Source organism: Flagellimonas oceanensis (genome assembly GCF_003992595.1).
GTDB lineage: Bacteria > Bacteroidota > Bacteroidia > Flavobacteriales > Flavobacteriaceae > Flagellimonas > Flagellimonas oceanensis.
In genome coordinates this window covers 57,672-115,342 of sequence record NZ_RZNA01000047.1, presented here as the reverse complement: position 1 = coordinate 115,342, position 57,671 = coordinate 57,672, and the positions used below count along the sequence as shown (strand labels likewise).

General features: G+C 42.6%; 52 protein-coding genes and 2 riboswitches (2 of these 54 cut by a window edge). Of the genes, 11 read left to right on the top strand and 41 right to left on the bottom strand.

Features of this window, described 5'->3' with window-relative positions; genetic code table 11:
* The 4 genes from EO132_RS13535 to EO132_RS13520 form a co-directional block, all read left to right on the top strand.
* Positions 1 to 100, top strand: partial view of a Xaa-Pro dipeptidyl-peptidase gene (locus tag EO132_RS13535; protein ID WP_127138376.1) — the final stretch only. The gene continues 1,730 nt to the left of window position 1, outside the view; 100 of the gene's 1,830 nt are visible here — the last part of the coding sequence; its start codon lies off the left edge, out of view; it ends in the stop codon at positions 98 to 100.
* 2 nt (positions 101 to 102) lie between these two features.
* Positions 103 to 804, top strand: coding sequence for a hypothetical protein (locus EO132_RS13530; RefSeq protein ID WP_127138375.1), 702 nt, complete (start codon positions 103 to 105; stop codon positions 802 to 804).
* 84 nt (positions 805 to 888) lie between these two features.
* Positions 889 to 1,428, top strand: coding sequence for a flavodoxin domain-containing protein (locus tag EO132_RS13525; RefSeq protein WP_127138374.1), 540 nt, complete (start codon positions 889 to 891; stop codon positions 1,426 to 1,428).
* Between the two features lie 6 nt (positions 1,429 to 1,434).
* On the top strand, positions 1,435 to 1,746 hold the full coding sequence (locus tag EO132_RS13520; protein WP_127138373.1) for a phosphoribosylpyrophosphate synthetase: 312 nt from the start codon (positions 1,435 to 1,437) through the stop codon (positions 1,744 to 1,746).
* On the opposite strand, the gene EO132_RS13515 is transcribed toward EO132_RS13520, so the two are convergent.
* Positions 1,747 to 2,376, bottom strand: coding sequence for a 2OG-Fe(II) oxygenase (locus tag EO132_RS13515; protein ID WP_235856464.1), 630 nt, complete (start codon positions 2,374 to 2,376; stop codon positions 1,747 to 1,749).
* Positions 2,377 to 2,482: 106 nt separating this feature from the next.
* On the opposite strand from EO132_RS13515, the gene EO132_RS13510 reads away from it, so the two are divergent.
* Positions 2,483 to 2,725, top strand: coding sequence for a zinc-ribbon domain-containing protein (locus EO132_RS13510; protein ID WP_127138372.1), 243 nt, complete (start codon positions 2,483 to 2,485; stop codon positions 2,723 to 2,725).
* Positions 2,726 to 2,775: 50 nt separating this feature from the next.
* On the opposite strand, the gene EO132_RS13505 is transcribed toward EO132_RS13510, so the two are convergent.
* The 13 genes from EO132_RS13505 to rsgA form a co-directional block, all read right to left on the bottom strand.
* Entirely contained in the window at positions 2,776 to 3,846 is a 1,071-nt protein-coding gene (locus EO132_RS13505) for a hypothetical protein (RefSeq protein ID WP_127138371.1), read from the bottom strand.
* An 84-nt stretch (positions 3,847 to 3,930) separates the two neighbouring features.
* The gene (locus EO132_RS13500) at positions 3,931 to 4,650 is read right to left on the bottom strand and encodes a hypothetical protein (protein WP_127138370.1); all 720 of its coding nucleotides are present in this window, start codon (positions 4,648 to 4,650) and stop codon (positions 3,931 to 3,933) included.
* 5 nt (positions 4,651 to 4,655) lie between these two features.
* Complete coding sequence (locus EO132_RS13495; RefSeq protein WP_127138369.1) at positions 4,656 to 5,231, bottom strand: RNA polymerase sigma factor; 576 nt, start codon at positions 5,229 to 5,231, stop codon at positions 4,656 to 4,658.
* Between the two features lie 111 nt (positions 5,232 to 5,342).
* Positions 5,343 to 6,317 carry a polyprenyl synthetase family protein gene (locus tag EO132_RS13490; RefSeq protein ID WP_127138368.1) on the bottom strand — a complete coding sequence of 325 codons (975 nt, stop codon included), beginning with the start codon at positions 6,315 to 6,317 and terminating at the stop codon, positions 5,343 to 5,345.
* Between the two features lie 208 nt (positions 6,318 to 6,525).
* Entirely contained in the window at positions 6,526 to 7,566 is a 1,041-nt protein-coding gene (gene rlmN / locus EO132_RS13485) for a dual-specificity RNA methyltransferase RlmN (protein WP_127138367.1), read from the bottom strand.
* Positions 7,567 to 7,641: 75 nt separating this feature from the next.
* Positions 7,642 to 8,691 carry a tRNA preQ1(34) S-adenosylmethionine ribosyltransferase-isomerase QueA gene (gene queA, locus EO132_RS13480; protein WP_127138366.1) on the bottom strand — a complete coding sequence of 350 codons (1,050 nt, stop codon included), beginning with the start codon at positions 8,689 to 8,691 and terminating at the stop codon, positions 7,642 to 7,644.
* An 87-nt stretch (positions 8,692 to 8,778) separates the two neighbouring features.
* Entirely contained in the window at positions 8,779 to 10,008 is a 1,230-nt protein-coding gene (locus tag EO132_RS13475; RefSeq protein WP_127138365.1) for a 3-phosphoshikimate 1-carboxyvinyltransferase, read from the bottom strand.
* A 69-nt stretch (positions 10,009 to 10,077) separates the two neighbouring features.
* Complete coding sequence (locus EO132_RS13470; protein WP_127138364.1) at positions 10,078 to 10,404, bottom strand: nucleotide pyrophosphohydrolase; 327 nt, start codon at positions 10,402 to 10,404, stop codon at positions 10,078 to 10,080.
* A 45-nt stretch (positions 10,405 to 10,449) separates the two neighbouring features.
* A complete protein-coding gene (locus EO132_RS13465) occupies positions 10,450 to 12,411 on the bottom strand; it encodes a transglutaminase family protein (RefSeq protein WP_127138363.1) in 1,962 nt (653 codons plus the stop codon).
* Between the two features lie 10 nt (positions 12,412 to 12,421).
* Positions 12,422 to 14,401 (bottom strand): DUF3857 domain-containing protein, encoded by a 1,980-nt coding sequence (locus EO132_RS13460; protein WP_127138362.1) that lies wholly within the window; start codon positions 14,399 to 14,401, stop codon positions 12,422 to 12,424.
* Entirely contained in the window at positions 14,398 to 16,299 is a 1,902-nt protein-coding gene (locus EO132_RS13455; RefSeq protein WP_127138361.1) for a DUF3857 domain-containing protein, read from the bottom strand. The genes EO132_RS13460 and EO132_RS13455 overlap by 4 nt, the downstream gene beginning before the upstream one ends.
* Positions 16,300 to 16,383: 84 nt before the next feature.
* Entirely contained in the window at positions 16,384 to 16,836 is a 453-nt protein-coding gene (dtd, locus tag EO132_RS13450) for a D-aminoacyl-tRNA deacylase (protein WP_127138360.1), read from the bottom strand.
* Positions 16,837 to 17,775 (bottom strand): ribosome small subunit-dependent GTPase A, encoded by a 939-nt coding sequence (gene rsgA / locus EO132_RS13445; protein WP_127138359.1) that lies wholly within the window; start codon positions 17,773 to 17,775, stop codon positions 16,837 to 16,839.
* A 94-nt stretch (positions 17,776 to 17,869) separates the two neighbouring features.
* Between rsgA and EO132_RS13440 the strand changes: the two genes are divergently transcribed.
* Entirely contained in the window at positions 17,870 to 18,310 is a 441-nt protein-coding gene (locus tag EO132_RS13440; protein ID WP_127138358.1) for a hypothetical protein, read from the top strand.
* A gap of 77 nt (positions 18,311 to 18,387) precedes the next feature.
* Here the strand turns inward: EO132_RS13440 and EO132_RS13435 are convergent, their stop codons facing one another.
* The 5 genes from EO132_RS13435 to EO132_RS13415 all read right to left on the bottom strand — a co-directional run bounded on the left by EO132_RS13435 (position 18,388) and on the right by EO132_RS13415 (position 23,121).
* On the bottom strand, positions 18,388 to 19,062 hold the full coding sequence (locus tag EO132_RS13435) for a head GIN domain-containing protein (protein WP_127138357.1): 675 nt from the start codon (positions 19,060 to 19,062) through the stop codon (positions 18,388 to 18,390).
* A 134-nt stretch (positions 19,063 to 19,196) separates the two neighbouring features.
* Positions 19,197 to 20,279: a bifunctional 3-deoxy-7-phosphoheptulonate synthase/chorismate mutase type II gene (locus EO132_RS13430; protein WP_127138356.1), complete on the bottom strand. Its 1,083-nt coding sequence runs from the start codon at positions 20,277 to 20,279 to the stop codon at positions 19,197 to 19,199.
* Positions 20,280 to 20,287: 8 nt separating this feature from the next.
* Positions 20,288 to 21,148: a prephenate dehydrogenase gene (locus EO132_RS13425; protein ID WP_127138355.1), complete on the bottom strand. Its 861-nt coding sequence runs from the start codon at positions 21,146 to 21,148 to the stop codon at positions 20,288 to 20,290.
* A gap of 3 nt (positions 21,149 to 21,151) precedes the next feature.
* Positions 21,152 to 22,294 (bottom strand): pyridoxal phosphate-dependent aminotransferase, encoded by a 1,143-nt coding sequence (locus EO132_RS13420; protein WP_127138354.1) that lies wholly within the window; start codon positions 22,292 to 22,294, stop codon positions 21,152 to 21,154.
* Positions 22,294 to 23,121, bottom strand: a complete 828-nt coding sequence (locus EO132_RS13415; protein ID WP_127138353.1) for a prephenate dehydratase — start codon at positions 23,119 to 23,121, stop codon at positions 22,294 to 22,296. Before EO132_RS13415 ends, EO132_RS13420 begins: the two co-directional genes overlap by 1 nt.
* Positions 23,122 to 23,487: 366 nt before the next feature.
* Between EO132_RS13415 and gldA the strand changes: the two genes are divergently transcribed.
* The gene (gldA, locus tag EO132_RS13410; protein WP_127138352.1) at positions 23,488 to 24,381 is read left to right on the top strand and encodes a gliding motility-associated ABC transporter ATP-binding subunit GldA; all 894 of its coding nucleotides are present in this window, start codon (positions 23,488 to 23,490) and stop codon (positions 24,379 to 24,381) included.
* Positions 24,382 to 24,477: 96 nt separating this feature from the next.
* Positions 24,478 to 25,929, top strand: coding sequence for a pyridoxal phosphate-dependent decarboxylase family protein (locus EO132_RS13405; protein WP_127138351.1), 1,452 nt, complete (start codon positions 24,478 to 24,480; stop codon positions 25,927 to 25,929).
* Here the strand turns inward: EO132_RS13405 and EO132_RS13400 are convergent.
* From EO132_RS13400 to metK, 20 genes are all read right to left on the bottom strand, one after another.
* The gene (locus EO132_RS13400; protein WP_127138350.1) at positions 25,926 to 27,011 is read right to left on the bottom strand and encodes a serine hydrolase domain-containing protein; all 1,086 of its coding nucleotides are present in this window, start codon (positions 27,009 to 27,011) and stop codon (positions 25,926 to 25,928) included. The genes EO132_RS13405 and EO132_RS13400 overlap by 4 nt on opposite strands.
* Before the next feature lie 75 nt (positions 27,012 to 27,086).
* Positions 27,087 to 27,749 (bottom strand): head GIN domain-containing protein, encoded by a 663-nt coding sequence (locus EO132_RS13395; RefSeq protein WP_235856463.1) that lies wholly within the window; start codon positions 27,747 to 27,749, stop codon positions 27,087 to 27,089.
* Between the two features lie 155 nt (positions 27,750 to 27,904).
* A complete protein-coding gene (locus EO132_RS13390; RefSeq protein ID WP_127138348.1) occupies positions 27,905 to 29,005 on the bottom strand; it encodes an acyloxyacyl hydrolase in 1,101 nt (366 codons plus the stop codon).
* 19 nt (positions 29,006 to 29,024) lie between these two features.
* Positions 29,025 to 29,978 carry a methylenetetrahydrofolate reductase [NAD(P)H] gene (gene metF / locus EO132_RS13385; RefSeq protein ID WP_127138347.1) on the bottom strand — a complete coding sequence of 318 codons (954 nt, stop codon included), beginning with the start codon at positions 29,976 to 29,978 and terminating at the stop codon, positions 29,025 to 29,027.
* Between the two features lie 3 nt (positions 29,979 to 29,981).
* Positions 29,982 to 32,660 carry a methionine synthase gene (gene metH / locus EO132_RS13380; RefSeq protein ID WP_127138346.1) on the bottom strand — a complete coding sequence of 893 codons (2,679 nt, stop codon included), beginning with the start codon at positions 32,658 to 32,660 and terminating at the stop codon, positions 29,982 to 29,984.
* Between the two features lie 3 nt (positions 32,661 to 32,663).
* Entirely contained in the window at positions 32,664 to 33,665 is a 1,002-nt protein-coding gene (locus EO132_RS13375) for a homocysteine S-methyltransferase family protein (RefSeq protein WP_127138345.1), read from the bottom strand.
* Between the two features lie 124 nt (positions 33,666 to 33,789).
* A riboswitch (SAM riboswitch) is annotated at positions 33,790 to 33,887 on the bottom strand.
* 142 nt (positions 33,888 to 34,029) lie between these two features.
* Complete coding sequence (locus EO132_RS13370; RefSeq protein ID WP_127138344.1) at positions 34,030 to 34,791, bottom strand: SDR family oxidoreductase; 762 nt, start codon at positions 34,789 to 34,791, stop codon at positions 34,030 to 34,032.
* Between the two features lie 83 nt (positions 34,792 to 34,874).
* On the bottom strand, positions 34,875 to 35,792 hold the full coding sequence (locus EO132_RS13365) for a helix-turn-helix domain-containing protein (protein ID WP_127138343.1): 918 nt from the start codon (positions 35,790 to 35,792) through the stop codon (positions 34,875 to 34,877).
* A gap of 90 nt (positions 35,793 to 35,882) precedes the next feature.
* Positions 35,883 to 36,944, bottom strand: a complete 1,062-nt coding sequence (locus EO132_RS13360; protein ID WP_127138342.1) for an NAD(P)/FAD-dependent oxidoreductase — start codon at positions 36,942 to 36,944, stop codon at positions 35,883 to 35,885.
* Between the two features lie 39 nt (positions 36,945 to 36,983).
* Positions 36,984 to 37,760, bottom strand: coding sequence for a uroporphyrinogen-III C-methyltransferase (cobA, locus tag EO132_RS13355; RefSeq protein WP_127138341.1), 777 nt, complete (start codon positions 37,758 to 37,760; stop codon positions 36,984 to 36,986).
* Positions 37,753 to 39,843, bottom strand: a complete 2,091-nt coding sequence (locus EO132_RS13350) for a HEPN domain-containing protein (RefSeq protein ID WP_127138340.1) — start codon at positions 39,841 to 39,843, stop codon at positions 37,753 to 37,755. Before EO132_RS13350 ends, cobA begins: the two co-directional genes overlap by 8 nt.
* Positions 39,844 to 39,917: 74 nt before the next feature.
* A complete protein-coding gene (locus EO132_RS13345; RefSeq protein ID WP_127138339.1) occupies positions 39,918 to 41,165 on the bottom strand; it encodes a sulfate adenylyltransferase subunit 1 in 1,248 nt (415 codons plus the stop codon).
* A gap of 15 nt (positions 41,166 to 41,180) precedes the next feature.
* On the bottom strand, positions 41,181 to 42,089 hold the full coding sequence (gene cysD / locus EO132_RS13340; RefSeq protein ID WP_262707592.1) for a sulfate adenylyltransferase subunit CysD: 909 nt from the start codon (positions 42,087 to 42,089) through the stop codon (positions 41,181 to 41,183).
* A 93-nt stretch (positions 42,090 to 42,182) separates the two neighbouring features.
* Complete coding sequence (locus EO132_RS13335) at positions 42,183 to 42,806, bottom strand: phosphoadenosine phosphosulfate reductase domain-containing protein (protein ID WP_127138337.1); 624 nt, start codon at positions 42,804 to 42,806, stop codon at positions 42,183 to 42,185.
* 11 nt (positions 42,807 to 42,817) lie between these two features.
* Positions 42,818 to 43,081, bottom strand: coding sequence for a DUF2061 domain-containing protein (locus EO132_RS13330; RefSeq protein WP_127138336.1), 264 nt, complete (start codon positions 43,079 to 43,081; stop codon positions 42,818 to 42,820).
* Between the two features lie 178 nt (positions 43,082 to 43,259).
* The gene (locus tag EO132_RS13325) at positions 43,260 to 43,667 is read right to left on the bottom strand and encodes an RrF2 family transcriptional regulator (RefSeq protein ID WP_127138335.1); all 408 of its coding nucleotides are present in this window, start codon (positions 43,665 to 43,667) and stop codon (positions 43,260 to 43,262) included.
* 55 nt (positions 43,668 to 43,722) lie between these two features.
* Positions 43,723 to 44,895 (bottom strand): trans-sulfuration enzyme family protein, encoded by a 1,173-nt coding sequence (locus tag EO132_RS13320; protein WP_127138334.1) that lies wholly within the window; start codon positions 44,893 to 44,895, stop codon positions 43,723 to 43,725.
* Entirely contained in the window at positions 44,892 to 48,275 is a 3,384-nt protein-coding gene (thrA, locus tag EO132_RS13315; protein WP_127138333.1) for a bifunctional aspartate kinase/homoserine dehydrogenase I, read from the bottom strand. The genes EO132_RS13320 and thrA overlap by 4 nt, the downstream gene beginning before the upstream one ends.
* An 80-nt stretch (positions 48,276 to 48,355) precedes the next feature.
* A riboswitch (SAM riboswitch) is annotated at positions 48,356 to 48,460 on the bottom strand.
* Between the two features lie 111 nt (positions 48,461 to 48,571).
* Positions 48,572 to 50,506: a CocE/NonD family hydrolase gene (locus tag EO132_RS13310; RefSeq protein ID WP_205780365.1), complete on the bottom strand. Its 1,935-nt coding sequence runs from the start codon at positions 50,504 to 50,506 to the stop codon at positions 48,572 to 48,574.
* Between the two features lie 106 nt (positions 50,507 to 50,612).
* Complete coding sequence (gene metK / locus EO132_RS13305) at positions 50,613 to 51,866, bottom strand: methionine adenosyltransferase (RefSeq protein WP_127138332.1); 1,254 nt, start codon at positions 51,864 to 51,866, stop codon at positions 50,613 to 50,615.
* A gap of 322 nt (positions 51,867 to 52,188) precedes the next feature.
* On the opposite strand from metK, the gene EO132_RS13300 reads away from it, so the two are divergent.
* The 3 genes from EO132_RS13300 (at position 52,189) to EO132_RS13290 (ending at position 55,030) form a co-directional block, all read left to right on the top strand.
* Positions 52,189 to 52,806 (top strand): deoxynucleoside kinase, encoded by a 618-nt coding sequence (locus tag EO132_RS13300; RefSeq protein WP_100817325.1) that lies wholly within the window; start codon positions 52,189 to 52,191, stop codon positions 52,804 to 52,806.
* A 98-nt stretch (positions 52,807 to 52,904) separates the two neighbouring features.
* Positions 52,905 to 54,173, top strand: coding sequence for a serine hydrolase domain-containing protein (locus tag EO132_RS13295; protein WP_127138331.1), 1,269 nt, complete (start codon positions 52,905 to 52,907; stop codon positions 54,171 to 54,173).
* 140 nt (positions 54,174 to 54,313) lie between these two features.
* A complete protein-coding gene (locus tag EO132_RS13290) occupies positions 54,314 to 55,030 on the top strand; it encodes an energy transducer TonB (RefSeq protein ID WP_127138330.1) in 717 nt (238 codons plus the stop codon).
* A 79-nt stretch (positions 55,031 to 55,109) separates the two neighbouring features.
* Here the strand turns inward: EO132_RS13290 and EO132_RS13285 are convergent, their stop codons facing one another.
* Positions 55,110 to 57,512, bottom strand: coding sequence for a sodium-translocating pyrophosphatase (locus tag EO132_RS13285; protein WP_127138329.1), 2,403 nt, complete (start codon positions 57,510 to 57,512; stop codon positions 55,110 to 55,112).
* Positions 57,513 to 57,629: 117 nt separating this feature from the next.
* On the bottom strand, positions 57,630 to 57,671 hold the final stretch of the coding sequence (locus EO132_RS13280) for an inorganic diphosphatase (protein WP_127138328.1). The gene runs 486 nt beyond the window's last position; the window shows 42 of its 528 coding nt (coding positions 487-528); its start codon lies off the right edge, out of view — the gene reads right to left on this strand; its stop codon occupies positions 57,630 to 57,632.

Below are 57,671 nucleotides of genomic sequence, written 5' to 3'. Positions count from 1 at the left end.
GGAGTTTACCCTTTGGCCAGAACCTGGTACTGAATTAACCGTGGATTTGGATGAAACGAAACTTATCCTTCCCGTGGTAGACGGCGAAATCAAATTCTAAAAATGACTCGAATCACATTAACACTGTGCTTTGCAGCTCTTTTTTCTTGCCAGTCCAAAAATAAAATCGACAGAGAACAAGGGCAACAGGATACTATTATAGAAACAATAGCTAAAGAAGAAGGTGCTTTTAAACCTATTTATGAATCGTTTGATTATCTGATTTTAGGTAAAAAACCAACGGACATTATGGTAATTCAAAGAAGCAAGGCCTCCGATGGCTTTCCCATATACAATCAACTGACCAGTTATGGGGATGATGTGATCATGGGCAAGGATGTAAATTTTGAGGACCTTAGGATTTATAAAAAGTACGCCCCAAAATCCACGTTTGAAGATTATGCCGTAGAAGTCTACGAAGGGAAACTGGCAAACCCTGATTTTTCCACGAATCCAGATGCGAAAAGCTTTATTACCCGTATAAAACAAGGATGTGCCGAAGGTGTCAACTTTGCTGGTCATTATACTTTGATTACTTGGGGATGTGGGTCTCCTTGCCAAACCGGAGTCGTTGTTGATCGCATTTCAGGAAAAATTCATGAGGGACTTTTAACCTCTTTAGGTTTAAAGTTTAAAAAAGACAGCAAACTCGTCATTAAAAATATAGGTGCAATTGACCCGAAGACCAACCTGATAGAAGTTTGTTCATATTGCGAAGTCAAACATGAAATATGGACGGGATCTTCTTTTGAAAAAGTTTATTGAAAAGCCAATCACAACTGACTAAAATCATGTGGGTTATCAAAAATATTACGTCTATTTAGGGTAGTGCAACCATACCTTAAAGATATGAAGGTTTTAATTGTTTACGGTACCGTGGAAGGCCAGACCCGTAAAATTGCGAGGTTTATGGAAAACGTGCTACAAGAAGACGGTCATCAAGTGATAATAGCCAATGCTGTAGAGGAGCCACCTGAACCTGATGATTTTGATGCGGTATTTGTGGGCAGTTCCGTCCATATCCAAAAGTATAATACCTTGATTAGAGACTATGTTCAAGAAAATATTGATACCTTAAATGGTAAACCAAGTGTCTTTTTTTCGGTAAGTATGGCGATGGCCTCCAGCATTGAAGAAGAGCATAATGAAGTTGAACAGATTGCAAAGGACTTTTTAAAAAAGACCCAATGGAACCCAAAAAAGGTTTGGCACATGGCTGGGGCCTTAAAATACACGCAATACAACTATTTTAAAAAGTTGATCATGCGCTCCATTGCAAAGAAGGAAGGTGGATCAGTGGATACCAGTCAAGATCATGAATATACAGACTGGCCAAAAGTAAAGGAACAGGTCTTGAGCTTTATCAATAACATTAAAGAACATAAATAAACACAAATGGACAAGCATAGTTTCGATACACTTTCCCAAGCGGTAAATACACTGACACAAGAGGATGGTTATAAAGAAGATTTTGAAGCGGACGAAACCTGCATCAAAGCATTGTATTCAAAAAAAGAATATCAACCCAGCGATTTAAAGATTACCGCCTCTTATCGTTTTGAAGGGATGACAAACCCAAGTGATGAATCCATAGTATTTACCATTGAGGCAAAAGATGGTACAAAAGGAACCCTGGTAATGTCCTATGGGTCATCCACAGCACAAAATGAGGAACTTATTCAGCAAATTCCATGCGAAAAGAATTGATCACACAAATAGTTTACCGACAGATGAGGGCTGATACAAGAGCCAACCAGTAAGACTGAATCTACTTTTATGGGCCTCTAGCACCGCATGGGGCACCTCTGCACTTTTGAACATGACACAACGGGCGGCCTTGGGCTCAACCAAAAAACTAGAGCCATTCTTTTCAAAAATTTCCAGTTCCCCACCATCGCCGGGTGTCCAACCATCATTCAAATAAATAATCATGGAAATCATGCGGTTGTTTCTACCTTCAAATTGATCTAGATGCTTATCGTAATGTCCACCCGATGGATAGTGGGCCAAATGAAACTCATAACCCGATAAACTCAAATAGCAATAACGGTTAAAGATGTGAATGGTTTCATCCAATAAATCCCAATAGGTCTGCAGCTGGGCATCTCTTTTTCTATCCAACCAATAGGTAAAATCGCCACGTACCATACTATCAATTTGATTATCGGCATGGGCACCGATGCCAGCTTCCTTAAAATTGGGCAGCTTTCCCAGAAAAAAAGATTTGATCTCGGTATACAATTCCTCCCTGAGAAAGTTATCTATAATTACATAATCCTTACTGGAGATATCGTCCATCCAGGACAACCAATCCTCCAAATCGTAGTAGGCGTTCAATGTTTCAAAAATCTGGGCGAATGTAGAAATTTTTTAAAAACGGAAATCATTTTTTTCATTCGCTCCTGAAAAAGCTAACTTTGAGATGGATCAATTCAAATTTTCAATGATACTTTTCTTCGGAACAAGACCCGGCAAAAAGGAAACCAAGTTACTGAACCATGTCTCCTGCTCCCATTGTGGGCAGAGTGGGACGATTACTGCGGTAGCTCAACCCAATTATGCCCATTTGTTCTGGATTCCCCTTTTTACCATTAACAATATCCGCTACGCCGAATGTTCGCATTGCAAAAAAGTGTATTACAAAGAGGATTTTACCCCTGAAATGGAGCGGGCCCTATCCGCATAAAAAAACGGCCAGGAAAATCCCGACCGCATTTCTTTCAGGTTCAAAAATGGTTAGATATCGAACCGAAGGCCCAGTGAAATATTATTCTGTTTTACATCCGCATCTTTAAAAATCGGATTCAGGTCATATTTTAAGTAAAGCAGTACACCATCAAAACCCATATAACCGCTCACCCCATAGATTAGGTCGCTACTGTTGTAATCCCGCTTAAGTTTATCCTTTACATTGTCACCATCACGGTTGTATTTCAATTTTTGACGTGTACCCAAGCTAAAGCCTCCGTATCCTCCAAAACCTAACCTAAACTGATCTCTTATAGAGTAGCGTATCCTTCGTTCCGTTTTATTTAAGCGAGAGGGACCAACCTCAAAATGAACCGGGAATACAAGATTGTCCATTCGAAACTTGGATTTATCCAAATCGTACTCAAATTCCTGCAACACGGTTTGACCATCTTCCTGCACAAATATTCTATTCCCATCGGGTTTCAATCCATTGAACTGAAACGAAAACCCATAGTTAAAACGCAACCAATTCGATTGCTTGAACACTCTGGTACGCCATTGCCAGCCCATTTCGAAAAAGCGGCTCCCCCCAATTTTATATGGGGAATCGGAAAGTGACCGCCCCTCAACCAACGCATTGTTCAACCCAACGGCCATTACAAAATCGGAATAGGTGCGTCTATCGTATTTGATTTCCCTCTTATTGCGTCTGGGATTAAAGGTAATGGCAGGTTTTCCGTCTATGAAAAGATCAAGCCTCATCCTATCCCCATAAATAGTATCTATTTCACTCAATGTCAGCACATCACCCTGGTTTCGCTCCAACAATGCGATTCTGTTCTCGATGATGGCAACACGATTTTCAATGTTCAAGGCTCTTTGCTTGGCCACTTCTTCTTTTAAAATACGGGCTTCATTTTCAGAAATGTCCCCATCTTCCAAACGCTGGTTGATGTCTCTCACTTCCACTTTAAGAGCTTCTTTCTCTTGCTCCACTATGCGCTGCTTTTCAACCTTCAACGCCTCGATTTTCTTTTGATAGTCCTCTTGCCCAAATGCTACTTGGGAAACCAAGAACAGGAATAAAACTGCTGAATAAAATGTAATTGTTTTCATGATTGTTTTGGATTATAAACCTCCCTCCCTCCTGCCCAAGAGGACAGGAAGTTGCAGAAGGTTTGACTTGATTGATGAATAATTTTATTGATTTCGGTCTGCCACAGCGGTACGTAGTTTAAGGTATCCTGACTTTAAGGCATCAAAGATTTGATCTCTGAACGATTCGTCCAGTTCATCCTCCACTTCGGCCAATAATGACATAGCGTCCACGGAACCGCCATCGGCAAATAATTTATCTGTTAAAATCTGTCGTTGTGCCGCTCGTAAAAGGGAATCCACTTCAGCATCGGTAACATCTTGCTTTGCATCTTCCATGACTTGGACCTGAGCGACCACTTCTTCCACCTTTTGTGCAATCAACTTATCCGAATTTATTTGGATTTCGTCTTGCAAAGGCTCATTGACTTGTTGTTCGGCAACGGCTGTATTGGAATTCGCTTTTTGAAACTGACTGGCATCCTTTGGCTCTATGAACTCAACCTCTGCTTCAGCCACCTCGGTTTCCATCTCTGGAACTAGTTCTTTTTCTTCGTTTTTTACAGCCTTTACATCGGATGCTTCCTGTGTTTCAGATTCCACAACCTGTGGTTCATTTATCGCTGCATTTTGACTTGTGAAAAAGAAAACAGATACCAGCACAATCCCCACAACGCTTGCGGCTATGGCATAGGGAAACCATGCATTTCTTTTTCTTGGCACTGGTTCTTTTACTTGCGGGGCAATCTTGTCCCATGCTCCTTTGGATGGTGCAAAGGTTCGCTCCTCCAGTTTCTCCTTGATATGTTTTTCGAGTTTATCCATACCCTTTATTTTTTATTCGCCGAATGTGATTTGGGGGACATTCCCTTTAAATTTAAATTCTCTTGAAGCATCTTTCTAGCCTTGAACAATTGTGACTTTGAGGTACCCTCCGAAATCTCCAACATGTCGGCAATCTCTTTATGGCCATACCCTTCGATAGCATACAGCAAGAAAACCGCTTTGTAGCCCTCCGGAAGTTCATCGATGAGATGTTGCACATACTCCACATCCAAAATTCCATCATCGGCAATAGCAACTTGTCCACTAACTTCCACCGCTTCGTCGTCATAGACGACAAACTGCCTCTTGCGCAAATATGAAATACTTTCCCGTACCATGATTGTTCTGATCCAACCTTCAAAACTCCCTTTATGTTGATATGAACTTAAATGGTTGAAGACCTTTACAAAACCGTGGATCATCACATCCTCCGCAAAATGAAGGTCCTTGATGTACTGCCTGCAAACCCCCAGCATTTTGGGCGAAAACTTATCGTACAACAACCGCTGGGCCTGTTGGTCCCCTTTGATCGATTTTTTGATCAATTGTTTTTCGTTGCTATGTAGCGTGATGATCTTCAACAGTTTGGTTTACAAATGTGCTTCTATTTTAATAGACGGGATTTAAACAGGAATAGTTGCCTGAAAATATAAATTTTCAGGCAACACATTAATATTCAGTATTTTAAATTTTTATTTTTTACGGTCCACCACGTAGTTGACCATTAGTGTGAGGGCACTTTTATACTCGGAATCGGGGTAATTGTCCAAAATAGCCAAAGCTTCATCCTTAAACTCCAACATTTTGACCACGGCATAATCGAGTCCGCCTTTTTCCTTAACGTACTCGATTACTTCCTTAACCCGTTTTTTGTTTTTGTTGTGTTTTTTGATGGAGTTGATCAACCATTTTTTCTTTTCCTTGTCGCTATTGTTCAAGGCATAGATCAAAGGCAGGGTCATTTTTTGTTCCTTGATATCGATTCCCGTAGGTTTTCCGATTTTCTCCGCTCCGTAATCAAAAAGGTCATCCTTTATTTGAAAGGCCATTCCACAAAGCTCTCCGAACTTCCTGAAGGTTTCCACTTCTTCGGAATCGGGTCGTACGGAACAAGCTCCCATACTGCAACAGGCGGCAATCAAAGTTGCGGTTTTCTGTCGGATAATGTCGTAGTACACCTCTTCCGTAATATCCAGCAGTCGTGCTTTTTCAATCTGAAGCAATTCCCCTTCGCTCATATCACGGACGGCATTGGAAATAATGTGAAGTAAATCGTAGTCCCTGTTTTCCAAGGAGACCAAAAGTCCTTTGGAGAATAGAAAATCGCCGACCAAAACGGCTATTTTGTTCTTCCACAGCGCATTGATAGAGAAGAAACCCCGGCGCTTGTTGCTATCGTCCACCACATCGTCGTGCACTAAACTAGCGGTATGTATCAATTCGATGATGGAAGCTCCCGTATAAGTTCGTTCATGCACTTCGCCATTTAACAATTTGGCGGTTAAAAAAACGAACATGGGCCGCATTTGCTTACCCTTTCTGTTAACAATGTAGTAGGTAATTCTATTGAACAATGCAACCTTGGAGGACATGGATTTGAGGAATTTTTCCTCAAAAAGCTGCATCTCATTTTCTATGGGTTCCCTTATCTGCGAAACGATTTTCAACGTAACGGTGCGGTGTTTGGTTTTGAAGCTATAAAAGTAGGGAAAATGGAAGAGTTGTAGGAATGAAATCGAAAGTTTAAGATACCGGTCCAAAACTATCGATGATTTACAGGGAATGTTATTTTGGGTTGAGGGTTGAGGGTTGAGGGTTGAGGGTTGAGGAAAAAACTAATTTTACACAACTCCTATCTCCTGTCTCCTAAAAAATTTAGCTTTTATTCGCTAGCTGTCCGCAAGCGGCATCAATATCCTTTCCTCGAGACCTACGTATGGTCACGGTAATGCCATTTCGTTCCAAAGTCTTCTGGTACATTTCAATAGCGCCATCAGGAGCTTGTTGAAACTCACCATCATCAATGGGGTTGTACTCAATAATATTCACTTTTGATGGGGCAAACTTGCAGAACCTTACCAAAGCATCCGCAGCTTCTTGGGTATCATTAATACCTTTCCAAACCACATATTCGTAGGTAATTCTGTTTTTGGTCTTGCTGTACCAATATTCCAACGCTTCACGAAGGTCTTTCAGTGGAAATGTGGAATTGAACGGCATAATGGAGGTGCGTACCTCATCTATGGCGGAATGCAGGGAGACGGCCAAACCGAACTTTACCTCTTCATCGGCCATTTTCTTGATTATCTTGGGCACTCCCGAAGTGGACACTATAATTCTCTTGGGAGACATCCCCAATCCCTCAGGGGAAGTGATTTTATCAATAGCCTTCAAAACGTTATTGTAGTTCATCAACGGTTCTCCCATGCCCATGAAAACGATATTGCTCAAGGGCCTGTCAAAATACAAACGGCTCTCATTGTCTATGGCCACCACTTGATCATAAATCTCATCAGGATTCAGGTTACGCATACGTTTTAAGCGTGCGGTAGCACAAAATCTGCAATCCAAACTACAGCCTACTTGACTGGATACGCAGGCTGTGGTTCGCGTTTCGGTGGGAATTAAAACGGATTCCACTACCAATCCATCATGTAAGCGAACTGCATTTTTTATAGTCCCATCAGAACTACGCTGCATTTGATCTACCCGAATATGATTGATGACAAAATTGTCTTCCAACATTTTACGGGTCTCCTTGGAGATATTGGTCATGGCATCAAAATCGTGTGCCGATTTCTGCCACAACCACTCATAGACCTGGTTGCCACGGAATGCCTTATCGCCCTGCTCCACAAAAAAATTGCGAAGTTGTTCCTTGGTCAATGCACGTATGTCCTTTTTTTTGATTTCCACTTCTTAAAGATAAGCAAGAAAAAATCCCGCCGGCCAGTATAGCAAACGGGATTTATCTTCTTTAAAATATTGTTTTTACAGAATCAACATCGCATCCCCGTAGGAATAGAAACGATAGCCTTCCAAAATTGCCTGCTTGTATGCTTTTTTGATCAAATCGTGACCTGCAAATGCAGAGACCATCATCAACAAGGTTGATTTTGGCAAGTGGAAGTTCGTGATCATGCAGTTGGCAATACTGAATTCATATGGAGGAAAGATGAACTTATTGGTCCATCCCTCGAAGGTGTTCAATGTATGCTCGGAAGATACCGCACTTTCCAATCCACGCATAACCGTTGTACCCACTGCACAAACTTTTCTTTTGTTTGATTTCGCGTTGTTTACGATTTCAGTTGCTTTTTCATCTATGACCAACTCTTCGCTATCCATTTTGTGTTTGGACAGATCTTCCACTTCAACCGGGTTAAAGGTTCCCAAGCCTACGTGAAGGGTCACTTCCGCAAAGTTGATTCCTTTGATCTCCAAACGCTTCAACAAATGCTTGGAAAAGTGTAGTCCGGCAGTCGGTGCAGCAACAGCACCTTCGTGCTTGGCATAAATGGTCTGGTAACGCTCCTCATCATCCGGGGTAACGTCTCTTTTAATATATTTTGGAAGTGGAGTCTCTCCCAATTCCCTTAGCTTTCTTCTAAAATCGGTATACGACCCATCGTAAAGAAAACGCAATGTTCTCCCCCGGGATGTGGTATTGTCAATTACCTCGGCCACCAAGCTCTCATCTTCTCCAAAATAAAGTTTGTTTCCAATTCTGATTTTTCTGGCTGGATCCACCAAAACATCCCAAAGGCGCTGTTCTTGGTTGAGCTCGCGCAACAAGAACACCTCGATTCTAGCTCCGGTTTTTTCCTTGTTACCAAAAAGTCTTGCAGGAAACACCTTGGTATTGTTCAAGACCATCACATCGTCTTCGTCAAAATAATCAACCAGGTCTTTGAACATTTTATGTTCAATTTTTCCGCTGTCACGGTGAACCACCATCAGTTTGGATTCGTCCCTGTGTTCTGCAGGGTATTCTGCCAATAACTCTTTAGGCAATTCAAAATTGAAGTTTGATAATTTCATGTGGACTTTTTTTCGATTTTTTTAAAGAGGGGCAAATATACAACCTCGCGATAGCGGATGTCAAGTAATTTAATGATTAAATGTGGATTACAGTTCCTCGATACCAAATCCAAGGGTCTTTAGGTCCTTCCAAAAATCGGGGTAGGACTTGGACACTACCTCGGCATCGTTCACAATGAATACTGCTTTTAAGGCCAGTGGGCCAAAGGCCATCGCCATTCTGTGGTCATTGTAGGTATCCACCGAAACACCGCCATTGAGTTGCTTTTGGGCTGTGAGGGTTAAACTTTCACAATCAATATCCACAGTGGCCCCAAACTTACCCAATTCGGTCTGTAAGGCAGCCAAACGGTCGGTTTCCTTAATCGGTAACGTGTGCAATCCGGTGAGATGGCATCCTATACCCAATCCCAAACAAGTTACTGCAATGGTCTGTGCGATATCAGGGGCATTGGAAAGATCGTACTCCAAATGATTTGATTGGACTCCCGCTGTTTTTTTGAGGAGAATTGTGTTGTTTGAAAAAACGGTCTCTACTCCAAAATCCTTATAGATGTCGGCCAAAACACTGTCTCCTTGCAATGAATTTTGCTTGTAGGAAGACAATTGTATTTCCGTCCCCACTTCGCACATGGCGGCAATACTGTAAAAATAACTCGCCGAGCTCCAATCTGATTCGACTACCAAGGTTGTATTTTCCACAGCTTTTTTCGGAGCAACCTTGATTTTATTTCCTTCAAAAGAGGTTTCCACACCTATTTGTTCCAAAAGGGCCAGGGTCATTTTTATGTAGGGGACCGATGTGATCTTCCCAATCAATTCCAGTTCCAATCCATTTTCCAAACTGGGAGCTACCAACAACAATGCGGAAATATATTGACTGCTGATATTCGCGGGAAGGGAAACTTGGCTTTTTTTGAGTTTTTTTCCAGTTATTTTCAGGGGTGGATAACCCACTTCCTTTTCATATTGAATATCGGCCCCGAGTGATTGTAGTGCTTCCACCAATACTTTTATGGGTCGCTCCTGCATACGTTGTGACCCCGTAAGTGTAACCTGCTTTCCTTCTTGCGAAGCAAAATACCCGGTCAAAAATCGCATGGCGGTACCAGCGTGATGGATGTCCACCTCTCCCGTTGATTTTGCCAAGCCTTTTTGCATTACCTCCCCATCATCGGAATTGGAAAGATTCTCAATTTTAATATTGGGAAAAAGCGCCTGCAACAAAAGGGAGCGATTGGTTTCACTTTTGGAACCTGTGATCGCAATGGCTTTTTGTATTTTTTTATCGTTGGGCGAGGAAAGCTGGAGTCTCAAAGCTGTTCGGTTTGTATGAATTGTCAAAACTAGAAAAAACGGACTTAATGTCCCTTTAGGCAGGCAACTTTATTTAAGCTTTTTGTTATTTTGATGGCGGTCGTGGTCGCGTTCGGTCTTTATATCCAACTTTTTGTCGAACGCTTCCTGTAAATCTATCCCTGTTTGGTTCGCTAAGCAAAGTACCACAAAAACCACGTCTGCAAGCTCTTCGCCCAAATCCTTGGCCTTATCAGATTCCTTTTCGCTCTGTTCGCCATAACGCCTTGCGATGATACGCGCCACCTCTCCTACTTCTTCGGTAAGTTGGGCCATATTGGTAAGTTCATTAAAATAACGGACCCCATGGTTTTTAATCCACTCGTCTACGGCTTTTTGTGCGTTTTCTATGTTCACCCTAACAGTTTTTATGATTTGAACACAAAGGTAAGCACAACTGACTTATTCCTTTTCAAGAACAATGTAACTCTTGTTCTGTAAAGTGACCGCATCTTCAAAGAACTTCCTAATATATGCATATCCCTCACTAGTATAATGGGTGGATTTGAGCTGCAAGGTATATTGCACCATGATTTCACCTTGATTTTCAGTGCAATTGAACCTTAAAACCCCACTGTTCTCTGGAAGCCCCAAAAAACTGGGCTCCGGAATCTCCTTAACCTTATAGCCTTCCGGAACATCTATACTGGCGTAATACCTATAGGATCTTAGGTAACCAAAGTCCACTGGATAATATCTTTTTTCGGCTACGAAGGGATTGCTGTTGAAAAAACGTATGGCAAACGGGTTGAAATACACTGTTGGAGTGTTACTCAATCCTTCCATTTCGAAAGTGAAGTGTTCCACCAGTTTCTTATCACCTGACTGTTCAGCATCCAGTTCATATTCTTCAATATAAAAATCACCGTAAGCAGCATCTTCAATTTCATTCAGATAGTCCTCCTTGGTTTTGGAACTGATTTGGTCCCTTTTTGACAATGCCTCATATCCCATGGAAATATCATCGTAGTTTCCCGTGACAAGACCATTGTCAAGGTCGAGTTCCATTTGAATACGTACGCTCCTGCTATTTCTGTTTTCTGGAACAATGTCATACCAATAGCTTTCCCCTTTCAAATCCATGACCCTCCCATAGTAATTCAAGCACCGATAGGGCAACATACCAAAGGATAGATTTTTTTCCGTAGCATCCAACAAATACGTATCATCGTCAATATTTGCTTTGGCCACCAGGTAATTGAAATCGGTCATGACCGGATGTGTTTTTTTGGGCAATCCATTGTTGCGTGTGGAAAGTACCATCATTTCGGCATCTATGCCTGCCGAGTTCAATAGGTTGATAAGGGTAATGTTGATTTCCGCAACATTGCCTTTGCGCTCATCGAAAGCCTCTTTAACCCTATTGTCCCAAAAGATTCCGTAATCTCCATTCCAAGTGTAATAGTCCTTCACAAACTGATAGATTTTTTTTGCCCTCTCAATTTTACTACCAGGACTATTGGTCAATTGGGCAGGAACATTACGTTCAAAAAAGTTTTCTTTTTTGAGTTGCCTCCCTAAATCTTTGTCCGCTTTGAATTCCCTGTCTACATCTTTCCATGTTTTGGTATACCGATTGATTGAACCATCGAAACTCAGGTGTTCGGACAACTCGAATTCCAACGCAGAACGATAATTTTTGGGGGATAACATAAAACTTTCCCCCTCCTTGAATGCTGGCACATCTTTCATGACATACTTCAAGACTTCACAATCCGCTGCTTCAGATGATCTGGGAATGTAGAAACAGTCTTTTTTTATGGTCGCATCGTTAACATCTAGATTCAATTTTCCCTTTAGTGTACGATTATACTTGTAATTTCCGGGAATCTCAGCATTGTATTCGGTATATACCTTTGGTATACTCTCTTGAAACTTCCATCCATTCAGATTGTGGAAAAATGGTGATTGAATCTCATAAACATATTCCAAAATAGAGCCTTCCTGAACGTTTGGAAAAGTAAACCGTTTATCCGACCATCTTTCGTTCAAGTCTGTTTCAAAAATCTCCTCTTGCCGCAGACTGTGTTTTACCGTTCCGTTGTGGGTAATTGCCCTGATTTTGTCCACTGTTTCCCGGGCATTGTCGGAATGGTAATAAGGAATTGAGATGTTTGCCTCTGAAATCCCTTGTTTGTCCAAGATTTTTATCTTGGCATGATATTCCTTGATAAGCCAAACATAATTACCTCTGATCTCAAAGGAATTATCCCCCTTTTCATAAAGATATACCGCATGCGCAGTGGTATCTTTTTGATAAGTTTTGAATTCAGATTCAAAAGGGGTCAGCTTGCCAAATTCATGTTCCTGGGCAAAAACCAGTGTGGCATTGAACAAAACCAAGAGTACAATTACTTTTTTCATTTTATACTGTCTAAGATTTTGTCAAAACAATCTTTTCAGACTCCTTATCGACAATATGTCGATAAAATTCTTTGAGGTCAGCATAGTAAAACGCCGGAATCACAGGGCTATTAAGTGCCGTTTCTATTCGTGCATTGATGACCTCCCCGTTGGCCGAAATGTTATATCTAAACTGTCCCATATTTTCAGGCAACACCACCGCTATAGGTTCAGGAATGGATTCAACGGTGTATCCTTCTGGGATTTTAATTGAAATCATATATTTATCTTCCCATGGATAGCCGTAATCTACAGGAAATTCCCTTTTTTCCATTTTGAAAGGATTTACCCTTGTGGCCAAATGAAACATAGGGGATAGATAAAGTTTACCTCCTATTACCTCATAAGCAGCCTCTTTTTTAAATTCATAGGATTGTACAATGGGTTTTGATAGCTCTTCAATATTCTGTAAATCAAAACCTGATATTTCCATATCACTATTTTTCTCCAAATTGTCCAAATATGATTCTTCGGATCCTTCTGTATAGCCATTCCTAAAAGCAAATGCGTTATTGGCCGTGTATTGTTGTCTATACTTTCCCGCTATCGATCCGTCTTCATCTAGGTGTACATTCATCATCACAGCATCCAAAGATTTGGATTTGGGCATTAAGCTTACTTGACTGGAACTGTCATCATCGCGAATCAATCTGCCAAACCAATTCAAAGCACGTGTCGGCAAAACATCTGGCATTGCATTTTTTTCAGTAGCATCAAATAATATCAGATCATTTTGGATCTCAAGACCAGCAACCACGTAATTGAACCCATTTCTGGTGGGGAACAGAGGTATGCCATGCGATCTGGTACTAACCAAAATTGGATTTGCATTGAGACCTGCATATTTGAACATAGCGATGAGCATCAGATTGATCTCGGCCACATTCCCGGTGCCTTCCTTATAAGCTTTTCTCACACCTTGACTACATCCCACACCTGTATAACCATCCCAGTTCATTTTGGATTTCACATACTGAAAAATAGCCATTGCCTTTTCCGAATAGGATGATAAGCCTGATATCAACTGATCAATATCATCATCAAAATAATTATCCTTGTTCAACTCTCCTCCAAAATCATCATAATTGTAAATGGTCTTAGCAACATCCTCCCAAGTTGTGCTATAATGTTTAAAAACTTGATTGGGAAAATTTGTAGAAGCGAGCTCAAACTGAATGGCGGTTCTGTAATTATCAATATTGCTCGTGTACTTCTCTTCCAATAAGGCGGGCAAATCGGATGCTGATATATTATACACGTTCTCAATCAAATCAAGACTGCTGTTTTTCTGAGTATTGCTGGAAAACTTTGAGACCTTAAGCGTCCTGTTGTCTTTAGTCTGTGTAAAATCAATGGGATGAAAACCTCTACTATATTGTTTAAAGACAAAGTACTCCGGAATATCCAATCGTACTTTCACGTAATCCACAGGAATATCATATTGCAGCTTAAATTCATCGATGTACCAATACAATGGGGAGTTGACTTCATATTTGATATCCAACACACTGCCTTCATGCACTTCCGGCATAGTAATGGACGCCCTCTTTCTGTATTTATTAACGTCTTCCTTGAAAACTCCGTCCTTCTTAAGTTTTTGACTTACCACTTTTCCATTCTCCAAATTAAACGTGTAACCTTTTACTCCGTGTATGGTTTCATTTTCACTTTCCCCAAGATAAAGGGGAACCTGCAACGTTGCCCAATCAAATCCCTCTTTATTATATATTTTAATGCGATAGTGCACTTCACGGATAAGGGACCAACCTTTGTTATATTGATAATCGTACCACACCCTTTCTTCCTTGTGGAGAATAGCAGCATTGGCCTCGGGGTAAGTGGCATGCTCTGTTGCAGCCACTTCTTCCTTGGATACCTTTCCAAATTTGATCTCATTGGAGCTAACTACTTGTTGTACCAGCAATAGCAGAAAAAACAGCCTTAATTTCATGATTCTTTTTTACTTAGAACGATTTTGGAATTATCATATCTAGCGACTTTCTTTCTGAAGTCACGATAGAGTTTATAGTCTTCTTTGGGATATTCTCCCGATTTTATCAAAAGTCTTCTTTTATATACAAGAACCCCTGGTTCCAAGGGCTCAATGGAAATAGTATAGGTCCCAAATTTGGTTTCCTCCTTGACAGGTAGCATCCAGGTTTCAGGGACGTATCCTTCCGGAAGGTGTACAATGAACTCATCCTCATCCAAGTAACCACGTTTTATTACCAGTGGCCTTTTTCTATTTCTAGACCTATCTGGCACCCCATAATTACGGTTTGCCACATTGGCCACCAACAATAATTTGTCTCCGGCAGTGCTCAAATAGTTCTCCACACTGATGGTTACCTCTTCAACAAACTCAATATTGTTGGCATCGTTTTGGTATTTGACCTCATCCAATCTCAAGTTCTGCACGTAACTCCAGTATGATTTATAGAATTCCTCCTGTTCTGATTTGGTATTACCGGTTCTCCAGTACTTGTTATCGTATTGGAATCCCTTTGAAAGGATCTTTACCTTCCCTTTTATATTATTCCCTTCTACAATGTGGAATTCCGCTTTGGTAGATTGATAATTTTCTTCATCCAAATAGGCTTTTGTCCTGACCAACTCACCTCCTTGGGGAGTCACTTTCAAAACATTTCGATTATCGGTAAACGTCCCCAAATAATTGACCGGTGTTTTTTGGCTGGTACATTCCAACCAAACCTCTTCCTCATCCAGCGGCACATTCAAAAACACGTGGTTTCCCTGCATGGACGGAAAGTCTGCATCGAAACTTTTCATTTGTCCACCTGCATGCACCACGGTGTAGTATGATTCCACCCCAACAGCACTTAACAATGCTTTTGTATAATTGGTAAGCCCTTTGCAATCGCCATATTTTACACGATCCACATCAGATGCGCTTATGGGCATCCAACCACCAATTCCCAATTGAACACTTATGTAGCGGGTGTTTTCTTGAACGTATTTGTAAACGACCCTAATCTTCTCCAAGGGGTCGGATACTCCTTGCACCAAGTTTTTAACGTATTGAACGGTACCTTCATCCAAATTATCCCGTCCCTCCAAAAGTTCATCGTTCATCCATTTACCAAGTTCTTTCCATGTTGAGGCTCTGCCGTCAACACCTTCAAGATGGAATTGGTCCATTGCAATTTTTACCTGTGGGGCAAAATCGTTAAATGACGGGGACAATGGTTCCGCTTTTATGGCCTTTAGGTTTTTGGCCTTGTATGCAATTGACTTTTCCGTCTGTTTGATCTCAATCTGGTAGGACTCAAAGTTCTCCTCTTTATGCCTGAAAGGTATGCCGCATTCCATAGTAAAGGAAAACTCACTTTTTTCGGTGCTTACCCTATAGTCATCCAAAAAAGCCCAGTTTGGTGCAAAAGCCGTGTTTGGGGTCGTATACTGTTTGACAAATTCAACAGTGTAAGGATACTGTGCAGGGGTGTATCGCATGACCAGAACCCGTGAATCGGAATAAAGGGTTCCACCGTCAATCGCACTTTGGTCCAAAAAGTCCCTTTTCTTGATTTTCTTTATTTCTTCTCCTTGCGCATTGTAAATAATGGCTTCCAACTCGGAGACTTTATCATTCTTTTCGTAAAACGCATAGGCATTGACGTGCTCATTTCCATTCTCGTTGAAAATCGTAACCACTCTCTTACTGGAAACCTCCATCTTATCTTGATCCTCAACGATTACATCCATCTTATCCAATCGGACAACGGCATCAGCATTTTGCCTTACTTCCTTTGGAATGGCATCAACATTATAATTCTGGGAAAATGAGCAATGAAAAAATAAGCCAAGTAGGAATAGAAAATAAAATCGCATTCGTTTATCTGGAAATGGTTAGTTCAGGCAACACTAAAGTGTTTAATTTCTTACAAAAAAGACATTTTTTTCGATAAAAAGTAATTATTCCTTGTTTTTTGTGTCTATCGTAATAGTTACCGGGCCATCGTTAAGCAGTTCCACTTTCATGTCGGCGCCGAAAATTCCAGTACCCACTTTTTTACCTAGTCTTTGCTCCAAAACCTTCACAAATGCTTCATACATGGGAATGGCCAAATCGGGTTTTGCTGCTTTTATATACGAAGGTCGATTTCCTTTTTTAGTCTGTGCGTGCAACGTAAATTGACTGACCACGATAATATCTCCATCAATATCGGTTACAGAGCGATTCATCACGCCATCTTCATCATTAAAGATTCGAAGATTCAGAACTTTATTCGTAAGCCAATCAATATCGTCCTTGTTGTCGGCATCCTCTATACCCAATAATACCAATAAACCATTTTCAATGGATGAAATCACTTTGCCATCAACGGTAACACTTGCTTTTGAAACTCTTTGTAATACTGTTCTCATTTATCTTTCCCTATACGGATTGTCTTCTTCGCCTGTTAGCATTTGAACATAGCTTCGGTATCGGCTTGCCGCAACTTCATCATGCTCCAAAGCCTCTTTTACCGCACATTTGGGTTCATCCAGGTGGAGACAATTATTGAACTTACATTCGGATTTCAACTTGAAAAATTCTGGAAAATAATCTCCGATTTCGTACTTTTCCATATCCACGATGCCAAACCCCTTTATCCCTGGGGTATCTATGATTCGGGCATCAAAAGACAAATCGTACATCTCGGCAAAGGTGGTGGTGTGCTGTCCTTGCATATGCTGTTCCGATATTTCGGCTGTTTTTAACTTTAAGCCTGGCTCCAGAGCATTGACCAAGGTGGATTTCCCTACACCGGAATGGCCAGCGAACATACTTGTGTTGCCAATCATCAAATCTTTTACCTTGTCCACGTTTTTGCCTTGTTTAGCTTCAATTTGAATGCAGGTATAGCCAATTTTCCGATAAAGGTCCATCAAGTAGTCCACTTCATACTTATCCTCTTCGCTATACACATCCATTTTATTGAAAAGAAGCACTACGGGAATATGGTATGCCTCGGCAGTTACCAAAAATCGGTCTATAAAGCTGGTAAAAGTGGGCGGATTGTTCAACGTTACCAACAGAAAGACCTGATCTAAATTGGATGCGATAATGTGAGTTTGCTTGGAAAGCTTTACAGATCTACGGACAATGTAGTTCTTGCGTTCCCCAATTTTGGAAATCACACCAACCGTCTCATCCCCAATATTTTCCAAATGGAACTCTACATGATCACCAACCGCCACGGGATTGGTGCTTTTAATCCCCTGTGTTCGGAACTTGCCCTTGATACGGCATTCGTAAAACTCTCCATCAGAGGACTTTACAGTATACCAGCTTCCCGTTGATTTATAAACAGTTCCGTTCACTATTTGTTTATATTTTGATTACAAAGAAACAATATTCCTGCTTTTTCGTCGTATATCTTTGTTAACAGTTTTAACGATCATTAACATTTTAATCATGAAGAAAATTATTTTGGCCGCTGTGGTAATACTCGCAGCAACGTTTACCATGAGTGCACAGCAGTACCATGTAGTTACCAGTGTTGAGTCCATAGTGCCCAACGGACTGGGAAGATCTAGAATTATAAATGCCTTGGAGGATAAGGATTATAAGGAGTTTACAAGTGTACAGACCGAAGACGACAATACCAGGAACAAATCCAAAAGGAATGAAATCCGTGTAAAGAATTTCGAGGAAACCAAGCTTTTGAACTTTTATAACATTGGAGGTATCCGGTTCCAAAATATAGCGGCCAATGATGCCTTGATCACTTCCATGATCAACGATATGGTTTCCAACGGATGGGAACTGGCCTTTGTGGTAAGTGGTGTGGAAAGTGAAGGTGGAAAAGGTGATGGACAAGGTATTTTCATTACCCGTTACATCTTCAAAAAATAAATGCTGTACTCACAACTGACAAATAAAAAAAGCCCTCCAATTTTTGGAGGGCTTTTTTTTTGCAGCAACAAGTTTCATTAATCCTTAATGTGGATTCTTCCACCCACAAAGGTTTTTTTATGTACTGTTTCCGGGTTTCCGTAAACATAAACATCCCCACCGGCCTTTACGTTGATATCAACCATTTCCGAAGCAAACACATCCGCTTCGCCCCCGGCAGAAATCTTCACATCCGTTGTAGCGGTCCGTAGTTCCCTTCCTTCAAAGATACCTCCGGTATTCAATACAACTGTCTGGTTTTTTGCCAAACCGGAAGCTTGAACGATACCGCCAGTAACCGCTCTTATCTCGGCATAATCCACATCCATTCCTATACGGATGGTCGCCCCTTCTTGGGCTCGTAGTTCTATTCTACTTTTCTGAACCATCTCGTTACAGGTAATCTGGGAGCCTTCATTACCATCAATTACATCCAGATTGGTGTAGTAGACTTCAATCACGGTGTCCTCGCCCTGAAACTTTTTGTCCAACTGCATTCTAAGTTTCAAGGTCCCATTTTTGTTGGTCCATTTAATGTCGTCAACGTTCCAACCTTTGATCATGATCTTGTTCTCATCGGATTGGATCAAGTTGACCTCGATCAAATCAAAAACTTTGATTTTGTTGAATTCCCCGACTTCCGTATCAATGATTCGTTGTGAAAACATAACCAAGGGAAGTAAAAGGAGGCCTAGTGTGTATATTTTTTTCATGATAAAGTGTTTTTACCTTTCAAAGATGACCTCTATACACTTTTGTTACAGTTTGAACCAAAAAAAACTATTTACAACCTCAAATGTTTTTGAAGCTGCAAATAGTTCTTAAGTCAACCTGATTAAAAATCAGTCTAAGCGTTGATGATCTTTTCTTGGTGATTGATCGATTCCTGGTGGATTGCCTTGAACATTTTCAAAACAAATTCCTCACTCAATCCTCTTTGCTCACCTTCCAAGATCATATTGCCCAATATGGCGTTCCATCGATTGCTTTGAAGCACCGCTACGTTCTTTTGCTTTTTCAACTCTCCAATACCATCGGAAACCTTCATTCTTTTACCCAAAAGATCGATCAACTGGTTGTCCAATATATCTATCTGAGCTCTAAGATTGCTCAAATTGCTCTGGTATTCGGCTTCCTCATTGGTTTCTTTTCTTATGCGTAGATCTTTCATCATCTGAACCAATGTTTTAGGGGTTACCTGTTGGGCAGCATCACTCCATGCGTTGTCCGGATCATAATGCGTTTCAATCATCAGTCCATCAAAGTTCAAGTCCAAAGCAGTTTGAGACACATCAAAAACCATATCCCGCTTCCCTGTAATGTGACTTGGATCGTTGATGATAGGAAGATCAGGGAACTTGGTCTGCAACTCGATGGCCAATTGCCATTCCGGAATATTGCGGTATTTGGTTTTCTCATAAGTGGAGAATCCTCTATGGATTACCCCCAATTTTTCGATATTGGCGGAGTGCAAACGCTCCACAGCGCCCAACCAAAGGGAAAGGTCTGGGTTTACCGGGTTCTTGACCAAAACAATCTTATCCGTTCCCTCCAACGCATCCGCAATTTCCTGAACGATAAATGGACTTACGGTCGATCGCGCCCCAATCCACAAAAGGTCTACATCGTGCTCCAAAGCTAGGTCAACGTGTGCCCTGTTGGCCACTTCGGTAGCCGTTTTCAGTCCTGTTTCTTCTTTTACTTTTTGCAACCACTTCAATCCAATGGCTCCTACTCCTTCAAAATTACCTGGACGAGTTCTTGGTTTCCAGATTCCGGCACGGTAATAGCTCACGTCGGTGTCTTTAAGATCGTGCGCTATTTTCAGCACTTGGTCTTCGGTTTCCGCACTACACGGACCTGCTACTACCAAGGGATGACCCAAATTCATGTCATCCAACCATTTCCTCATTTCCTTTTTGTTTTCCATAATACTCTCTATTTTTTTGTAAGTGGTATTCCTTTTAGTATTTGTTTTATTCTATTTGTATTACTCATTTCTTGGTGGACATTTTCAAAATCGTTGTCCAATATCAATTGTTTGAACGTGGTCAGGTTCTGGATGTATTCTTCCAGGGTTTCCAAAACATTGTCTTTGTTCTGTTCAAAAATGGGGGTCCACATATCGGGTGAACTTTTCGCCAAGCGAACGGTGCTTTCAAAACCACTTCCCGCCATGTCAAAAATATCACGCTCATTTTTTTCTTTATCAATAACCGTCTTTCCCAACATAAAAGCGCTAATGTGTGATAAATGAGAGACGTAGGCGATGTGTTTGTCATGGGCTTCAGGATTCATATATCGAATTCGCATCCCTATATCCTGAAACATGGCCAGTGCTTTTTCCTGAAGTTTGAAGGCTGTTTTTTCAACCTCACAAATTATCATGGTCTTACCGGCATACAATCCTTCCAAAGCTGCTGTTGGTCCTGAAAACTCGGTACCTGCAATGGGGTGGCAGGCCATAAAATTCCTTCGTTTGGGGTGGTCGGCCACTTGCTCACAAATCAAACGTTTGGTCGACCCAGCATCCATTACCACGGTTTCCTCACCAGCGGCATCCAATATTTTGGGCAATTCAGTAACCAAAACATTCACTGGAATACCTACATAGACCATGTCCGCAGTTGCCAAAGACTCGTAATCCCCCTTTATATCTATGACCTGAAGTTTCAAAGCCTCATCCAAATGTGCAACACTTTTGTCCACCCCGATAATTTCTGCTTCGGGATGCAATTTTCTCACATCCTTGGCAAAGGAACCACCTATCAATCCAACTCCTATAATGACTATTTTCATAATCTAAAATCTTTCAATGGCTTCTTCAATCTTCTCTTCTTTCACACAAAGCGAAAAACGAATATAGCCTTCTCCATTACTCCCAAAAATGGTTCCCGGGGCAATGAAGATATCTTTATCGTACAATACCTTGTCTATAAATTCCTCTGACGGTTCAGCGCCTTCGGGCAGCTTGCACCAAACAAACATGCCCACGGCATTTTTATCATAGGTACAGCCCAATTTGTCCGCCAATCGGAACATCAACTCTCTACGTTTGGTATATACCTTGTCCAATGCCTCGAACCATTCGGGACCACTTTGCAAAGCGGCAATCGCCCCTTTTTGAATGCCATAGAACATTCCAGAGTCCATATTGCTTTTCACTTTCAACACCGCGGTGATATGCTCTGCACTTCCCAGAAGCATCCCAACACGCCAACCTGCCATATTAAAGGTCTTGCTCAAACTGTTCAGCTCCAAAGTGCATTCTTTGGCACTCTCTATGGATAAAATACTGGTAGGGTCACTGGACAACACAAAACTATAGGGGTTATCGTTAACCAAAAGAATTTCATTTTTCTGGGCAAAATCCACCAAAGATTTTAATTGCTCCTTGGTCGCAGTTGCCCCTGTGGGCATATGTGGGTAACTTATCCACATCAACTTTACTTTGGACAAATCCCTTTTGGAGAGCTCTTTCAAATCCGGAAACCATCCATTTTCCGCTTTCAAGTCATAAGTGACAGGAGCTCCACCTACCAAATTGGTGACGGATGCGTATGTAGGATACCCGGGATTGGGCAGCAATACCTCATCCCCTTTATTTAAAAAGGCCATGCTGATATGCATAATACCTTCCTTGGATCCCATCAATGGCAAAATTTCGGAAGATGGATCTACGGTCACTTCAAATTTTTGTTGATAGAAGTCCGCAATGGCCTCCCGAAGTTGTGGCAATCCCTGATAGCTCTGATACTGATGTGCCCCGGTCTCGATAATGGAATCCCGAAGGGTTTCCAATACCTGTGGTGATGGTGCCAGATCCGGACTTCCAATCCCCATATTGATGATGGGCTTGCCTTCGGCCATCAATCCCCTGACCTCTCTTAACTTTTTGGAGAAGTAGTATTCCTGTACGGTATTTAATCGGTCTGCTGTTATCATTACAACAATGCATTTTTATATTCTCCCAACACCTTGAAATCCTCCGCCATGATCTGCATCAACGATTTGGTCTTGGCAAAGTGTTCATATTTATCAAAGGTCACGTCAACAAAAAAGGCATATTTCCAAGGGGTCTCGATCACGGGCAATGACTGAATCTTCGTCAGGTTCATATTGCAATCGCTCATCACGTTCAATACCGTGGCCAAACTTCCTCTTTTGTGATCGGTTATAAATCTCAAAGATGCCTTGTTGATTTCCTCTTCGGGCAACACTTTGTTCTGCTTTTTAAGAACTATGAACCTCGTGGAATTGTTCACAATGGTCTGGATATTGTCAGCAATGATTTCCAAATCGTACATTTCGGCAGCCATTTTTGGGGCAATCGCAGCGATATGCTCCAACTTTTCATCTTTGATTCGTTTTGCCGTTTCTGCCGTATCCGCACTTTCCACCAATTTGATTTGTGGATGTGCCTTAAAGAACTCCTTACATTGCAACAATGCCATTGGGTGCGAATGTACCTCTTGAATATCATCAAAAGTTTGCCCTTTCTTAACCATAAGGTTATGATGGATGTTCAGATAGTGCTCCCCTATCACATGGATATTATTGTGATACACCAAATTGTAATTTGGGATAATGGAGCCAGCGATGGAATTCTCAATGGCCATAATGCCCTTGTCCGCTGCACCTATCATCAGATTGTCGATAACAGCATCAAAAGAGTTGCACTCGATCAACTCAATTTGATTTCCAAAAAAATCCGTGGCAACCTGATGATGGTTGGAACCCTTTATTCCTTGTATAGCGACTTTTAATTCCATTGCAAAAAAAAAGCCCCGATGTATCGGGACTTTATAAATTGGTTATACTTTAAACGTATCTATAATAGTCCCGTTCCTCTTTGAAAAAAGAAGTAAAAATAAAAACGGTTCCAGAAATACGTGTTTGTCATCTCATTGTTAATTGTCGGCTAATTTAGGTATTCAATCGGAAACACACAGACATTCCTAAATTTTTTTTGATTTTTTTCAAAAACAACATTTTCACTGCACATTATTTTACAGAAACCATTCTTTTTTAAGAATTCCTATTTTCCTATTGATTTCAAAACCATAATCCCTTGTTTTTGAAACCCAAGGAAAAGAACAACTAAAAGTGTATTTTTGGAATCATCAAATTCAGTTTGAATGTCAATTACCGTACAGAACATCACAAAAACCTTTGGCTCACAAAAAGCATTGAACAATGTTTCCTTTACCATCAACAAGGGAGAAGTAGTTGGTTTTTTAGGGCCTAATGGTGCCGGAAAGTCCACCATGATGCGGATTTTGACCACCTATTATAAAGCGGACAATGGAGATGCCTCCGTAAACGGGTTCGATGTTTTGGAAGCTGAAAAAGATGTTCAGAAAAGCATCGGGTATTTGCCGGAACACAATCCACTGTACTTGGAGATGTACGTTAAGGAATACTTGGCCTTCAATGCTGATGTCTACAACGTGGATAAGTCCAAAATCAATGATGTGATTCAACAGACAGGCTTATCTCCCGAAGCCCACAAGAAAATCGGACAGTTATCCAAAGGATACCGTCAGCGTGTTGGGCTGGCCGCAGCACTGCTCCACGACCCAGAAGTTTTGATTCTTGATGAGCCCACTACGGGTCTCGACCCCAACCAATTGATCGAGATCCGAAAGCTGATTCGTGAAATTGGCAAGGAAAAAACCATTTTGCTCTCCACACATATTATGAAAGAAGTGGAAGCGGTCTGTGACCGGGTCATCATCATCAGCAAAGGAGAATTGGTGGCCGACAAAAAACTGGAAGAACTCCGTGAAGCCGAAGAACAGATCATTGAGGTCGAGTTCGATTATCGTGTAGAAGAACAATTAATTCAACAAATGCCCAATGTTTCACACGTAAAAAACACCGGTGGATTTGTCTACGAGATCACTTTTGGCACTTCAAAGGACATGAGGCCCGCTGTTTTTGATTTTGCTCACGACAACAAACTAAAGACCCTACAACTCAGCAGAAAGAACAAAAATCTGGAGAGCTTGTTTACCGAACTTACGTCTTAACTTTCCATTTATCCGAACAGATGGAACAACTGCCTAAAATGGAGTGGAAAACGGTTTCAAAAATGGTACTTTTGCGGTTCAGAAGAAAATGGACCTATGAAGAAGAACAACGCCAGATTGGAACTTTCAACAGAAGAAATGAAAAGCTATGGATATCAGATTGTTGATGCCATAGTGGAACATCATGCCACCCAGCACAAAAAATTGCCTGTTGCCCTGGGTTCAAGGGAAGAAATGGACTCTTTGTTTTTGGAGGAAGCCCCCGAACAAGGTTCGGACCCGACCCAAGTACTCGATTTTGTACTGGAAAAAGTGATGACCAATAGTGCCAATATGGCTCACCCAAGGTCGTTTTCATTTGTTCCCGGCCCTAGCAACTATGTTAGCGTAATGGCCGATGCCTTGGCCACTGGATATAATATTTTCTCTGGTGGGTGGGCTGCAAGTCCAGCTGCTGCTGAACTGGAGATCGTGACCATTCAATGGCTGTTGAAGATCTTCGGTTTCCCCAAGAAAAAAGGGGGTGGCATCTTTACCAGCGGAGGATCTATGGCCAACCTCACGGCCGTTGTTACCGCTCGAAGAATCAAATGTGGTGATGATTTTTCCAAAGCGATCATCTATCTGTCCGATCAAGCACATTCTTCCAACATTAAGGCCATTCGGGTGCTTGGCTTTAAAAAAGAACAGATACGAATCATACCAACGGACAACGAACTCAAGTTTTCGGTAAACAAATTGAAAAACTGTATTGCCAAGGACAGGCTGGAAGGTCTTTACCCTTTTTGTTTGATTGCCACTGCGGGAACAACCAATACAGGTACGGTAGACCCTTTAGTGGAATTGGGGAAAATATGCAAGAAAGAGGATATCTGGTTCCATATTGATGGCGCCTATGGCGGAGCCGCCATCTTGTCCCAAAAAGGAAAACAGGCCATGAAAGGCATTGAAAAGGCTGATTCCTTGACTGTAGATCCGCATAAATGGTTCTTCCAGCCATATGAAATGGGATGCCTTTTGGTGCGAAACCACAAAAACCTGAGCAACACCTTTACGGAGAAGCCCGAATATTTGAGGGATATCGAAGGGAATACTTCCGAAATCAATTTCTATGATCACGGTATTCAACTAACGCGAAGATTCCGTGCGCTGAAGTTTTACATGTCCTTAAAAACCTTTGGTTTAAAGGAATTCCGGGACGCCATCACTTACAATATCGATTTGGCGGAAGAAGTGGAAACGATGCTTCGGGGAAGTAAAAGTTGGGAAGTCGTGTTTCCAGCGACCTTGGCGGTCATCAATTTTAGATACAACCCTATCAACAAAAAGTACTCGGAAAAAGAGCTGGACAAGATCAACCAGTACATTTCTGGCAAAGTGGTGGATTCGCGCAAAGCTTTGCTTGTTACTACTATTTTAAATGGACAGATCGTGCTTCGAATGTGCCTGATCAACCCTAGAACAACGATGAAGGACGTGACCGATACTTTTGACCTTTGCAAAAAATATGCTTTGGAAATTGAGGGGCAGTTGGCGAGCCAAGTCTAAGCTAGTCCTTCGAAAACAGCATCGATCGCCTCATCCAAAACAGGTTGCACCTTTGGGTCGGTACAATTTATCAGAATAGCAACAACTTTTTCTTGTTCCGGATATATAAAAAGATTAGTGTAAGATCCTACGCTATTACCCACGTGACCAACAAACGCCCTACCGTTTGCATCTTGGCTGACCTGAAACCCAAGACCATAATATGTGGGCTTACCTTCAATGATTTGTGAAGTCAGTAATTGTTCGTAGGTTTTCTTTTTGAGCAATTTTCGTTCTAAAATGGCCTGACCCAGTTTGGCTACATCCTCGCAGGTGGATAAATATCCTCCACCAGCCAATTTGTATTTATTGTTTACGGGAACAGCTTTGTTAAAGCACGTCGCACGTTTGGTATAGAATTCCGTTTTGTTCTCCACTGTGCTCGAACTGACATCGAAATCCACAGGGGAAAAGGTATTTTTCAATCCCAAGGGCATCAAAATATGTTCTCTCACATATTCGTTAAACGGAACACCACGTGCTTCCTGCATCGCCAAGGACAACAATACAAAGTCAAAACTGTTGTAGAGATAGCTGGTGCCAGGTTCAAAAAACAAAGGATCGTTTTTAAAGACCTCTATTCCATCTTTGATGGAATAATCTTGATTCAGGGCATATTCTTTCCCTCGGTACCCTCGAATGCCGGCGATATGACTTGCCAATTGACGTAGTGTGAAATCGTATTTCTTTTTAGGGTAGTAAGGTACATAGGTGTAGAAGGATTCATCCAAATCCACGATACCATCTTCCTCCATTTTGCCTAAGGCCAATCCTGTGATGCATTTGGATATGCTTGCGATTCGAAAGACGGTATTTTTAGGGTGCACCCGGATTCTTTTATCAATGTTGGCAAAACCATAGCCTTTTCCAAGCACCTGTTCACCTTGATGCAAAACGGTCACGGCCAAACCTGGCACTTTTTCTTCCGCCACCAAATTATGAAAAAGAACATCTGCTTTACCAAGGCCTTGAAGCCCCTCCAATGATTTGATCTTTGGAAATGGGGAAAACAATTTTTTGATATGTGCGAATAGATTTCCCAAATACTCGATTTGAATTTCGAAATTAACGAGAAATATTAAAGTCGCTGAAGATTAATGTCATAGTTTGAAGCGACATCAGTCTTCAAAAATCAGTCTGCCCGTAAATAACTCTTCGACATCCACCTCGGGAGGAGTATTTACACTGATGATATTTCCCGTTCCTCGAATTACACCACCCAATCGTTGCTGTGGATTCACAAAAACATCATTGGAGCCTCTGTGGTTTACCGTTACATTCTCTGAATCAAGCTCTCCTGCTTCGATTCTGGAATCTCCGGCAGCAACATTCACATTGAAATTATCCGTATTTCCTTGAAGCTTGAAATAGGCTATCCCGTTCACTGTAATTCTGATGGTGGTTGAATTCAAATTCAAATCAAAAGAACCATCCGTGGTTTCGGTTTCTGGGTTCGAATAGCTTTCAGCCAATAGGGTGAGGTTTGGGTAATTCAGAACCCCATCACTGGAAATCAACAAACCTGTGCTACTACGAATTTCCGTAATGTCAGGGGAAGTAACGTATACCGTGGTCAAACCGTAATCCCGAACATAATTACAACTGTTTTCATTGTGGAGCACTAGGCGGTTATCCTCCACTACGGCAGAAACATCGCTTAAAAGATATTCCCCAGTTTCCACTTCTACCTGGTGTACATTACCTTGTTTCAAAACTACTTTCAGGTTTTCAAAAACGGTAATGGCACTAAATTCCGAAACATCAACAGGCCGCCTTACCATTTCGCCTGCGTTTTGAAAACAATCGGGCACATTATCTCCGTTACAGGAAATCAGTAATAGAGATAGTACCAATAAAAAGAACCTCTCGACTGCACTCGAGGTGACATCAACTCTCCTATAAAATTTTATCAATACCAACATCTCAATTCTTAATACTACAATCGTATCCCTATTCCAAATTCAATAGCCTCTGCTTTGGCCCCATGTGATTTTAAGGTCACCGCTCCGAATATTTTATCACCAAAATATCGTTTCAAACCGATTCTATTATACATCCTCCCTTCAAAATCAAAAGGATAGTAGACATAGTACCCCAATTGGGTCACTACGCTGAGCTTGTTCACAAAAAGTTCGTGACCCAAAAACACCCCTACGCGTTTGTAATCGGTATCAGGTGCCACATCCAATTCAGGAAAAGAAATGGATTGATAGCGTATCAACTCCTTTAGGAAATTGGAGAAAAACACATCCGTTCCCAACTGAATGGCACTTCGGTTCCCCAAGCGCTTATCGGCATAGGCAGAAACAATGGCGAAGCCGTACCGGCCCATATTGATCACATCACTCTCGTTGGCTCCCCCTCTGAGCACCAAATTATAACGAATCGGTTCGGTTATTTTCTCTTTAGCCTTGGGTTCCAAATATTCAAAGGTTGTATCCTTGTTCAAATCGTAAGTCAGACCAAAGTTGACAGCCATGGTATTGGTTGAGGTATTCGGAGCCTTAAAATTAGCATTGGAATAGTGCAAAAGAGAGATTCCTGCCTTAAAACCCAGTCCTGCCACAATATTTTCCCTGTGATAGTTGAACATGAGCATGGTGGAACTCAACAAGTGACTCCCATAGGCATTGTTCCTAAAGTTTTCAGTTCTATCGTATGGATTGGTATTATAAGAAACACCCTGTGCCACCCTAAATTGAAGGTTTCGCTTGAAAAAATAGAAATTATAGTGCGCGTACAGCCCAAAATGCTTTCCCAGCGTGGAATTATTCATGTCCTGATAGACGAAGGAAAAACCTGTATCTGGATAGCCCAAATCGGCTTCCCAGTCCTCATGACCGAAACGCCTTCTGTTAAAACCTACGATAACCCCTCCGGGATGATTAGTAATCAAGTGGGAAATATCTGGATTGTGCAATAGCACCGAGCCATAAAATTGACTCACATCCAAGGTATATTTTTTTGTTGCATCCCCAACTTGAGAGAATCCAAAGCAAAAGCATAACAGCAAAACCGGATAAAGTAGGTGCCTCATGGGGCGCTAAAGTAGGAAATTAAAAAAGTTCCTTGGCTATGGCCTTTACATTATCTGATTTTCCCATGGAATAATAGTGCAATACGGGCACGCCGGCATCCCTAAGTTCCTTGGACTGTTGAATGGCCCATTCCACCCCTACTTGACGCACCGCCATGTTATCCTTGCAGGCCTCAACGGCATCAATCAAATCTTGAGGAAGGTCAATGCTGAAAACATGGGGCAACAATTGCAAATGACGTTTTACAGCAATCGGCTTGATTCCGGGGATAATCGGTACATCAATGCCCATCTCACGAGCTGCTTCAACAAAAGCAAAAAACTTTTGATTGTCGAAAAACATTTGGGTCACTACATAATCGGCTCCCAACTCCACTTTTTGCTTCAAGCGTTTAAGGTCAGATTGCAGGGATGGTGCTTCCATGTGTTTCTCTGGATAACCCGCCACACCAATACAGAAACCACCCAAACTATTGGATTCAATGGTATCGTGCAAATAGTTTCCCTGATTGATATTCTGTATTTGCTCCACCAAATCGGTGGCGTATTGATGCCCGCCTTTGGTGGGGGTAAAATACTTCTCTTCTTTACGGGCATCTCCCCGAAGTGCCATTACATTGTCTATCTCCAAATATTGGCAATCCACCAAAAGATATTCGGTCTCTTCTTTGGTAAAACCACCACAAAGAACATGGGGCACGGTGTCCACATCGTACTTGTGCTTCAACGAGGCACAAATACCCAATGTTCCCGGACGTGTTCGTGTTATCCTTTTTTCCAACAACCCATCTTTCTCCTTGTACACATATTCCTCTCGGGAGGTCGTCACATCAATAAATGGAGGCTTGAACTCCATCAAGGGGTCGATGTTTTTGTACAACTCTTGGATACTCTTTCCTTTTACGGGCGGTACAATTTCAAAACTGAAAAGTGTTTCTCCGTTTGCCTTTTTTATGTGGTCGGTAATTTTCATCGGTTATTCATCAACAATATTGGGAGCCAGCCACTTTTGGGCTTTTTCCAAATTTATATTTTTTCGCTCAGCAAAGTCCTCAACTTGGTCCTGCTTTATTTTTCCCAGTCCAAAATACTTGGCTTCAGGATGTCCAAAATAGTAGCCACTGACACTTGCAGCAGGCCACATGGCCAAACTATCCGTGAGTTTTACACCTATCTGTTCCTCTACCTTCATCATTTCCCAAATCGTCAATTTTTCCAGATGGTCGGGACAAGCAGGATAACCAGGTGCTGGACGGATTCCTCGATATTTTTCTTTAATGAGTTCAGTGTTATCCAAATCTTCATCAACCGCGTAGCCCCAGTATTTCGTTCGCACCTCCTTGTGCAGGTACTCAGCAAAGGCTTCCGCGAATCGATCCGCCAAGGCTTTGATCATAATGGAATTGTAATCATCGTGGTTCCTCTCGAACTCAGCGGCCAATTCCTGCGTACCAAATCCGGTACTCACACAAAAACAACCGATGTAATCCTGAATCCCTGAATCTTTGGGGACGATAAAATCCGCCAAGGCGATATTGGGAACCCCTTCGCGCTTTTTCAATTGTTGGCGAAGTGTCCTGAAAACAAAGGTCCCCCCATCCTTTTCAACTTCAATATCATCATCATTAATTTGATTGGCCGGAAACAATCCGAATACGGCCTTGGCCTTCAAGAGTTTTTTATCCAAAATACGTTTCAGCAATACCTTGGCATCCTCAAATAGTTCCTTGGCCTGCTCCCCAACGACCTTATCCGTCAAAATATCGGGATATTTTCCGTGCAGGTCCCAACTTCGGAAGAATGGCGACCAATCGATAAACTCCTTCAATTGGGTCAAATCAAAATCTTCCCATACTTCAATGCCCAACTGATTTGGTTTTTTGATATCCGATGAATTCCAGTCAATTTTAAGTTTGTTTTCACGTGCTTGCCCCAAGCTCAAGTATTCTTTTTGCTTACCTCGCTTTAAAAATTTCTCCCTGAAACTCTCGTAGTCCAGTTTGATGGAATTTTTATACTTGACAGCGGTTTCATCTTGAAGCAAATCGCCCACTACCGTTACCGCCCTTGAGGCATCATTCACATGCACCACGGAATGACTGTATTGTGGATCAATCTTAACTGCGGTATGTGCTTTGCTTGTGGTTGCACCTCCAATCAAAAGCGGGACCTCAAAGTTTTGACGCTCCATTTCCTTGGCCAAGAACACCATCTCATCCAATGATGGAGTAATCAGTCCGCTCAAGCCGATAATATCCACTTGTTCTTCCTTGGCTTTGTTGATGATTTTTTCCGGTGGCACCATCACACCCATATCAACTATCTCATAATTGTTACAGGCCAATACCACGCTCACGATGTTCTTTCCGATATCGTGAACATCGCCTTTTACGGTTGCCATCAAAATTTTTCCAGCCGCCTTGGCATTTTTATCTTTTGATGCTTCAATATAGGGAGTGAGGTAGGCTACGGCCTTTTTCATTACCCGGGCGGATTTTACCACTTGTGGTAAAAACATTTTTCCGCTTCCGAACAAATCCCCAACAACATTCATCCCTGTCATTAGGTTCCCCTCGATTACATGCAGGGGTTTAGCAGCTTGTTGACGGGCTTCCTCAACATCTTCAATGATGTATTGATCAATACCTTTGACCAAGGCACGGGTAATTCTATCTTGAAGCGGTTCGTCCCTCCACGATAAATCCACCTTGCTTTCCTTGGCTGTTCCCACAACAGTTTCTGCAAATTCCAACAAACGCTCAGTGGCATCATCCCTTCGGTTGAGCAGCACATCTTCCACATGCTCCAACAAGTCTTTGGGAATATCATCGTAGACCTCCAACATCGTCGGGTTCACGATTCCCATATTCATACCCGCTTTAATCGCATGAAACAGGAAGGCGGAGTGCATGGCCTCACGAACAGGATTGTTCCCCCGAAATGAGAAGGAAACATTGCTCACACCTCCGCTAACGCTACAATAGGGAAGGTTTTCACGTACCCAACGTGTTCCCTCGATATAATCTATGGCGTTGTTTTTATGTTCGTCCATTCCCGTGCCCACAGGAAAAATATTGAGGTCAAAAATGATGTCCTCGGGAGGGAAATTCACTTCGTTGACCAAAATATCATAGGAACGTTTGGCTATTTCGATTCGGCGTTCGTAGGTATCTGCCTGCCCCACCTCATCGAAGGCCATGACGATAACTGCGGCTCCATAACGCTTAATCAGTTTTGCATGGTGGACAAACTCTTCTTTTCCTTCTTTAAGACTGATGGAATTGACGACACATTTTCCTTGCACCACCTGCAGCCCAGCTTCAATAATTTCCCACTTGGAGCTATCGATCATAATGGGTACTCGGGCAATATCCGGTTCGGCAACAATCAAGTTCAAGAACTTGACCATGGCTTCCTTACCATCAATCAGACCATCATCCATATTGATGTCGATAATCTGGGCACCGCCTTCTACTTGTTCGCGGGCAATGTCCAAAGCCTCATCGAACTTTTCTTCCTTGATCAGTCTCAAAAACCGTTTAGATCCTGCCACATTGGTACGTTCCCCCACGTTGATGAAATTGCTTTCCGGAGTTACGACCAAGGGCTCGAGGCCACTCAGTTTCAAATATCGTTGTTCGTTGTTCTCTGCCATAAACTAAGCTGGATTCAGAAGTTTTCTCGGTTCATAATCCTTTACCACATCAGCAATGGCCTTGATATGCTCTGGGGTGGTCCCACAGCAACCGCCTACAATATTAACCAGGCCTTTTTCTGCATATTCTTTAATCTGAACCGCCATTTGTTCGGGTGTTTCGTCATATTCGCCAAATGCGTTGGGCAACCCTGCATTGGGGTGTGCAGAAACAGCAAATTCGGACTTGGCAGAAACAACCTCCAAATGAGGCACCAATTGTTTGGCTCCCAAAGCACAATTGAAACCAACCGATAGAATCGGGATGTGGGAAATGGAAATCAAAAATGCTTCTGCTGTCTGTCCCGACAGCGTTCTTCCCGAAGCATCGGTAATGGTTCCACTAACCATTACAGGCACTTCGATGTTACGCTCATCCTTTACTTCTTCGATAGCAAAAAGGGCCGCTTTGGCGTTCAGCGTATCAAAAATGGTCTCCACCAGCAAAATATCGGCACCACCATCCAACAAGGCCTCTATCTGTTGTTTGTATGCGATACGGAGTTCATCAAAGGAAATGGCTCTAAAACCAGGGTCGTTTACATCGGGGGACATGCTGGCGGTTTTATTGGTCGGACCGATACTCCCCGCTACAAATCTTGGTTTGCTTGGGTTCTTTTGTGTGAATTCGTCAGCGACTTGCTTTGCAAGCTTCGCGGATTCGTAATTCAGTTCATAGACCAATTCTTCCATTCCGTAGTCCGCCATGGCAATGGTCGTACCCGAAAAGGTATTGGTTTCAATGATGTCCGCACCAGCTTCCAAAAATTTTCGATGGACTTCTTTCACGGCTTCGGGTTGGGTCAAAGACAGCAAATCGTTATTTCCTTGCAGGTCACTTGGCCAATCCTTAAAACGTTCGCCCCTAAAATCTTCTTCATTGAATTTATAGCGCTGCAACATGGTGCCCATAGCTCCATCCAGCACTAAAATCCGTTTCTTCAGTATGTCTTCAATTTTTTCCATAGTACAATGTCCCTTCTAAAAAGGATGTAGTGAAATCAAGAAAAGCGGGTGGATACGGTGTTGTATTCGTTCGTTATCCTCCCCCAATACTAAATGGTCGGTATGAATACTCCATGAGGTCCTGAAACAATTTCAGGACAGGGGTAGAATGTAGCACCTTCTCGAAGTCGAGGGTTGCTAAGGCTTCACAGGGTCCAATCCCTCCACCTTTCTTGATAACACTTTCAATTTATAAATGAACTGAACTGCAAAGAAACGGCACTCCCTAGTGAAAAGCAAAAAAAGCCCTTGAATTTTTAGAAATCCAACAATAAAAAACGGATTGATTGCTCAATCCGTTTTTTATTGAATTATGTGATGTTTTCTAAATCATGATACCGCCAGATACTTCGATACGCTGTGCGTTGATCCATTTGGCATCTTCCGTGCATAGAAAGGCGACCACCCCACCGATATCATCCGGCTCCCCGACTCTTCCCAATGCAGTGAAATTGGTTACGGCTTTACGTTTGGCCTCGTTGGTCTTGTTCTCCCCCCCTCCAAAATCGGTTGCCACAGCACCTGGAGCGACTACGTTGGCCCTTATTTTTCTATCGGCAAGCTCTTTGGCCAGATATCTTGTAAAAACCTCGACTCCTCCCTTCATGGCACCATAAGCCGACGACTTTGGCAGGCTGAATCGTGCCAACCCTGAAGAGATGTTGATGATTCTGGCCTCATCATTAAGGTATGGAAGTGATTTTTGTGTGAGAAAATAAACGCCCTTTAAATGAATGTTCACCATTTCATCAAACTGCTCTTCGGTAGTCGAAACAAACGGCTCATATATTCCGGTTCCGGCATTGTTGATGAGAAAGTCGAATTTGTCAACCCCCATCACTTCTTTCAAGGCCCGCTCCAATCGCTCATAAAAATCATCAAAGGTTTTTACATTGGATGTATCCAGTTGCAAGGCCAGGGCCTTCTGCCCCAACTTTTTAATGTTCTCCACTACATCTTCAGCCATATCCTTGTTGGTGTGGTACGTCAGGACTACATCTATTCCCTTTTTTGCGATTTTCATGGCCATGTCCTCTCCTAGACCACGGCTACCACCAGTAACCAATGCTATTTTTGATTTGTTCATGTTAATTGATTTTTGAATTCGGAACAAAATTAGCTGGATAAGCTCCATGGGGATTGCAAGTATCAATCAGTTTTTTGCAAAAATCAAATTTTGATGGCTGATCTAAACTTTAAGGGGGAAAGTTGTGCATGTTTTTTGAAGAAATTGGAAAAATGTGCCACCTCTTCAAAACCTAAACTGAATGCAATTTCTGATATGTTCCAATCGGTGTTGTTGAGCAGGATCTTGGCTTCTTCAAATAATCTGGCATGAATAACCTCGGTTGTTGTGCTTCCAGTGGTTTCTTTAAGTACTTTATTAAGATGATTGGGATGTATTGCCAATCGCTCCGCAAAATCATTGGCAGTTTTGAGCACTGACCTTTGGACTGTAGTATTTATTGGAAATTGCCTTTCCAACAACTCCACGAACATATCGGTAATACGAATCGCAGCGTTTTTACCACTTTCCCGTGGTTGGACAGGATGCAATTTTTGCCCCATGTGCAATAGTTCGATCACATAGGCCCTTATCAAATCAAACTTAAATGGGTAGTCGGAAGATAGTTCCTTGTCCATTTTCTGGAAAAGTTGTTCAAGTTCCATGTAATCTTCATCGGTAATGTCAAGTACGGGATAACCTCCAGGTTGAAAAAGTGATAGCTTTTCCAAAATGATCCCACTTTTTTCTTTTGATAAAAAGCTTTCCGTGAACACGCAAAAGTATCCCGACTGTTCATCATTCTGAGGCAGATAGTTATAAGGTATTCCTGGGGAAGCGAACAAAAGTGCCTTGTTTTTGATGTGAATTACCTTATCCGCATATTCCGCACGGTTTGTACCGTTGATAAGACTGATCTTGAAATAGGCCCGCCTATCATATCGCATCTCTCCCTTGCTCAGTCGATTACGATATTCGGCAATATTAAAAACATTGAAGTGCCCAATATCCTTTCCAATGTTTTCAGGGATGGGCAACCCAAGTTTACCGTAGAAATCATTCAATGTAAATTGGACATCCATAAGCTTGTAAAATTCAAATATACCCCAAAACAAAAACACCCTCCAAAAATCACTTCTGGAAGGCGTCCTCTCTTCTAAAAACAAATATTGTCAATTGATGCTCTGCACCACTTCTTTTTTGGCTTCTTTTTTAGAACCATCAAATCCTTGTACGCCACCAACGGTAGTATACTTCATCACGAATCGCTTATCCGGGTTGATGATTTGATAGGCATACTGGCACATTACGGCCGCTTCATGGAATCCTGAAAGAATCAATTTCAACTTACCTGGATAGGTGTTGACATCCCCAATGGCAAATACTCCAGGAAGATTGGTCTGGTAATCCTTGGCATTATTTACCTTAATGGCGTTCTTTTCGATTTCCAAGCCCCAGTTGCCCAATGGCCCCAGTTTTGGAGACAATCCGAACAATGGGATAAAGTAATCGGTTTCCACATAGGTGGATTCCTTTTCTTCATCATTGTACTTGATGACTACGGCATGCAAGTCTTCTTTACCGTGTATTTCTTTTACCTCGGCCTTGGTGTACAGTTGAATCTTGCCCAGTTTGGCCAATTCACGTGCCTTTTCAACAGAGTCAAGTGCACCACGGAACTCATTTCTACGATGCACCAAAGAAACTTCCGAAGCCACATCGGCCAAAAAGATGGCCCAGTCCAATGCAGAATCCCCTCCACCGGAAATCACAACTTTTTTATCACGGAACTGTTCCGGGTCTTTGATCATATACTCGACTCCCTTGCTTTCAAAGAGGCCGATGTTCGGTATCATCGGTTTTCTAGGTTCGAATGAACCCAGTCCACCTGCGATGACAACCACAGGAGCATGGTGTTGGGTCCCCTTGGTTGTTGTCACAATGTAGGAGCCATCTTCTTGTTTGTCCAAGGTTTCGGCACGTTCTCCTAAGGTAAAGCCAGGTTCGAACGGCTTGATCTGCTCCATTAAGTTATCCACCAAAGTACCCGCTAAAATTTCCGGGTAGGCTGGAATATCGTAAATGGGCTTTTTCGGATAAATCTCCGAACATTGGCCCCCTGGTTGCGCCAAGGCATCGATTAAATGACACTTTAACTTGAGTAATCCTGCTTCAAAAACGGTAAACAATCCTGTGGGTCCCGCTCCGATTATAATGATATCTGTTTTGATCATAATTCTACTTTTAAATGCGCTCGAGCTAACATTTTTGATTTACACTTTTTCAAACAATTCTTTTCCCTGATTTTGATATTCGTACTGAATATCCAATACTTTTTGGCGATGGTCGACCACCTCGCCAATAACTATAATAGCAGGATTGGACAGCTGCTGCTCCTTTGCCTTGTGCTCAATAGAAGCAACAGTGCCAATACCGATTTTTTCGTTATCCCTTGTTCCGTTTTGAATGATGGCCACTGGGGTCTCTGTCTTCCCCTCTTCTTTGAAGAGTTCCATGATCTGTCCCAATTTGGACATTCCCATCAAGATAATTACCGTAGCATTGGATTTTGCCGCCAGAGCCACATCATTGGACAATTTATGCTCCTTTGTAGTCCCTGTAATGACCCAAAAGCTCTCGGCAGCCCCTCTTTTGGTTACGGGAATATATTGTGATGCGGGTACGGATACCGAGGATGAAATCCCTGGTACCACTTCAACTTCCACTCCAAATTTTGCTGCATGTTCCATTTCTTCGGCCCCTCTTCCAAATACAAAAGGGTCTCCTCCTTTCAATCGGACAACGTGCAACCCTTGGAGGGCGCGTTCCACAATCAAATCATTGATTTGCTCTTGTTGGTAGGAGTAGCATCCTTTACGCTTGCCCACAAATATTTGTTCGGCTTGCGGAGCGTATTCCAACAATTCAGGATCTACCAATGCATCATACAAAACGACATCTGCCCTTTGCAACGCCTTCACTCCTTTAAGGGTTATCAAGTCCACATCGCCTGGACCTGCCCCCACTACTGTAAACTTTCCTCTATGCATGTTCCAACTCCATTTTTCTGAACGTTTCCAACCGTTGTAGCACCGTTTTAGCATCTTCCAAATAGCTTTTCGCAAATGCTTCGGATGGTTCGTTCTTATTCAATTGAAGGGCTACTTTATCAAACCCGCCCTCAAAGGTTATTTTTCCTGTTTCCACATACAGCTTATCAAAATCCTTGATGATGCTCGCATGGGTATTGGTCTTTACTTTTTCCGCCGTCAACAATGCCTTGGCAGAGTTTACAATGGATTGATAGGAATAATAAATACTGGCCGCCCATTTGCCATCTTTGATAGCCTCTTCGGCATTCTCTATCTTCTCTTGGCTTTCAAAGAACAAGGTGGCCACAAGGTCAACAATGACCCCTGCACATTCTCCGATTCCTATCTCTTTTTTATATTTTTCCTCGTTCCCCCAGTCGATAAAATCTTCTTGGGTTAGATTGTCCACATCCGTCAAAGGTTTAAGGAAGTCATAGAAATAATGTTGCCCCTTTTCCTCGTAATAATCGGTAAAAGAGTCTCCGTTTCCATTGGCTTCGAAATCATCTAAAATTAAACGTAACGCTTGTGGTCCTCTTTTACTTGGAATCTTGGCCACTTTATCGGCAAATCTTGCTCTACCATCCCCATAGTTTCCACCTCCCAACAAAACCTGAAGGGCAGGCGCTACCAATTTATCCTTGGTTCTTACGGACATCCCTTGGAAACCAATGTGCGCCATATTATGCTGGCCGCATGCGTTCATACACCCACTGATTTTGATGACCACATCAGGATTTTTGATGTACTGTGGGTATTCCGCTTTGATGACTCGTTCCAATTCATCCGCGATTCCCGTACTACTGGCAATTCCAAGATTACAGGTATCCGTTCCTGGACAGGCCGTGATATCCAAAGCCTTATTATATCCCGCCTCGGCAAAGCCGAGTTTCTTCAATTCTTGATAAAAGAAAGGAACCAATTCCTCTTTCACATAGGGGATCAATATGTTTTGTCTTAGGGATAAACGAATCTCTCCTGCGGCATAATTCTGCACCAATCTGGCCAGTTCACGCGCCTTATCCGTGTAGAAATCTCCCAATAGCACTTTAATCCCGATAGCTACATAACCATCTTGTTTTTGAGGAACCAAGTTGGTTGATTTCCATTCTTCAAGAGCGTTTTGGTCTTCAATGGAAACTTCTGGTGTTTCAACTTCAGCGACCTTTACTTTTGGATAATCATCAATATGGATGGGATAGGTTTGGTGTGGAATCGCGGTTTGTTCTTCATCCAGCAATTCTTTGAAACCATCAAGGCCCAAGTCCTTCAACAAAAATTTCATACGTGCCTTTGCCCTACTCTTACGTTCTCCGTATCTATCAAATACGCGGATTACGCCTTCCATCAAAGGGATGATTTTATCTGTTGGCAAAAAGCTGTAAAGCTCATCGGCATGCCGTGGTTGTGAGCCAAGGCCACCTGCCAGCATCACTTTAAAACCTCTTTCCCCGTCCTTTTCTTTGGCGATAAAACCAAGATCGTGCATATAGGACAGTCCTGTATCTTCATCACTTGCCGAGAAAGAAACCTTGAATTTTCTTCCCATTTCCTGTCCAATTGGATTTCTTAGGAAATATTCAAAAACAGCCTGTGCATAAGGAGAGACATCGAAAGGTTCGTTTACATCGATACCTGCGGTTTCACTTGCCGTTACGTTTCTAACAGTATTCCCACAGGCTTCCCTTAGGGTCACTTGGTCTTTTTCCAATTGTGCCCAAAGTTCCGGGGTGCGTTCCAAGTCCACATAGTGAATCTGGATATCCTGACGGGTGGTGATATGCAAACGTCCACGGGAATATTCATCGGAAACATCCGCGATACGGAGCAATTGATTCGAAGTCACTTTACCATAGGGCAACTTGATACGGATCATTTGCACGCCCTGTTGACGCTGTCCATAAACTCCACGGGCCAATCGAAGGCTTCGGAATTTTTCCTCATCCACTTCACCACCTTTGAACTGGCGAATTTTTTTCTCCAATTCGATGATGTCCTTTTCTACAACCGGGTTTTCTATCTCTGTTCTAAAACTTTGCATAATCTATTTTTCCTATCTATTTTATAGGGTTAAATCAAAATGATTCCCCGTTTCCTTACCTTAGTGAGCAAATACTATTCAATAAAGCCTACGCCTGCTGTATTGTTTGTTCGGCTATCGATAATAATGAATGAACCATTGGTACGATGATCCTTGAACCTATCGTAAAAAATAGGTTTGTTCAGCCTTAAGCGCACCTTGGCAATATCGTTCATTTGAAGGGCAGTGACGTTCTCTTCAATACCTGAATAATCAGGGTGGATTTTATGCTCGATGGCATCCACCTTGGCCAACACCTTGTTCACTCCATGCTGAAGCACATACTTCCCACCTGGTGTGAAGTCGGTGCCATCCATCCAAGACACCGTTGCGGTCAATTGCTTGTCGACCGTTGGAAGGTCCCCTACTTTGACCAACATATCTCCCCTGCTTACATTTACCTCATCTTCCAAGGTAATGGTCACAGATGACCTTCTTGGAGCGGTACTATATTGTTTATCGTAAAAATATATATCCTTGATTTTGGAGCGTGTCATTGATGGCAATACCACCACTTCGTCTCCCACATTAAGCTCTCCGCCATATACTTTTCCTGCAAACCCACGAAAATCATGAAAATCATCTGTTTTGGGTCGAATCACATACTGCACCGGAAAACGGGGCGTACCTGTATTGTAGATATCTTTTTGATCCAGTTCCTCCAGGTGGTCCAATAAGGTCTGGCCCTTGTACCACGGTGTATGTTCTGAACGGTTTACCACATTATCCCCTTTTAGCGCACTCACCGGAATAAAGGTAATGGTCTGGTCTTGATAGTCCCGTTTCTTCATCAACTCCTGAAAATCAGCTTTGATCTTGTTGTACGTCTCCTCGGAAAAATCCACCAAATCCATCTTATTGATGGCGACGATCACATCTTTTACCCTTAAAAGGTTGTTGATGAAAAAGTGACGGTGCGTCTGTTCGATCACTCCTTTTCGTGCATCGATCAAAATGATGGATGCTTGGGAGGTCGATGCCCCGGTAACCATGTTACGAGTATATTCCACGTGACCAGGGGTATCGGCAATGATATAACTTTTAGATGGTGTTGAAAAGTAGATATGGGCCACATCAATAGTGATTCCCTGCTCTCTTTCGGCTACCAATCCATCGGTCGCCAACGAAAAATCGAGATAATCGTACCCTTTTTGCTTACTGGTTCGCTCAATGGCCTCCAATTTATCGTCGGTCATTGATTTTGTATCGTACAGCAATCTTCCAATCAAGGTACTTTTACCGTCGTCTACACTTCCTGCTGTTGCTATTTTTAAAACTTCCATTCTTTCTTCTTCCTATTAAAAGTAACCTTGCTGTTTACGTTTTTCCATTGCCGCTTCAGAGCGCTTATCATCTATACGGGCGCCCCTTTCCGAAATTCTGGAGTCCCTGATTTCGGCCACCACCTTATCAATGGTATCGGCATGCGATTCAACGGCTGCGGTACAGCTCATGTCCCCCACGGTTCTAAAACGCACCATTCTTTCTTCTACTTGTTCATCGTCCGCCCTAAAAACCACATCATCTTCGGCTGACCATATCAATCCATCCCTTAAGAACGTGTTTCTTTTATGGGCAAAATAGATGGATGGTATTTCTATATTTTCCTTTTGAATATAGCTCCAAACGTCAAGCTCTGTCCAATTACTGATCGGGAACACCCTTACATTTTGACCAATTTCGATTTCTCCATTGAGCATATCGAACAGTTCTGGCCGTTGGTTTTTTTCGTCCCACTGTCCAAAATCGTCACGTACGGAAAAAATACGTTCCTTAGCTCGTGCTTTTTCCTCATCCCTTCGTGCTCCGCCAATGCAAGCATCAAATTTAAACTCTTCTATGGCATCCAATAACGTCGTGGTCTGAAGCATATTCCTACTGGCGTACTTCCCTGTTTCTTCCACTACTTTGCCCTCATCAATGGAGTCCTGAACATTACGAACTATGAGTTCCACGCCAAGTTCCTCTACCAACTTATCCCTAAACTCAATGGTTTCCGGAAAATTATGGCCGGTATCTATATGCATCAAAGGAAATGGGATTTTGGCGGGCCAAAAGGCCTTCTGGGCCAAACGCACCAATGTTATGGAATCCTTTCCTCCGGAGAATAGCAGTACAGGTTTCTCAAACTGTGCCGCAACTTCACGCATGATGTAAATGGCTTCATGTTCCAGAGCGTTCGCGTTAGGTCTTTCAACACCATTCAAGGTCTCTGGCTTTTTAATTTCTTCTGCAAGTGTGCTCAAGGCTATATCTTTTAATTTCTATTACCTATGTAATCGGCAATAATTTATTTTTATTTATGTGTGCAACCCGCATTCACGGTTGGCCAATACTTTTGTTGGGTCAAAATATTTATGCTCGTTGGGCAACCCCTGCTCTTTCAAATAGGCATCCAATTGGGTGTCGCTCCAATGATAGAATGGGCTTACTTTCAAAACACCGTCCTTGCTCAAACTCAACACATCCAATGAATCCCTGAGGGCTGTCTGACCCTTGCGAAGGTTGGTAAACCATACATCCGGCTTGTGCTCATCCATTGCCCTGCGAAACGGTTCCAACTTTACCTGCTCGGTAAACTCCTTGTGCAAAGGATCATCAATTTGAGGGATTCCCATTACGGCATCACGATGGGAACTGGTTTGTTTGGGCACATAAAGCTTGACATTAAGACCTAATCTAGTGATTAACTCTTCTGCATGCCTATAGGTTTGCGGGGTATTATAACCCGTATCACACCAAATTACCGGTATACTGTTATCAACTTCGGTCACCGCGTGCAAAATAGCTACTTCATAGGGCCTAAAATTGGTGGTTACCACCGGTTTTTTTCCATGATTGATTGCCCAAGAAATAATTTCCTCGGGGGGAATGCCCTTAAACTGCCGGTTCAAATTTTTAATTTCTTCTTGAGTCAATGCCATCGATCTTGATTTTATTTACCCCATTTGATGGAGTTCCAAATTCTTTCGTGAAAAAAATAAAGCACCATTTTGGTAACCAATTCAACCAACCCTATTGAGAATGCCAAACTAAGGGTACCTGTAACCACCCAGGATATCAATATGGTATCCAAGGTGCCCACTACTCTCCAACTAATGGACTTAACAATACTCCTTTTCGGACTTTCCGATGCACTATCCTTGGTATAGGTACTTTGCTCCTTTTCGTTTTTTATTATCAACTGATCAGTAATCATTTTATTAATTTTAATTACCCTATCGGATAAGTAGGGAATTCAAAAGTAAAATTATTTTTTAGAACAAAAAGCAAAAAGAACCTTAAAATCACTTTTATCCCATAGTTTTGGTAGATTATCGAAAATAAGGCCTGAATTTTGAAGATTTTAAACCTGCAGAAGGGATTAGAACAATTGTTTAAAGTAAATCAGCCAGTGTATTGTTTCGGTAAACGTCCAGAGCGCTGTCCCTAACCTGAAGCATTAATTTGTGCACTGAACACTCCTCCTCATCGGGACAATCGTCGCATTTTTCGTAGAAATTGAGACTTACACATGGCACCATCGCAATCGGTCCTTCAAGAACTCGCATTACGGTGGTCATATGAATTTCATGCGGCTCTTTGATCAAGTAATACCCCCCACCCTTTCCTTTTTTGGAACCCAAAAGTCCATTTCTTCGAAGGGTCAACAAAATACTTTCCAGAAACTTCTGTGAAATATTCTCGCACTTGGCAATTTCCGCAATCTGAACAGGCTCCCTGTCCTTTACTTTTGCGAGATAGGCAAGTGCTTTGAGTCCGTATTTTGTCTTCTTGGAGAGCATCACACGAATATAGGGAAAATTAACAATCTACCTCTTTAAATAACCGATAGAAAGATTACCCCAAAGCCTGCTCGATATCCGCAATAATGTCATCGATATGTTCCAAGCCCACCGATACCCGGACCATTCCATCCGAGATTCCCACGGCATTACGTTCTTCTGTGGTTAACTTACTGTGTGTAGTGGATGCCGGATGGGTCACGATACTTCGAGCATCCCCCAAGTTGGCCGATAGGGATAATAATTGTATGCTATCAAAAAACTCCCTACCTGCTTCCAGACCTCCTTTTACCTCAAAGGCAACCACGCAACCACCTGCTTTCATTTGCTTTTTGGCGATCTGGTGCTTGGGATGTGATTTCAAGAATGGATATTTTACCCATTCAATTTTATCATGTCCTTCCAGATAAGTTGCCAACTTCAAAGCGTTTTCGCAATGCCTATCCACGCGGATGGCCAAGGTTTCCAAACTTCTGGAAAGTACCCAGGCATTAAAAGGCGACAAGGCAGGTCCGGTAATTCGGGAAAAACGATACACTTTGTCCATCAAATCGCCACTACCCACCGTAATTCCGGCCAGAACCCTTCCCTGACCGTCCATTAATTTGGTTCCTGAATGGATGACCAAGTCCGCACCGAATTTTATGGGCTGCTGCAGATAAGGCGTGGCAAAGCAGTTATCGATAATAAAAATAAGGTCGTGCTTTTTGGCAATATTCGCCAACACCTCCAAATCCAACACATCTACCCCCGGATTGGTCGGGGTTTCCGCATAAAGAATTTTGGTATTGGGTTGAATCAATCCTTCAATTTCCGACAGGTTATTGGCATCAAAATAACTCGTCCCGATATTCCATTTCGGGAAAAACTGGGTAAAGAGGGTATGTGTAGAGCCAAAGATACTTTTTGAAGATATTACATGATCACCAGCATCGAGCAAAGCGGCCAAGGTTGAAAAAACGGCGGCCATACCCGAGGCATAGGCAAAACCATTTTCCGCACCTTCCATCTTGCATACTTTTTCAATGAGCTCGTTTGAATTGGGATTGGAATATCTGGAATAAATATTCCGTTGCTTTTCTTCCGCAAAGGAGGCACGCATATCCTCCGCATCCTCGAAAACAAAGCTTGATGTCATATAAATGGGGCTGGAGTGCTCCAAATTTTGACTGCGCTCCATTTGCGTTCTTATTGCCTGTGTCTCAAATTTCTTGCCTTGCTTGCTCATATCTTTTCTGCTATTCTTAAAATGTCACCAAATACTCCTCTTGCCGTCACGGCTGCTCCAGCTCCCGCTCCTTGAATTACCAAAGGATGCTCTCCATAGGATTCCGTATAAATTTCAATGATGGAATCAGAACCTTTTACCTGGCCCAAAGCGCTTTGCTTGGGCACCGAAACCAATTTAACCTCCAAAACTCCTTTGTCCTGTTGCAAATCCCCGTGCAAATCGCCCACGTAACGAAGTACGTGACCTAGTTCTTGATTCTCTTTGATTTCCTTATACATTTTATCCATCTCGCCGATTCGCTCCATGAATTTTTCAAAATCCAAAGCTTGAAGCTCTTCGGGAATCAGGTTTTGTACATCAATATCCGAAAATTCGTTCTGAAGATCCAATTCCCTAGCCAAAATCAGCAACTTCCTCCCCACATCATTTCCAGACAAATCCTCTCTTGGGTCAGGTTCGGTAAACCCACTCTCCATAGCTTCCTTTACAATTTCTGAAAAAGAAACATCTTTCTCCGAAAAGGTGTTGAAAATATAGCTCAACGACCCCGAGAACACCCCTTTGATTCGGGTAATGTTCTCACCGGACAAATGAAGCAATTTGATGGTATCTATCAATGGGAGCCCTGCCCCTACGTTAGTTTCGTACAAATATTGTTTTTGATTTTTATCCAAACAGCTTCTAACGGATTTATATTTCTCAAAACTCAACGTATTGGCTATTTTGTTTGATGAAACCAAATCAAAACCGTGGCCAATCAAAGGTTCATACTGCTCCACGAATGTTTTGCTCGCCGTATTGTCCACAGCGATCAGGTTTTCCAGATGATGTTGTTTGGCAAAAGCGGTAATGTCCTCGATTTGATATGGCTGCCCTTCTTTTTCCAAACGTTCTTTCCAATCAGACCCAACTCCTGAAGCATCCAAAAGCACCTTTCGCGAGTTGGCTACTGCAAACACTTTTAAATCGATGCTTTTTCGGTCCTCAATACTGGTTTTTGAATCCAGAATTTGGCTGATCAAGGTACCCCCAACATTTCCATGACCGAACAATGCTAAATTGATTTTCTTGGCTATCCCGAAAATCTGTCCATGAATGACATTGATGGCCTTGTTCAAATCATTTTTTTTCACGACCATACTCACGTTCTTCCCCGTAACCGTATTATTGAACAACAACGGTGTAATCTGGTTCTTTGCCAAGGCATTGAAGGGTTTATGGAAACTGCTCAAATCCATACCCACAATGGAAATCACGGAAACATCCTTAACCACGGAAATCTGGTTGATATCCTTGGAAGAATAATCCGTCTCAAATTCTTGGTCGAGCACTTTCTTGGCCTTATCCGCCTTAGAAGCATCCACCACAAGACCAATGCCCCTTTCAGAAGACCCCTGCGAAACAATACCCACACTGATACCATTTTGGCCCAATGCCCTAAAAATGCGCATATCCACACCGACTTTACCCAGCAACCCCCTACCCTCCAAATTGATAAGGGCCATATTGTCCAGCACGGAAAGTGACTTGATGCCACCATTATCGGTTTTTGGACCGATCAAGGTGCCCTCATTGTCATCATTGAAGGTGTTGCAGATGCGCAACGGAATATTTTTTTCTATCAATGGGATGATGGTCTTCGCATGTAGAATGTTAGCCCCAAAATTGGCCAACTCGTTGGCCTCACCATAGGATATAACGTCAATCAACCTAGCATCGGCCACCAAATCAGGATTGGCTGTGAAAATACCGTCCACATGGGTGTAATTGATCAACTCGCCTGCATCCAAAAAGTTGGCCAACAAGGCTGCTGAATAATTACTGCCGTTCCTACCCAAGGTTGTGGTCGAACCATCTCGATTGGAACCGATAAACCCAGTAACAATTGGAATTGTGCCACTCTCCAATTCATGGAAATAGCGAAGCACATTTTCTTTGGATGTACTCTGATCCACCTCTGCATTGCTATAATTGTCATCTGTTGAAATCAACTTTCTGGAATCCAAAAGCTCTGCTTTTACCCCGGATGCGGTAAGGGAAGCCGTTACATATTTGGCGGACAACAGTTCACCGAAGGACAGTACCTCATCCTTCGTCTTGAGACTGTAATCGCCCGTTAAGGAAACCCCATTCAATATTTTTTCAATGGCGGCCAATTCTTCATCAATGTCAACGCCATCAAAATTGTTTTTCTGATAATCGGCAAATTTCTTTAAATCCTCTTTGAAATCAACTCCTTTGGCCGCTTTCTCCAACAGATTTTCCAATTGGTCGGTCGCTTTGCCCCGAGCAGATACCACTACGGCAAAGTGCTCTGCATTTTTCCGCCTTTTACGGATGATGTCCAATACACGCTCAATGCCCTCGCCATTGGCCAAGGATCTGCCTCCAAACTTCAATATTTTGATGCGCTCCGTATTCTTCTGGAAAACGGTCTCCAAAAGTTTCTCCAATTGTTCAAACTCCATCAAAAAGGCATCGTGCCCATGCACGGATTGAACCTCACCATAGGTAACGTTTGTATTGGCCTGCGCCAAACGTTTAAAGGTCTCCTTATTCTCTTCCGCGGTAAAGAACAAATCGGAATTCACCCCGATAATATGGATTTTGGTATCGCTATCTTGTAATGCCTTGAAAGCTTCTTCCCCATTCCTTGTAATGTCGATGGATTTCAACAGTTGATTCATCAACTTATAAGCGGACAATTGGAAGCGCTCTTGTAATTTTTTACCGTGGTGCATCAACCAAGATTCCACATTGAACACTTTCAACTCTTCGTTAGTGCTTCTTTTGAATCTTTCCTTGAAGGATTCTGGTGTTCTGTAGCACAACATGGCATGCATACGTGCATCATGCACAGGTTGTTTCGAATTTACCAAGAACTGCTCCTGAATCTGACAGTTGGCAATCAACCAATCCGTGGATTTCCAGTCAGATGCCACAGGAATCAAATGTTCCGTAATATTTGGGTTAATGGCCGTCATTTCCCAAGCAATTCCACCTCCAAGCGAACCACCGATGATGGCAAAGAGTTTATCGATTTGCAATTGTTCCAATCCCCAGAGGAATATTCTGGCAATATCTCCTGCTACAAAATCTTTATAATTTTCGATGATGAATCCATCGAAACCGTTTCCAGGGATATTGAAGGATAAAATCGTGTACTTCTCCGTGTCGATACATTTCCCATCACCAATCAAATCGGACCACCATCCATTTTCTCCTGCCACGTTTGAGTTGCCGGTAAGGGCATGGTTTACCAAGATGATGGGCGCAGTACCCAAGGGTTTTCCAAAAACCTGGTACGACAACTTTATCTCTTGAACGGACCCGTTCAATGTTTTAAAATCCGATATGGCCAAATGCCTTAAATCCATATATACAACAATAGACCCCTAGGGTCAACAATTAATAATAGTAAAGGTTATAAGAAAGAAGGGGGCAGAAACTACCTGTGATGTTATCTATTCCCAAATGGGATAGAACGTAGCACCTTCATGACAAGCGTCAAGGGTTGCTAAGGCTTCAACGGGTCTATTCCCTCCACCTTTCTTGATAACTAACAATACGTGTTTGAACTTCGTGGGACAAATATACTGATGGAAAGATTGATTTTCCTAATCTTTTGGGAAATTTTCATCAATTGCACTGTCCCACGAAACTCTTCACTTTATTATTTCAACACCGTGAACTCAATGTTGGAATCGGTAAATACGGTATGGGTTTGGGTTTTGAAATCGGATTCGTCCGCCTTAAAGATATTGTCCACATAGGTCTGTGGGTTCAAATCGATTAGTGGGAACCAAGTACTCTGCACCTGAATCTGCAATTTGTGTCCTTTTTTAATGGTATGGAACACATCCTGAAGCTTGATGTCCACATCGGTCTTTTGATTGGGCGTAAACGGTTCCGGGTCGGAAAAGCTGTTTCGGAATCGACCACGGAGCACCTCGCTCCTTACCATTAAATGGTAATTGCTCATCTTAAGATGATCCTGCATTTCCTCATTGGTTTCGGCATCGGCTGGGTGCACATCGATAACTTTCACGATCCAATCGGCCGCGGTGCCTGTAGTGGCCACTTTCAGTTTGGCCAAAATATCCCCGGCCAAAGTAAGGTCTTCCTCCATCACATCGGTTTCAAAAACCAGGACATCCGAGCGTCTTGCCGCAAAACGCTGATCATCGGTCATATATTTTCTCGGTGTGAAAACGGTCTTCACATCTTCGGAATAGGGAACGGGTTTCTTTACATTGCTGACAAACTGAATTCCCGTGGTTTCCTTGGGTTCTGATGTGAGTTCTTGGTCATCGGAGAGGTACATGGTCTGTTTAACAGCGTTTTCAGGCGGCCAAGCATCATATTTTTTCCACTCTTTCTTGCCTGTATCGAACACATAGGCCTCGGGCAATCCAGAATTTCCATTACCCTCTCCTTTTAGGAAATGATTGAAAAACTTGGTCTCAATCTCCTTCTGGAAGAATAGGGATATGGAATCACCGAAATAGTAGTTGCCCACGGCATTTCGTTGCTTTGTTCTGGCCCAAGCTCCGTGATCCCATGGCCCGAACACCATGGTATTGTAGTTGTCTTCGTTGTATTCTTCAATATTTTTATAGGTTTCCAACGGACCATGAAGGTCTTCTGCATCAAACCATCCTCCTACAATCATGGTCGCAACACTGCTCTTTACATTTTTCAAATGCTGGATCAGGCCCCTACTTTGCCACATGGCATCGTAATTGGGATGTTCTTTCAATTCATTCCAAAAGAAATCATCGGTCACACCTTCGGGACGCATGGTCGGGGTATCGGCGGTTTCATATTCAAAGAAATGGTCCAGGTTCTTTAATGGTCCCGCGTCCAAAAAGAACTGGTACTGATCCTCTGTGGGCAGATTGGGAAGCGTGTACCAAGCTGTATCTATGGGCTGGTCCCCATTGGGTCTCGGGGTTCCAAAAAGTGAGGTGGCCCTGAAATAGCTCAACAGATAAGCTCCATTGTGATGGAAATCATCAAAAAAGAAATCCCCGATACAGGCCTGTGGCGAAGCTGCTTTCAAGGCAGGATGTGCATCAACTGTCGCGTAGGTAGCATAATAACCAGGGTAGGATATCCCCCAAATACCTACGTTGCCATTATTGTTCTCCACATTGTTCACCAACCATTCAATGGTATCATAGGTGTCCGAACTTTCATCCACCTGATCATCGGAGGTCTTATTGGGAATGTAGGGGCGCATATTCACATAATGTCCCTCACTGAGCCATCTTCCCCTGACATCTTGGTAAACGATGATGTTCCCCTCTTTCATCAAATGTTCATTGGGACCGATTCTCGTCCTTAAATTCCCCTCTCCATACGGTCTGGAACTATATGGGGTACGCTGCATGATAATGGGGTACGCTTTGGAAGTATCCTTTGGAGCATAGATAGTGGTGTGCAGTTTTACCCCGTCCCGCATTTCAATGTCCACCTCTTTTTTGGTGTAATTGTCGACCACGTAGGTGTCTACTTCTTGCACCTCGGTCTTTACGGTTTTTTTACAACTGACGGTTACCGTCAACATTAAAATACATAGGAACAGAATTCTAACCGAACTTCTCATTTTTGTTATTTTTTGATATGCTAAAGCTACTAAAGTTCGTGTTAGTATACCAATAAAAAAAGGAGCCTTGACAAAGCTCCTTTCCGTCCATGTTTTCAATGGTGGTTTACAAACCAAAAGCCTCTTTTACCTTGTCTACCATATCCAATTTCTCCCATGTGAAAAGCTCCACTTCCTTTTCGATTCTTCCGTTATAGGGAGATTCAAAAACCTTCGTCGTGGTTCTGGGTTCTTTGCCCAAATGACCGTATGCAGCCGTTTCCAAATAAATGGGATTACGAAGCTTAAGGCGATCTTCAATGGCAAATGGTCGCATATCGAAGAGTTCGGATGCCTTTTGTGCAATTTCCCCATCGGTCATATCCACATTGGAAGATTTATAGGTGTCCACAAAAATAGATGTGGGTTCCACTACCCCAATGGCATAACTTACCTGTACCAAAATTTCGCCGGCGACGCCTGCCGCCACTAAGTTCTTGGCCATATGACGAGCGGCATATGCTGCGCTTCTGTCAACCTTGCTTGGGTCTTTTCCACTGAAAGCCCCACCTCCATGGGCCCCTTTTCCCCCGTAGGTGTCCACCACGATTTTTCTTCCGGTAAGACCCGCATCGCCATGCGGTCCACCAATTACAAACTTCCCGGTTGGGTTGATGTGATATTTGATGTTGTCGGTAAAGAGTTTTTGAATACTCTCGGGCAGCAATTTTTTTACCTCGGGAATCAAGATATTGATGATATCGTACTTGATCTTGGCCAACATGGCCTCATCCGAATCAAATTCATCATGTTGGGTGGAAACCACAATGGTATCAATCCGTTGCGGCACATTGTCATCTGAATACTCAATGGTCACTTGGGCCTTTGCATCGGGACGCAAATAGGGGATTCGTGTCCCCTCTTTTCTTAAATCGGCGAGCACCTCCAAAATCTTGTGCGAGATATCCAATGCCAAAGGCATGTAGTTGTCGGTCTCTGTTGTGGCGTAGCCGAACATCATTCCTTGGTCGCCCGCACCCTGCTCCTCTTTTGTTCCGCGATCAACACCTTGGTTGATGTCCTGCGATTGCTCATGAATCAATGAGATGACCCCACAGGAATCGCCACTGAATTTATATTCGCCCTTGGTGTAGCCAATTTTGTTTATGACCTCCCTGGCAATGCTCTGCAAATCCACATAGGTATGGCTCTTTACCTCACCTGCCAACACCACTTGACCGGTGGTCACCATGGTTTCGCACGCCACTTTGCTCTCGGGGTCAAAGGCCAAAAAATTATCCAACAATGCATCACTGATCTGATCCGCGATCTTATCCGGATGCCCCTCACTTACGGATTCTGATGTAAACAAATACGCCATTTCTCTTTTTTAAAATGAAGATTTGACAGAAGTGCGAAGAAGTTCTAGCCCTTGATGAAGAGATGCCAACGGAGGCCGGCACGAACTGCTTTAGCATTTTTCGTATACCTTTTACGGGTAACCGAGGTTGCAATCAGTCAAATCTTTCCTCGTTTTGATGCGCAAAAGTACATATTTGGAACATATTTTAAAACTTTGTCAGTCACTAAAACAAGATGGTCCATTTGAACCAGTTTTTTTTCTTCACGCGGATATACTTTGTATATTGCGACGATTAGAAATTCCCTCATCCATAAACACCAACTTAAAACAATCACATCCCATGCATATTGCTGTAGCAGGAAATATTGGCGCTGGAAAAACCACTTTGACAAACTTACTTGCAAAACACTATAAATGGGAGGCCCATTTTGAGGATGTGGTGGACAATCCTTATCTGGATGATTTTTACACCCAGATGGAACGTTGGAGCTTTAACCTTCAGATCTATTTTCTGAACAGCCGGTACCGTCAGATTTTAAAGATCAGGGAAAGTGGCAAGAGTGTCATCCAAGACAGGACCATTTACGAGGATGCCCATATTTTTGCGCCCAACTTGCACGCGATGGGCCTTATGACCAACCGTGATTTTGAGAATTACAAAGGTCTTTTTGAATTAATGGAAACCTTGGTGCAACCGCCGGATTTAATGATCTATCTCCGTAGTTCTATTCCCAATCTGGTAAGTCAAATACACAAGCGAGGGCGTGATTACGAAAATTCCATTTCCATTGATTACCTCAGCCGTTTGAACGAACGCTACGAAGCTTGGGTAAACACCTACGAAAAAGGCAAATTGCTCATTTTTGATGTGGACAATCTCGATTTTGTGGACAACCCAGAGGATTTGGGCGAAGTCATCAACCGTATCGATGGGGAGATTCACGGGTTGTTTGAGTAATCACTTTAAGAAACAGGTATTCTTTTAAAATTCATTGTGAATTGGATATTGGGTATATTTAGCCACGCTTTACGCCTTAATCAAACCTATACAATCACATGAAAGCATTCCAAAAGATTCAATATGCAACCCTTGCGTTTGCACTTCTTCTATTTTTCAGCACCAACGCACAGGAACTGACCAAAACAAGCCCCGAAGATGTGGGGCTATCTTCTGAGCGTTTGAACTATTTGACACAAATCTTTCAGGATTATATAAATGATGATGAACTATCCGGCGCCACCATTCTTGTGGCTCGAAAAGGTAAAATCGCCTATTTTGAATCCTTTGGCAAAAACGATATCGAGAACAATGTCCCCATGACCAAGGGCTCCATCTTCAGGATAGCCTCACAAACCAAGGCCATTGTCAGCACAGGAATCATGATGCTTCAAGAAAGAGGGAAACTATTGATCACAGATCCCGTTGGAAAATATATGCCTGCCTTTATGGAGACGAAAGTAGCAGTGGCCAAGGATGATGGCCCATACGAAATCGTCGAGGCTGACAGACCCATAACCATTCGTGATCTGCTCACCCATACTTCCGGGGTTTCTTATGGATATGGAATCGCAGCGGACTTATGGCAAGAAGCCAAAATCCAAGGTTGGTATTTTGCCGACCGCGACGAGCCCATCCAAGCAACGGTAAATCGAATGGCAGAACTTCCATTTGAGTCTCAACCCAGAACAAAGTTTGTATATGGCTACAACACCGATATTCTTGGAGCGTTGATTGAAGTTGTTTCAGGTGAATCCCTTGATGTTTTTCTTAAAAAGAACATTCTGGACCCTCTTGGCATGGTAGACACCCATTTTTATCTCCCTTTAGAAAAGAGGGAACGCTTGGCAACCGTTTATTCGGCTACGGAAAATGGATTGGAGCGCGCACCGAATCCTGGTGGTATGGTGGGACAAGGAGCATATGTTGATGGTCCCAGAAAAAGTTTTTCAGGAGGCGCAGGTCTTTTGAGTACTTCCATGGATTATGCCAGATTTTTACAAATGATGCTCAACAAGGGTGAATTTGATGGCAAACGTATTATTTCTCGTAAAACCGTGGAACTGATGACCACCAACCACCTTCCTTTCCCCCGTGATGAAGGACAAGGTTTTGGATTGGGCTTTTCCACTGTTGAAGATTTGGGGCTTCGAGGCGAATTGGGCTCCGAAGGTGAGTTTGCATGGGGAGGTGCCTATCACTCCTCCTATTGGGTAGACCCCAAAGAGGAAATGGTAGTGGTGTATTTTACCCAATTGATTCCCGCAGGCGACATTGACGATCATGGAAAATTACGTGCTTTGATCTATCAAGCGATAATGCATTAAACCCTTATTTCCGTTTCCCTCAACCAAATAGCCCGTTCACTCATTGGCGGTTTACTTCGGTTCTTTTTCAAAGTAGTTTAGAGTTGGGATGAACCCACTGCTATTAACTACGCCTTTTCAGGCCCAAAACTTTGAAAATTATGGAACCGAAAAAAATTCCACAACTGGAGGTAAAACGAAACAGTCTACTCTATTTTTTTGTAGGGATGACCCTAGTACTGTTCATGGCCTATATGGCTTTGGAATGGAAAACCTATTACCAAGACGATTCTTGGGACGTAGGCGAATTAAATATCGACGAGGATTTGATTGAAGACGCAACCATTGTCAAACTTAAAATCCCAGAACCTCCAAAACCCAAAATTCAAGCACCACCCAAAATTGAAATCGCCGATGATGATGAAGATATTGTTGAGGATGTAATCAAACCATCGGAAACCGACCAAGAAACGGAAATAGCCGATGTTGAATCCATTGATGTTGCCGAGGATGACATTCCTGATGAAGTTCCCTTTATCCTTATTGAAAATGCTCCTGTATTCCCAGGCTGTGAAAATGAAAAAACCGAAGAGGACAAAAGAGATTGCTTTCAAGAACACATGCTGAAACATATTCGAAAGAATTTCAGATACCCGGACATTGCCAAGGAAATGGGATTGCAAGGCAGGGTAAGTGTCATTTTCACTGTTCAAAAGGATGGTAGCATTGGCAACGTAAGGCTTAAAGGACCACATGAAAGTTTGGAAAAAGAAGCTGCCCGTATCATCTCCAAGTTGCCCAAATTGCAACCCGGAAAACAAAGAGGAACACCTGTGAAAGTGCCCTATTCAATCCCCATCACATTTAAATTGAACTAACACATTCGACTTCGCTCGAAGTGACAGCATAAAAAAACCACGCCATTGGCGTGGTTTTTCCAGTTTTCAAAAGTACTAGCTAATTCTTTGCCTTAGCACTCCTATACTCTTGTATTTTTTTCTCCAATTCTTCTTTGGTGTCAGCCATAAGTTCCTTGGTTTCCTCCACAACTTCTCCATCTACATTGGAACTTGAAGTAATCACGGCTTTGTAGGCACCATCAGCAGTATTACTCACCTCCACACGGATTTGCTTTTCCACTGCTTTGGTTTCCTTCATTCCCTCTTCGGTAATGGCAATCATGGTTCCATCTTCTTTTACCATACTTACTTCATCAGCTGGCGAGAGACTTACCAAACTAGGGGCAATGACCAATGCCACTACCGACATCAATTTAAGTAAAATATTCAAGGAAGGGCCCGATGTATCCTTAAAAGGATCACCTACGGTATCACCCACTACTGCTGCTTTATGGGCATCACTACCTTTGCGACCATCACTTTCTATGGTTTTCTTGGCATTGTCCCATGCGCCACCGGCATTGGATTGGAATATGGCCATAAGCACCCCGGCCGTGGTAACACCAGCTAGAAGACCTCCTAACATTTCGGCCCCACCAATAAATCCGACGGCTACCGGCACTGCGATAGCCAATAAGCCAGGTAGCACCATTTCCTTAATGGAAGCCTGAGTGGAGATTTCCACACATTTTTGGTACTCTGCCTTACCATCGGCTGCTTCAAAAATTTCCATATCCTCTTTACTGGCTTTTGTAAGGTCCGAATCGTGCTTGCGCATGATTCCCAAAGCCGCCTTTAGTTCCGGTATATCATTGAACTGACGACGAACCTCTTCTATCATGGACATGGCCGCTCTACCCACCGCATTCATCGAAAGGGCAGAGAACACGAAAGGAAGCATTCCCCCGATCAGTAATCCCGCCATGATATCCGGACGGGAAACGTCGATGGATTGCACTCCGGCTGTCTTCATGAAAGCGGCAAAAAGTGCCAATGCAGTCAAAGCTGCGGAGGCGATAGCAAATCCCTTACCAATAGCTGCAGTGGTGTTTCCCACGGCATCCAATTTATCCGTTCTATCACGGACTTCCCCAGGGAGTTCGGCCATTTCGGCGATACCACCAGCGTTATCAGAAATGGGTCCATAGGCGTCAACGGCAAGCTGAATACCCGTATTGGCCAACATTCCCACTGCTGCGATTGCAATTCCATAGAGTCCCGCAAAATGATGGGATACCAATATCGCGGCTGCAATCAATATGATCGGGATGGCAGTGGACATCATACCCACACCCAGACCAGCAATAATATTGGTTGCCGACCCTGTTTCTGACTGACGTACTATGGAGTTTACGGGTTTGGTTCCCGTTCCTGTATAATATTCTGTTACTTTTCCAACCAACAATCCGGCCACCAGACCGGCAATCGTTGCCAAGAAAACGCCCATGGAAGTAAATTCTTTTCCGCCTTCGACCCAAGATTCAGGAAGCATGGCATTGATTATAAAGTAGGATGCGACCAACATCAAACCTGCTGATCCAAATTCTCCAATATTCAAGGCGGTCTGTGGGTTTCCACCATCTTTGACTCGAACAAAGAATGTTCCGATAATCGACATAATGATTCCGACCGCAGCCAAAGCCAATGGCAAGTATACGGCTCCTAACCCATCAAAAGCAGCTTGAAATTCCGGTAATCCAGCGAAAACCGCCCCCAATACCATGGTACCAATTATGGAACCTACGTACGACTCAAAAAGGTCAGCACCCATACCGGCAACATCCCCTACGTTGTCCCCAACGTTATCCGCAATGGTTGCAGGGTTCAAAGGGTGGTCCTCAGGAATTCCCGCTTCTACCTTCCCTACCAAATCAGCGCCAACATCGGCGGCTTTGGTGTAAATACCTCCACCCACACGGGCAAAAAGTGCAATGGACGAGGCTCCAAGCGAAAAACCGGAAAGTACATTCAAAACTTCGGCGATTTCCCAACCTTGTCCACTGTAGATCATGAACAGTCCACTCAATCCAAGAACTCCAAGGCCTACTACTCCAAGTCCCATCACAGCGCCTCCCGCAAAGGCGACTTCGAGTGCTTTACCAAGAGATGTTCTTGCTGCATTGGTTGTTCTTACATTGGCCTTGGTCGCGACTTTCATCCCGATGAAACCTGCCAAAGCAGAACAAATGGCCCCCACCACGAAAGAGATGGCCACCATACCGTTGGAGCCGGATTCGTTACTTCCCTTGAAGAAGAGCAGAACGGCCACACAAATAACGAAGATGCTCAGTATCTTATACTCGGCCTTTAAAAATGACATTGCCCCATCGGCAATGTTCTTGGCAATCCTTGCCATTTTTTCGTCCCCCACCTCTTGTTTTGAAATCCATACGTTCTTGATGAACACATAAAGGAGTGCCAAGACACCAAATACAGGCAAAAATTTTACGATTAAATCCATAGGTTAGATTGTTTAGAATTTTTTTAATGCCAGCTAATGTAATAAAATACGAAGTAATAAAAAAAATGCGCCTTTAATTATTAAAAGCGCATTTTTTTAAAGTTATTCTTATGTAATCTATATCGTGAAGGCGCGCCTCTTTTTGTGGTCGCTATCTTC

Bases quoted from the DNA above. Each gene is read 5' to 3' on its own strand.
- metF (WP_127138347.1), bottom strand. From the start codon at position 29,978: ATGAAAATTACCGACCACATAAAAAAGGCAAACGGAGAAACACTTTTC.
- EO132_RS13430 (WP_127138356.1), bottom strand. From the start codon at position 20,279: ATGGAAAACAAAAAGGAAATGAGGAAATGGTTGGATGACATGAATTTG.
- EO132_RS13285 (WP_127138329.1), bottom strand. From the start codon at position 57,512: ATGGATTTAATCGTAAAATTTTTGCCTGTATTTGGTGTCTTGGCACTC.
- EO132_RS13530 (WP_127138375.1), top strand. From the start codon at position 103: ATGACTCGAATCACATTAACACTGTGCTTTGCAGCTCTTTTTTCTTGC.
- EO132_RS13325 (WP_127138335.1), bottom strand. From the start codon at position 43,667: ATGCTCTCCAAGAAGACAAAATACGGACTCAAAGCACTTGCCTATCTC.
- EO132_RS13460 (WP_127138362.1), bottom strand. From the start codon at position 14,401: ATGAAATTAAGGCTGTTTTTTCTGCTATTGCTGGTACAACAAGTAGTT.
- dtd (WP_127138360.1), bottom strand. From the start codon at position 16,836: ATGAGAACAGTATTACAAAGAGTTTCAAAAGCAAGTGTTACCGTTGAT.
- EO132_RS13295 (WP_127138331.1), top strand. From the start codon at position 52,905: ATGAAAGCATTCCAAAAGATTCAATATGCAACCCTTGCGTTTGCACTT.
- EO132_RS13435 (WP_127138357.1), bottom strand. From the start codon at position 19,062: ATGAAAAAAATATACACACTAGGCCTCCTTTTACTTCCCTTGGTTATG.
- EO132_RS13375 (WP_127138345.1), bottom strand. From the start codon at position 33,665: ATGGAAAAAATTGAAGACATACTGAAGAAACGGATTTTAGTGCTGGAT.
- EO132_RS13330 (WP_127138336.1), bottom strand. From the start codon at position 43,081: ATGATTACTGATCAGTTGATAATAAAAAACGAAAAGGAGCAAAGTACC.
- EO132_RS13455 (WP_127138361.1), bottom strand. From the start codon at position 16,299: ATGCGATTTTATTTTCTATTCCTACTTGGCTTATTTTTTCATTGCTCA.
- EO132_RS13370 (WP_127138344.1), bottom strand. From the start codon at position 34,791: ATGAACAAATCAAAAATAGCATTGGTTACTGGTGGTAGCCGTGGTCTA.
- metK (WP_127138332.1), bottom strand. From the start codon at position 51,866: ATGGCGTATTTGTTTACATCAGAATCCGTAAGTGAGGGGCATCCGGAT.
- EO132_RS13510 (WP_127138372.1), top strand. From the start codon at position 2,483: ATGATACTTTTCTTCGGAACAAGACCCGGCAAAAAGGAAACCAAGTTA.
- EO132_RS13425 (WP_127138355.1), bottom strand. From the start codon at position 21,148: ATGAAAATAGTCATTATAGGAGTTGGATTGATAGGTGGTTCCTTTGCC.
- EO132_RS13465 (WP_127138363.1), bottom strand. From the start codon at position 12,411: ATGAAAAAAGTAATTGTACTCTTGGTTTTGTTCAATGCCACACTGGTT.
- EO132_RS13290 (WP_127138330.1), top strand. From the start codon at position 54,314: ATGGAACCGAAAAAAATTCCACAACTGGAGGTAAAACGAAACAGTCTA.
- EO132_RS13320 (WP_127138334.1), bottom strand. From the start codon at position 44,895: ATGAGCAAGCAAGGCAAGAAATTTGAGACACAGGCAATAAGAACGCAA.
- EO132_RS13520 (WP_127138373.1), top strand. From the start codon at position 1,435: ATGGACAAGCATAGTTTCGATACACTTTCCCAAGCGGTAAATACACTG.
- EO132_RS13440 (WP_127138358.1), top strand. From the start codon at position 17,870: ATGAAGAAAATTATTTTGGCCGCTGTGGTAATACTCGCAGCAACGTTT.
- EO132_RS13350 (WP_127138340.1), bottom strand. From the start codon at position 39,843: ATGCAAAGTTTTAGAACAGAGATAGAAAACCCGGTTGTAGAAAAGGAC.
- EO132_RS13525 (WP_127138374.1), top strand. From the start codon at position 889: ATGAAGGTTTTAATTGTTTACGGTACCGTGGAAGGCCAGACCCGTAAA.
- thrA (WP_127138333.1), bottom strand. From the start codon at position 48,275: ATGGATTTAAGGCATTTGGCCATATCGGATTTTAAAACATTGAACGGG.
- EO132_RS13390 (WP_127138348.1), bottom strand. From the start codon at position 29,005: ATGAGGCACCTACTTTATCCGGTTTTGCTGTTATGCTTTTGCTTTGGA.
- EO132_RS13365 (WP_127138343.1), bottom strand. From the start codon at position 35,792: ATGGATGTCCAATTTACATTGAATGATTTCTACGGTAAACTTGGGTTG.
- gldA (WP_127138352.1), top strand. From the start codon at position 23,488: ATGTCAATTACCGTACAGAACATCACAAAAACCTTTGGCTCACAAAAA.
- queA (WP_127138366.1), bottom strand. From the start codon at position 8,691: ATGAAATTATCAAACTTCAATTTTGAATTGCCTAAAGAGTTATTGGCA.
- EO132_RS13505 (WP_127138371.1), bottom strand. From the start codon at position 3,846: ATGAAAACAATTACATTTTATTCAGCAGTTTTATTCCTGTTCTTGGTT.
- EO132_RS13335 (WP_127138337.1), bottom strand. From the start codon at position 42,806: ATGGCATTGACTCAAGAAGAAATTAAAAATTTGAACCGGCAGTTTAAG.
- EO132_RS13310 (WP_205780365.1), bottom strand. From the start codon at position 50,506: ATGAGAAGTTCGGTTAGAATTCTGTTCCTATGTATTTTAATGTTGACG.
- EO132_RS13405 (WP_127138351.1), top strand. From the start codon at position 24,478: ATGAAGAAGAACAACGCCAGATTGGAACTTTCAACAGAAGAAATGAAA.
- cobA (WP_127138341.1), bottom strand. From the start codon at position 37,760: ATGCATAGAGGAAAGTTTACAGTAGTGGGGGCAGGTCCAGGCGATGTG.
- EO132_RS13345 (WP_127138339.1), bottom strand. From the start codon at position 41,165: ATGGAAGTTTTAAAAATAGCAACAGCAGGAAGTGTAGACGACGGTAAA.
- EO132_RS13360 (WP_127138342.1), bottom strand. From the start codon at position 36,944: ATGATCAAAACAGATATCATTATAATCGGAGCGGGACCCACAGGATTG.
- EO132_RS13300 (WP_100817325.1), top strand. From the start codon at position 52,189: ATGCATATTGCTGTAGCAGGAAATATTGGCGCTGGAAAAACCACTTTG.
- EO132_RS13500 (WP_127138370.1), bottom strand. From the start codon at position 4,650: ATGGATAAACTCGAAAAACATATCAAGGAGAAACTGGAGGAGCGAACC.
- EO132_RS13395 (WP_235856463.1), bottom strand. From the start codon at position 27,749: ATGGTAAGGCGGCCTGTTGATGTTTCGGAATTTAGTGCCATTACCGTT.
- EO132_RS13420 (WP_127138354.1), bottom strand. From the start codon at position 22,294: ATGATAACAGCAGACCGATTAAATACCGTACAGGAATACTACTTCTCC.
- EO132_RS13415 (WP_127138353.1), bottom strand. From the start codon at position 23,121: ATGGAATTAAAAGTCGCTATACAAGGAATAAAGGGTTCCAACCATCAT.
- metH (WP_127138346.1), bottom strand. From the start codon at position 32,660: ATGGCAGAGAACAACGAACAACGATATTTGAAACTGAGTGGCCTCGAG.